This window comes from Lactobacillus gasseri ATCC 33323 = JCM 1131 (assembly GCF_000014425.1).
In the GTDB taxonomy this organism is placed as follows: Bacteria; Bacillota; Bacilli; order Lactobacillales; family Lactobacillaceae; genus Lactobacillus; species Lactobacillus gasseri.
Window position 1 is genome coordinate 1,434,696 of the sequence record NC_008530.1, and the last position, 57,671, is coordinate 1,492,366.

The 57,671-nt window shown below is 38.8% G+C and carries 52 protein-coding genes, 1 tRNA gene and 3 pseudogenes (2 of these 56 cut by a window edge); 34 read left to right on the forward strand and 22 right to left on the reverse strand.

The annotated features are described in order from the left end of the window. The 5 genes in view from LGAS_RS07100 to LGAS_RS07120 are tightly spaced (at most 25 nt apart) and all read right to left on the reverse strand, a layout consistent with a single transcriptional unit that may run on beyond the window. Positions 1 to 939, reverse strand: partial view of a 3'-5' exoribonuclease YhaM family protein gene (locus LGAS_RS07100; RefSeq protein WP_003646883.1) — the 5' portion only. The gene continues 39 nt to the left of window position 1, outside the view; only the first 939 of its 978 coding nucleotides appear in the window; its start codon is at positions 937 to 939; the stop codon falls past the left edge of the window. Between the two features lie 2 nt (positions 940 to 941). Beyond that, positions 942 to 3,377 (reverse strand): AAA family ATPase, encoded by a 2,436-nt coding sequence (locus LGAS_RS07105; protein WP_003646882.1) that lies wholly within the window; start codon positions 3,375 to 3,377, stop codon positions 942 to 944. Further along, positions 3,358 to 4,581, reverse strand: coding sequence for a metallophosphoesterase family protein (locus LGAS_RS07110; protein WP_003646881.1), 1,224 nt, complete (start codon positions 4,579 to 4,581; stop codon positions 3,358 to 3,360). Before LGAS_RS07110 ends, LGAS_RS07105 begins: the two co-directional genes overlap by 20 nt. Positions 4,582 to 4,586: 5 nt before the next feature. Further along, the gene (locus LGAS_RS07115) at positions 4,587 to 4,940 is read right to left on the reverse strand and encodes a YlbF family regulator (RefSeq protein WP_003646880.1); all 354 of its coding nucleotides are present in this window, start codon (positions 4,938 to 4,940) and stop codon (positions 4,587 to 4,589) included. Positions 4,941 to 4,965: 25 nt separating this feature from the next. Then, positions 4,966 to 7,023, reverse strand: coding sequence for a PBP1A family penicillin-binding protein (locus tag LGAS_RS07120; protein WP_003646879.1), 2,058 nt, complete (start codon positions 7,021 to 7,023; stop codon positions 4,966 to 4,968). Positions 7,024 to 7,129: 106 nt separating this feature from the next. Between LGAS_RS07120 and LGAS_RS07125 the strand changes: the two genes are divergently transcribed. Next, positions 7,130 to 7,978, forward strand: coding sequence for an RluA family pseudouridine synthase (locus LGAS_RS07125; protein ID WP_003646878.1), 849 nt, complete (start codon positions 7,130 to 7,132; stop codon positions 7,976 to 7,978). A 36-nt stretch (positions 7,979 to 8,014) separates the two neighbouring features. Here LGAS_RS07125 and LGAS_RS07130 read toward each other — a convergent pair. Beyond that, positions 8,015 to 8,098 (reverse strand) — tRNA-Leu (locus LGAS_RS07130). A gap of 145 nt (positions 8,099 to 8,243) precedes the next feature. On the opposite strand from LGAS_RS07130, the gene LGAS_RS07135 reads away from it, so the two are divergent. Next, positions 8,244 to 9,563: a Y-family DNA polymerase gene (locus tag LGAS_RS07135; RefSeq protein ID WP_003646877.1), complete on the forward strand. Its 1,320-nt coding sequence runs from the start codon at positions 8,244 to 8,246 to the stop codon at positions 9,561 to 9,563. Continuing rightward, positions 9,556 to 9,939: a hypothetical protein gene (locus LGAS_RS07140; protein WP_003652733.1), complete on the forward strand. Its 384-nt coding sequence runs from the start codon at positions 9,556 to 9,558 to the stop codon at positions 9,937 to 9,939. Before LGAS_RS07135 ends, LGAS_RS07140 begins: the two co-directional genes overlap by 8 nt. Before the next feature lie 25 nt (positions 9,940 to 9,964). Here LGAS_RS07140 and LGAS_RS07145 read toward each other — a convergent pair whose 3' ends face one another. From LGAS_RS07145 to LGAS_RS07200, 12 genes and pseudogenes are all read right to left on the reverse strand, one after another. Beyond that, positions 9,965 to 10,489, reverse strand: a complete 525-nt coding sequence (locus tag LGAS_RS07145) for an NUDIX domain-containing protein (RefSeq protein ID WP_003646875.1) — start codon at positions 10,487 to 10,489, stop codon at positions 9,965 to 9,967. 198 nt (positions 10,490 to 10,687) lie between these two features. After that, positions 10,688 to 11,473: an aminoglycoside 3'-phosphotransferase gene (locus tag LGAS_RS07150; RefSeq protein ID WP_003646874.1), complete on the reverse strand. Its 786-nt coding sequence runs from the start codon at positions 11,471 to 11,473 to the stop codon at positions 10,688 to 10,690. Continuing rightward, positions 11,473 to 12,510 carry a serine hydrolase domain-containing protein gene (locus LGAS_RS07155; RefSeq protein WP_003646873.1) on the reverse strand — a complete coding sequence of 346 codons (1,038 nt, stop codon included), beginning with the start codon at positions 12,508 to 12,510 and terminating at the stop codon, positions 11,473 to 11,475. Before LGAS_RS07155 ends, LGAS_RS07150 begins: the two co-directional genes overlap by 1 nt. Positions 12,511 to 12,904: 394 nt before the next feature. Then, entirely contained in the window at positions 12,905 to 13,276 is a 372-nt protein-coding gene (locus tag LGAS_RS07160; protein ID WP_003652736.1) for a hypothetical protein, read from the reverse strand. After that, positions 13,276 to 15,168 (reverse strand): SNF2-related protein, encoded by a 1,893-nt coding sequence (locus LGAS_RS07165; protein WP_003652738.1) that lies wholly within the window; start codon positions 15,166 to 15,168, stop codon positions 13,276 to 13,278. The genes LGAS_RS07160 and LGAS_RS07165 overlap by 1 nt, the downstream gene beginning before the upstream one ends. After that, entirely contained in the window at positions 15,149 to 16,441 is a 1,293-nt protein-coding gene (locus LGAS_RS07170) for a ParB N-terminal domain-containing protein (protein WP_003652740.1), read from the reverse strand. Before LGAS_RS07170 ends, LGAS_RS07165 begins: the two co-directional genes overlap by 20 nt. Position 16,442: 1 nt before the next feature. Further along, on the reverse strand, positions 16,443 to 19,418 hold the full coding sequence (locus LGAS_RS07175; protein WP_003652741.1) for a type III restriction-modification system endonuclease: 2,976 nt from the start codon (positions 19,416 to 19,418) through the stop codon (positions 16,443 to 16,445). A 4-nt stretch (positions 19,419 to 19,422) separates the two neighbouring features. Beyond that, positions 19,423 to 21,334 (reverse strand): annotated as a pseudogene (locus LGAS_RS07180) (DNA methyltransferase). A gap of 3 nt (positions 21,335 to 21,337) precedes the next feature. Next, entirely contained in the window at positions 21,338 to 21,586 is a 249-nt protein-coding gene (locus tag LGAS_RS07185; RefSeq protein ID WP_011678941.1) for a helix-turn-helix domain-containing protein, read from the reverse strand. Continuing rightward, positions 21,567 to 23,222: a DUF2326 domain-containing protein gene (locus LGAS_RS07190; protein ID WP_011678942.1), complete on the reverse strand. Its 1,656-nt coding sequence runs from the start codon at positions 23,220 to 23,222 to the stop codon at positions 21,567 to 21,569. Before LGAS_RS07190 ends, LGAS_RS07185 begins: the two co-directional genes overlap by 20 nt. Next, the gene (locus LGAS_RS07195; protein WP_003652749.1) at positions 23,206 to 23,433 is read right to left on the reverse strand and encodes an ABC-three component system middle component 7; all 228 of its coding nucleotides are present in this window, start codon (positions 23,431 to 23,433) and stop codon (positions 23,206 to 23,208) included. The genes LGAS_RS07190 and LGAS_RS07195 overlap by 17 nt, the downstream gene beginning before the upstream one ends. Further along, a complete protein-coding gene (locus tag LGAS_RS07200; protein ID WP_041807422.1) occupies positions 23,423 to 24,643 on the reverse strand; it encodes an ABC-three component system protein in 1,221 nt (406 codons plus the stop codon). Before LGAS_RS07200 ends, LGAS_RS07195 begins: the two co-directional genes overlap by 11 nt. A gap of 373 nt (positions 24,644 to 25,016) precedes the next feature. On the opposite strand from LGAS_RS07200, the gene LGAS_RS07205 reads away from it, so the two are divergent. The 27 genes and pseudogenes from LGAS_RS07205 (at position 25,017) to LGAS_RS09510 (ending at position 48,863) form a co-directional block, all read left to right on the forward strand. After that, positions 25,017 to 25,535: a sigma-70 RNA polymerase sigma factor region 4 domain-containing protein gene (locus LGAS_RS07205; RefSeq protein ID WP_021314871.1), complete on the forward strand. Its 519-nt coding sequence runs from the start codon at positions 25,017 to 25,019 to the stop codon at positions 25,533 to 25,535. A 97-nt stretch (positions 25,536 to 25,632) separates the two neighbouring features. After that, positions 25,633 to 25,833, forward strand: coding sequence for a hypothetical protein (locus tag LGAS_RS07210; protein ID WP_021314872.1), 201 nt, complete (start codon positions 25,633 to 25,635; stop codon positions 25,831 to 25,833). Then, on the forward strand, positions 25,817 to 26,134 hold the full coding sequence (locus LGAS_RS07215; RefSeq protein WP_003652756.1) for a hypothetical protein: 318 nt from the start codon (positions 25,817 to 25,819) through the stop codon (positions 26,132 to 26,134). The genes LGAS_RS07210 and LGAS_RS07215 overlap by 17 nt, the downstream gene beginning before the upstream one ends. Continuing rightward, entirely contained in the window at positions 26,131 to 27,270 is a 1,140-nt protein-coding gene (locus LGAS_RS07220; RefSeq protein WP_003652759.1) for a DUF2800 domain-containing protein, read from the forward strand. Before LGAS_RS07215 ends, LGAS_RS07220 begins: the two co-directional genes overlap by 4 nt. 1 nt (position 27,271) lies before the next feature. Then, complete coding sequence (locus tag LGAS_RS07225; protein WP_003652761.1) at positions 27,272 to 27,823, forward strand: DUF2815 family protein; 552 nt, start codon at positions 27,272 to 27,274, stop codon at positions 27,821 to 27,823. Positions 27,824 to 27,877: 54 nt separating this feature from the next. Then, positions 27,878 to 29,812 carry a DNA polymerase gene (locus LGAS_RS07230; RefSeq protein ID WP_003652763.1) on the forward strand — a complete coding sequence of 645 codons (1,935 nt, stop codon included), beginning with the start codon at positions 27,878 to 27,880 and terminating at the stop codon, positions 29,810 to 29,812. A gap of 84 nt (positions 29,813 to 29,896) precedes the next feature. Continuing rightward, positions 29,897 to 30,283 carry a DUF7768 domain-containing protein gene (locus LGAS_RS07235; RefSeq protein WP_011678947.1) on the forward strand — a complete coding sequence of 129 codons (387 nt, stop codon included), beginning with the start codon at positions 29,897 to 29,899 and terminating at the stop codon, positions 30,281 to 30,283. A 1-nt stretch (position 30,284) separates the two neighbouring features. Further along, positions 30,285 to 32,534 (forward strand): phage/plasmid primase, P4 family, encoded by a 2,250-nt coding sequence (locus tag LGAS_RS07240; RefSeq protein ID WP_025012221.1) that lies wholly within the window; start codon positions 30,285 to 30,287, stop codon positions 32,532 to 32,534. A gap of 201 nt (positions 32,535 to 32,735) precedes the next feature. Continuing rightward, complete coding sequence (locus LGAS_RS07245; protein WP_003652766.1) at positions 32,736 to 33,017, forward strand: VRR-NUC domain-containing protein; 282 nt, start codon at positions 32,736 to 32,738, stop codon at positions 33,015 to 33,017. Next, positions 32,998 to 34,350 carry a DEAD/DEAH box helicase gene (locus tag LGAS_RS07250; protein WP_011678950.1) on the forward strand — a complete coding sequence of 451 codons (1,353 nt, stop codon included), beginning with the start codon at positions 32,998 to 33,000 and terminating at the stop codon, positions 34,348 to 34,350. Before LGAS_RS07245 ends, LGAS_RS07250 begins: the two co-directional genes overlap by 20 nt. Further along, complete coding sequence (locus LGAS_RS07255; RefSeq protein WP_003652769.1) at positions 34,347 to 34,814, forward strand: hypothetical protein; 468 nt, start codon at positions 34,347 to 34,349, stop codon at positions 34,812 to 34,814. The genes LGAS_RS07250 and LGAS_RS07255 overlap by 4 nt, the downstream gene beginning before the upstream one ends. 344 nt (positions 34,815 to 35,158) lie before the next feature. Further along, positions 35,159 to 35,338 (forward strand): HNH endonuclease, encoded by a 180-nt coding sequence (locus tag LGAS_RS09835; RefSeq protein WP_252181791.1) that lies wholly within the window; start codon positions 35,159 to 35,161, stop codon positions 35,336 to 35,338. Between the two features lie 118 nt (positions 35,339 to 35,456). Then, the gene (locus tag LGAS_RS07265) at positions 35,457 to 35,999 is read left to right on the forward strand and encodes a P27 family phage terminase small subunit (RefSeq protein ID WP_011678951.1); all 543 of its coding nucleotides are present in this window, start codon (positions 35,457 to 35,459) and stop codon (positions 35,997 to 35,999) included. Next, positions 35,999 to 37,225 carry a site-specific DNA-methyltransferase gene (locus LGAS_RS07270; protein WP_003652775.1) on the forward strand — a complete coding sequence of 409 codons (1,227 nt, stop codon included), beginning with the start codon at positions 35,999 to 36,001 and terminating at the stop codon, positions 37,223 to 37,225. The genes LGAS_RS07265 and LGAS_RS07270 overlap by 1 nt, the downstream gene beginning before the upstream one ends. 72 nt (positions 37,226 to 37,297) lie before the next feature. Continuing rightward, entirely contained in the window at positions 37,298 to 37,918 is a 621-nt protein-coding gene (locus LGAS_RS07275) for a hypothetical protein (protein ID WP_003652777.1), read from the forward strand. Between the two features lie 2 nt (positions 37,919 to 37,920). After that, a complete protein-coding gene (locus LGAS_RS07280) occupies positions 37,921 to 38,127 on the forward strand; it encodes a DUF5049 domain-containing protein (protein ID WP_003652780.1) in 207 nt (68 codons plus the stop codon). A gap of 42 nt (positions 38,128 to 38,169) precedes the next feature. Continuing rightward, a pseudogene (locus LGAS_RS07285) lies at positions 38,170 to 39,789 on the forward strand (terminase large subunit). Positions 39,790 to 39,817: 28 nt separating this feature from the next. Next, the gene (locus LGAS_RS07290) at positions 39,818 to 41,083 is read left to right on the forward strand and encodes a phage portal protein (protein ID WP_003652786.1); all 1,266 of its coding nucleotides are present in this window, start codon (positions 39,818 to 39,820) and stop codon (positions 41,081 to 41,083) included. Beyond that, a complete protein-coding gene (locus LGAS_RS07295) occupies positions 41,080 to 41,751 on the forward strand; it encodes a head maturation protease, ClpP-related (RefSeq protein WP_003652788.1) in 672 nt (223 codons plus the stop codon). The genes LGAS_RS07290 and LGAS_RS07295 overlap by 4 nt, the downstream gene beginning before the upstream one ends. A gap of 19 nt (positions 41,752 to 41,770) precedes the next feature. After that, the gene (locus LGAS_RS07300) at positions 41,771 to 42,949 is read left to right on the forward strand and encodes a phage major capsid protein (protein WP_003652790.1); all 1,179 of its coding nucleotides are present in this window, start codon (positions 41,771 to 41,773) and stop codon (positions 42,947 to 42,949) included. A gap of 16 nt (positions 42,950 to 42,965) precedes the next feature. Beyond that, the gene (locus LGAS_RS07305) at positions 42,966 to 43,244 is read left to right on the forward strand and encodes a head-tail connector protein (protein ID WP_003671991.1); all 279 of its coding nucleotides are present in this window, start codon (positions 42,966 to 42,968) and stop codon (positions 43,242 to 43,244) included. Beyond that, positions 43,244 to 43,627: a phage head closure protein gene (locus LGAS_RS07310; RefSeq protein ID WP_003652792.1), complete on the forward strand. Its 384-nt coding sequence runs from the start codon at positions 43,244 to 43,246 to the stop codon at positions 43,625 to 43,627. Before LGAS_RS07305 ends, LGAS_RS07310 begins: the two co-directional genes overlap by 1 nt. Then, positions 43,614 to 44,024: a phage holin family protein gene (locus LGAS_RS07315; RefSeq protein ID WP_003652795.1), complete on the forward strand. Its 411-nt coding sequence runs from the start codon at positions 43,614 to 43,616 to the stop codon at positions 44,022 to 44,024. The genes LGAS_RS07310 and LGAS_RS07315 overlap by 14 nt, the downstream gene beginning before the upstream one ends. Continuing rightward, positions 44,024 to 44,902, forward strand: coding sequence for a GH25 family lysozyme (locus LGAS_RS07320; protein ID WP_003652797.1), 879 nt, complete (start codon positions 44,024 to 44,026; stop codon positions 44,900 to 44,902). The genes LGAS_RS07315 and LGAS_RS07320 overlap by 1 nt, the downstream gene beginning before the upstream one ends. Positions 44,903 to 45,373: 471 nt before the next feature. After that, positions 45,374 to 45,613, forward strand: a complete 240-nt coding sequence (locus LGAS_RS07325) for an SHOCT domain-containing protein (protein WP_011678953.1) — start codon at positions 45,374 to 45,376, stop codon at positions 45,611 to 45,613. Positions 45,614 to 45,642: 29 nt separating this feature from the next. After that, positions 45,643 to 47,304: a recombinase family protein gene (locus LGAS_RS07330; RefSeq protein ID WP_011678954.1), complete on the forward strand. Its 1,662-nt coding sequence runs from the start codon at positions 45,643 to 45,645 to the stop codon at positions 47,302 to 47,304. Next, positions 47,297 to 48,863, forward strand: a pseudogene (locus LGAS_RS09510) (recombinase family protein). The gene LGAS_RS07330 and the pseudogene LGAS_RS09510 overlap by 8 nt, the downstream one beginning before the upstream one ends. Positions 48,864 to 48,914: 51 nt before the next feature. Here LGAS_RS09510 and LGAS_RS07340 read toward each other — a convergent pair. The 4 genes from LGAS_RS07340 to LGAS_RS07355 all read right to left on the reverse strand — a co-directional run bounded on the left by LGAS_RS07340 (position 48,915) and on the right by LGAS_RS07355 (position 53,295). Then, positions 48,915 to 50,129: a HEPN domain-containing protein gene (locus tag LGAS_RS07340; RefSeq protein WP_003652804.1), complete on the reverse strand. Its 1,215-nt coding sequence runs from the start codon at positions 50,127 to 50,129 to the stop codon at positions 48,915 to 48,917. A gap of 387 nt (positions 50,130 to 50,516) precedes the next feature. Beyond that, on the reverse strand, positions 50,517 to 51,869 hold the full coding sequence (gene rlmD / locus LGAS_RS07345; RefSeq protein WP_011678956.1) for a 23S rRNA (uracil(1939)-C(5))-methyltransferase RlmD: 1,353 nt from the start codon (positions 51,867 to 51,869) through the stop codon (positions 50,517 to 50,519). A 45-nt stretch (positions 51,870 to 51,914) separates the two neighbouring features. After that, positions 51,915 to 52,598, reverse strand: coding sequence for a lantibiotic immunity ABC transporter MutE/EpiE family permease subunit (locus LGAS_RS07350; RefSeq protein WP_003646871.1), 684 nt, complete (start codon positions 52,596 to 52,598; stop codon positions 51,915 to 51,917). Next, positions 52,591 to 53,295 (reverse strand): ABC transporter ATP-binding protein, encoded by a 705-nt coding sequence (locus LGAS_RS07355; protein ID WP_003646870.1) that lies wholly within the window; start codon positions 53,293 to 53,295, stop codon positions 52,591 to 52,593. Before LGAS_RS07355 ends, LGAS_RS07350 begins: the two co-directional genes overlap by 8 nt. Before the next feature lie 364 nt (positions 53,296 to 53,659). Here LGAS_RS07355 and nhaC point away from each other — a divergent pair, with 364 nt between their 5' ends. The 4 genes from nhaC to LGAS_RS07375 all read left to right on the forward strand — a co-directional run. Beyond that, complete coding sequence (nhaC, locus tag LGAS_RS07360) at positions 53,660 to 55,036, forward strand: Na+/H+ antiporter NhaC (protein WP_003646869.1); 1,377 nt, start codon at positions 53,660 to 53,662, stop codon at positions 55,034 to 55,036. A gap of 125 nt (positions 55,037 to 55,161) precedes the next feature. Then, positions 55,162 to 56,007, forward strand: a complete 846-nt coding sequence (locus LGAS_RS07365; RefSeq protein WP_003652812.1) for an SAM hydrolase/SAM-dependent halogenase family protein — start codon at positions 55,162 to 55,164, stop codon at positions 56,005 to 56,007. A 21-nt stretch (positions 56,008 to 56,028) separates the two neighbouring features. Beyond that, on the forward strand, positions 56,029 to 56,586 hold the full coding sequence (locus LGAS_RS07370; protein ID WP_003646866.1) for an ECF-type riboflavin transporter substrate-binding protein: 558 nt from the start codon (positions 56,029 to 56,031) through the stop codon (positions 56,584 to 56,586). Between the two features lie 21 nt (positions 56,587 to 56,607). Then, on the forward strand, positions 56,608 to 57,671 hold the 5' portion of the coding sequence (locus LGAS_RS07375; protein WP_003656808.1) for an ABC transporter ATP-binding protein. 658 nt of this gene lie beyond the right edge of the window; 1,064 of the gene's 1,722 nt are visible here — the first part of the coding sequence; its start codon is at positions 56,608 to 56,610; its stop codon lies off the right edge, out of view.

A 57,671-nucleotide genomic window follows, 5' to 3' on the forward strand; every position in this document is an offset into this window, starting at 1 on the left:
TTTAGGACGATAAAATCTGCGATTATCTTGCGACTTAATTGTTTCAGTAAATTCACCTGGCTTAGTTTGCTGCAGAGCATTAGTAATTGCATAAACTGTTGCATCCAAATCATCGATCTTATGCAAAACTTCAGCTTCTAAAACTACTGGTCTATGAGCTGCTCCGTATTCCGGCAATCCATGATGAGATAAAACTAAATGTCTCAAAAGCATTAAGTCTTCACTATGTTCATCAATCTTTAGTTCATGTGCTGCTAACATAATTTGTTCATCAATTAAAACTAAGTGACCAATTAGATTTCCTTCAGTAGTATATTTAGTAGCAACAGGACCAGATAATTCAATTACCTTTCCCATATCATGCAAAATACATCCAGCATAAAGGAGCGAGCGATTAATCTGTGGATAAGTATTAGCAATCCCTTCAGCATCCCTTAACATGGAAACAGTATGAAATGCTAAACCATTTCTGACAGCATGATGGTTAGACTTACCGGCTGGATATGAAAAGAACTGCTTATTCCACTTTTTAAGCAAATACCGTACAATTCGATTCCAAGTTGGATTCAAAATTTCAAAAACACGTTTATTAATTTCTTCTTCGAGATCTTTTTGCTTAATTGGAGCAGAGTGAACAAATTGGTTTAAGTCATAACCTTCATTTGGTCCTACTACTCTTAAGTCATAAATCCTTATCTGTGGTCGATCTTGATACTCTTCTCGTTTTCCGCTTAATTCAACAATAGTGCCTGGACTGAAGGTATCAGCATCTTGCTGACTAGCATTCCAAAGATTTCCCCTAATTGTGCCACTTGAATCGCTAAATTGTAAAACTAAGTATTGTTTACCATTTTTACTGGTGCGAAGACTTGAATCTTTTAACAGTAAAACCAAATCCATATCTTCGCCATCATTATAATCAAGCAACCTTTTTATCATGATTATTCCTTTTCTATCCTTATTGGCTTCATCGCAAGATTAGTTACTAAATCTTGACGTGCCGTAAAAATTAAAACTTGCGTCTTCTTAGCCAATTCTTTTAATAATTCAACAATATAATTCGTTCTTTGCGCATCAAAGTTTACAAAGGCATCATCAATTAAAATTGGCAACGCGATCTTATCAGCAACTTGTTCAACGAAGGCTAATTTCAAAGCAAAGTATAATTGCTCACTAGTTCCGCGAGACAGATATTCAACTTCAAATTTTTTACCATCTGCGCGCTTAACTTTAAGTTTTTTATCTAATTCAATATCCACATATCTGCCACCAGTTAATAACTTAAAGTACTTTTTAGCATCTTCAAGCATCTTAGGAAAACGCTCATTTGAAGCTAAATCTAACCCCCGTGCAATCCAGTTGCTAGTCAATAGATTTGCCAGATACTCTTTAACATTTTCATTTAATGATGATTCAAGATCAGCTAACTTTTGCTTTTCTGCAAAATACTTATCTGAATTTGCTAAAACATTCATCTGATTTTCAAGTTTAGCATTTTCTGCATGTAAATTATTAATTTGATCTTGCTTATAAGCAATTTGCTCTTCTAATTGAGCTTTATTTTCTTTCAATGCTGCTGGGTCTTGAGCAATCTTTTCTAATTGAGCTAGATCAGCTTGTAGGTCATTTTTCAATGCTTCAATTTTCATCTTCAACTGTTCTTGCTCTTCTGCTTCTTTCTTCAAATCTGTGAATTCGGCAAAGTTAGCAACCTTATTCGCTGCAAACAGCTTAGAAAGTTCAATCTTGTTTTTAGCCAGTTGATTCTTTTTATCTTGTACTTGAATTATTAAATCATTTAAGTGCTGCTTAGCCAAATTACTTTGATCAAGTAATTTTTGCAGTGAATTTAATTGACTCACAATATCAGAAAAAGTCTGAATTTTTTTCTGAGTAAGCGGAGATAAATTCTGAACAAAAGCTTGAACCTTTTCATTCAAAGACTTTTGTTCTTGATCTAATTGAATCAGTAATTGCTTCTTAGACTCAATTTGAACTACTTCATTCCATAAGCTATTTAAATCAACTGTATTTGGATCAAGGCCATACTTTTCAATAAATTCTTGCTCTTGCTGACCATCTTTGGCATTCTTTTGTCTTGTCCAAACAAATAAACCCAGGCCACCCAAAGCAATCATTACTCCTAGAAAGCGAACAAATAAGTTACTGATTGCAACTGCGCTAAAAATTCCCGCAACTAACAAGATTAATGAAACAATTCCTGGTAAATTATTAGCTTCCTGTTTTTGACCTCTTAAAGCTTGATAATCAGACTTTATTTGCCCTCTTGCTTCACTAGACAACTTACTTAATTTAACAGCTTCTGGTTGAAATTGATCATAAGACTGTAGATCCTTCTTAGTCGTTTCAATTTGCCTTTGCAAATCTTTACTTTCGCTCTCCCAATGAAGGACTTCAGCCTTATGATCAACCAAAGCTTGAATCTTATCCTTATCGGCTAGTTCGCTACTTGCTTCAATTTCTTGGAGTTGTATATTCAAATTATCAACATCATTAGTTAAGTCCGCAAGTTTACTCCGAATAGCCTGAGCTCTTTCGTAATTTTCTTTAGAAAAAGAGAGAGGTTTTAATTTGCGTTTTAGTTCTTGATACTGTTTAAAATTAGTTAATTTTTGCATCAAAAGACTAATTTTTTGCTCTTGCTCATTTAGCTTAACTAACTCAGTCTGAACCTGTTTCAAATTTTCTTTTTCTGCAGTTAATTTTTCTTCAAATTCACGATAATCCTTAAATTCACTATCTGTTTGAGCCAAAACTTCCTTTTGCTCTTGAATTTGATTGATTAACTGGTTAATTACAGGTTTACGGCCACTCTTTTTAAAGAGCTTCTGTGCATTATTTGAAAATTCATCCCTTAAATCAAGCAACTTATGACTTTGCGAAGCTCCTAAAAAATAAATCTGTTCCATCAACTCTGCTTGAGATAGACCAGTTACCTCACGCATCATATCTTGATTGAAAATAAAACTATCGGTGTAGAAACTGCCGTCAATGTTTTGAATTCGATCAAAAAATACACTTTCTGGTACTACTTCATCATTTAAGCTGACAGTCAAGACGCCCTTTTTAGGATCTCCTTTAGCATATAGGCGACTTAAAACAAAAACATCATTTTTATCTTCAAAGGTCAAACTACCGCCCATCGGACTCACATGATCTAGAGGTTGATAATTCTCAAAGAAAGGTGATTTATTAGTTCTCAAGTGAAAGCCAAATAAAACCTGCTTAACAAAAGCAACTGTTGTACTTTTTCCTGCTTCATTTGCACCTAAAAAGATTGTTAAATCTTTGTTCAAATTAAAAGTTACATCATTTAATTTTCCAAAGTGAATAATTTTAATTTGGGTTAGTTTCATCATCCATATCCTTTAACTTTTGTCCCAATTTAACTTGTGCTAATTCTTTTACTTCTTCAATAAATTCTGGCTGTTTCAAAAGATCAGCAACATAATCGCTCTTTTTGCTTAAATCATTAGCTAAAGAATAAATCTTATCTAGTTCAAACGTTTCATTCTCCGCTTGATCAAAAGCTTCTTTATCAGCTGTCTTAAGTTGAAGTTTTTCATTATTGGTCAAATAAACTTTCACAGGTCGCGAATCAAACCTTAAAGAATTAGCAAGCTGAAGCCAATAATCACTATCATTAACCAATTCTAGCTCTTGTTCACTTAAGTATTGGGCACCTTGAATTGTTAAACCAAATAAAGTCTGGTGCTTATTCTTTTTAGTTAAAACTTCAACTATTTGTTTTGTTAAAACTGTTTGAGAAATTACTTGATCTAAATTCAAAGTCGCCATTTGCCAGATAATTGGAGCTGTTTCAACAAAATTAAGGCTTATTTCTTTGGTTGATTCATCTACTGTACCGACATAAACGCCCTTTGCTCCCTGCTCATTAATGTGTCTGCCTTGTAAATTACCACTATAAACAATTGGTGGCTTATCACTCAAAGTTTGGCGCAAATGAATATGCCCCAAGGCAAAGTAATTATAATTTAGGTCTTTAATTTCTGCTGTGGTAAATGGAGCGTAGACATTTTGATAAGCTGCAGTAGTCTTAGCTCCAGCGTGCATTAAACCAAAAGTGAAATTATCCCCTTTGTTGGGAAACTCACTAATCTTATCAACTTCAATATGATTATGTTGATAAGAAAAGCCGGCGACTGTATAAGGAAAGTCAGACTTAGTCTTAAACTCTACAGTTTCTACCTGTTCATCAGGACCTAAAAGTTTAAAATATGGCGTTTGCGGTAAAATCATTTCATCTGGATTTAAATAATCGTGATTTCCTAAAATCATCACAACTTGTATTTCTTGATCAGTAAGTCTTTTAACCTCACGACTAAAGAACAGCTGACTTTGTGGACTCGGATGAACCGAATCAAAAGTATCACCTGCAATTAAAACTAAATCTACCTTTTGATCTAGTGCGGTATCTATCGCTTTAATAAACGACTTTTGGGTTGACTGTTTAATATTATTAAACTCATTAGATGGCAAAAAAGATAGTCCTTGAAAAGGACTATCTAAATGCGCATCGGCCAAATGCATAAATTTCATATTAATTATTTTGCCTTTAAATCATCATATAAATCGCCAATCGGCTTAGTCATAGCTTGTTGAACATCATTAATCATTTGGAAGAGAGCTTGTTCCTTAGTGATCATGTCCTTTAATTCGTCGTTATTACGAACTTCTTCGTTAATCTTTTGGTATTCTTTCTTAACATCGTCAGAAAGTGGTTGACCTGAATTTTGAGCAGCCAAGATTTGTTGTTGAAGCTTATCCATTCTTTGGTACAAGTCTAAACTTTCTGGCTTGTTCTTTAAGTTTTCAAGAGATTTCTTTAAATCCTTAAATTGTTCAGTTTCTTGTAAGTCCTTTGCCATTTGGTTGGCATTATCATAAATATTAACCATTTTTATAATTAAATCTCCTTTATTTTTACTGACCTAAAAGTCCTTTAAGGTTATTATACCATTCGTTAAACTTAGACCCAGTATCATTGATTCCTTTTTGTACTTGTTTTCCAATATTACCGAGCCAGTCTGAATTTGCACCTGTATCTTGAGAAATTTGCTGAGCGCTCTTTTCCTTAAATTGCGTTTGCGAAGTATATGGCAGCAAGCGTTCTAACTCAGACTTATAAAGGTGCGTAATTCCTGTTTCAGAAATTCCTTCCATGTAGTGATTTTGATCCGTCTTATCAAAACCAACCCAAGTTGACAAAACAACATCTGGAGTATAACCAACAATCCATTGATCTTTCGTACCAAAGCCATAACTATCTGGCACCTCTGTTGATCCAGTTTTACCAGCTACTCTAAAGTTTGCCGGCTGAGCTGATCTACCAGTACCAGAAGTGAAAACGCCTAAAAGCATAGAGGTCATTTCTTTTGCAGTATTAGTAGAAATTATTCGGTGACTGCCAGGATTCTTGTTTTGAGCAATTACATTCCCGCTAGCATCAGTAATTTTAGTAATACAGTAAGACTGATTTGGCAAGTTTCCTTCATTAGCAAAAGCGCTGTAAGCTCTCGCCATCTGCATTGGAGAAACACCAGTCGACAAACCACCTAAAGCTAAAGCCAAGTTTTGGTCACTCTTATTAACATGAATGCCGAAGTTTTCAACAGATTGAACACCCTTGCTGACACCAATTTTGTCTAATAACCAAACAGCTGGAACATTTTTACTTTGTGCTAGAGCCTCATACATTGGAATCTTATTTGAGTATTGATTATCAACATTTTTTGGTTCATAACCATTTTTGCCAAATTTTTGTAATTTATTAGAAAGTTCAGAATCGTAGTGATAGCCACTTTGCAGAGCTGGCGAATAAACAGCCAGTGGCTTCATCGTTGAACCAGGCTGACGCTTCATCTGCGTGGCACGATTATAGCCTCGAAAGACATGTTGCCCTCTTCCGCCAACTATTGCTCGAACAGCTCCCGTCTTAGGATCCATTGCGACGCTTGCACCTTGAACTTTGGTTCCATCACTAGCATTTGACGGGAAATTCCAGCTTTCTTCAAAACTGTCTTGCAAGGCACTTTGATAGCCAGTATCAAGAGTAGTGTAAATCTTTAAGCCCTTGTTCATTACATCTTCTTCTTTTAAGCCATAACGATCAATTGCTTCATCCACAACTGCGTCAAAGAAGTAAGGATAGCGATAACCATCTTCTTGAGAAAATGTATCTTCTAAAGTTAATGTCGTCTTTTTAGCATTATCAGCCTGAGTCTCAGAGATCTTCCCTGTATCAGCCATCAAGCCTAGCACAACATTACGCCGTGAAATTGCATTATCCATATGGTCAATAGGATTATAATAACTGGGACTTCTCAGCATCCCGGTAATAGTAGCTGCTTCACCTACTGTTACATCGCTCGCATTTTTACCAAAATAACGCCTTGCAGCATCTTGAACTCCCCAAACACCATTACCAAAGTAAGCGTTGTTCAAGTACATGGTTAGAATATCTTTTTTAGAGTAGACACGATTAATCTCGATTGCAAAAAAGAGCTCTTCTAATTTTCTAGAAAAAGTCTGCTTTTGCGTTAGTAAGGCATTCTTTGCTAGCTGCTGCGTTAGCGTTGAACCACCACCGACAATACCGTGGTGAATTACACTACTTATGGCAGCTCTAGCCATTCCCTTAACACTAAAACCAGGATTTTTATAAAAAGTTCGGTCTTCTGTCGCAATCACAGCATCTTGAATATAAGGCGAAATCTGACTTAATTCTACAAAAGAACCTTTTTGCGAATAAAGCGAACCCGCCTTTTGATTTTTATTATCATAAATAGTAGTTGTAGTAGAAAGAGCTGCCTTCATGTTAGAGATGTTTGAAGTTTTTACCTTAACGGTATAATAAGTACAAACGAACAAACAACACGACAGCAATATTAAAATTAACCAACGCCAAATTTGAAAACGGTGGTTGAAGTTTTTAATCGCTAAATGAACGCGATGCCAAAACTCGTGATTTTGGGAATGCATAAAATTAAAACTCCCTTTTCGTCAATAAACCTAATATGACGATTTTAGCATATCTTTATTTGAAAACTAGTATTTTAAAAGTTAAAAATTAGATAAGGTGGAAAAGATGACCACATACCATTATTTTCTTACATATCCTGCAAATTTAGGACCAATAAGTGTTAACGAATTAATGCGCAAATTATTAATTCCAAGAAAATGGCGTCATTTTTTGCGTACTGAAAAACAGATTTTAATTAATGATCATTACTTACCACTTAATTTTTTAGTAAAAGCTGGTGACAAGATTGATATTTATCTAGATCATGTCGAAAGTGACCAACAAACTTATCCTGCTAGTGGAAAATTACCTAAAGTCGTATATGAAGATTCAGATATTCTAGTAATTGATAAACCTACTGGGCAAAAAACGCACCCAAATTTAGATGAAAAAGATACTGCGTTAAATGATTGTGCTACTTACCTAGGCTACAGTCCCTTTATTGTTCACCGCCTTGATATGCTTACAAATGGTTTATTATTAGTGGCTAAAAATCCGGCTGTTGTTCCAATCTTAAATCGGCAATTAACTAATAAAACCTTGCACCGCGAATACTTAGCATGGGTTTCTAAATCAAACCAGTTAAAGCAAAGCGGAACAATTTCTTTATCCATTGGGCACGATCCTGACGATCAAAGAAAAAGAATGGTACGCCTCGATGGTCAAAAGGCGATTACTCATTATGAAGTAATTAAAGAATGTGAAAATAAGGAACTGGTAAAACTTACTCTAGAAACTGGGCGCACACATCAGATTAGAGTTCACTTAGCAGCGCTCGGTGCTCCAATTATTGGGGATCCACTATATAATCCAAATTATCAAAATGGGGAAAAATTACAGCTAACTGCTTATCAACTCACATTTATGGGGCCTTTTAAGTTCGAAAGTAAGACTGTTAAATTGATAGAAAAATAAAAGAGATACGCAAAAATGCATATCTCTTTTTTCATATGCCTCAAACAGGAGTCGAACCTGCACTCACTTGCGTGAACAGCGACCTGAACGCTGCGCGTCTGCCAATTCCGCCATTGAGGCAACTTGTAGAACATATCTATCATACCAAAAAGTTGGCAAAATTGAAAAGTCAAATAATTTAAAAATAATCCAAGTTGCATTTGCGAACTATTGTTCGTATAATATCAATTAATAAGAACAAACGTTCAGCTGAAAGGTAATTATTATGTATGACTATCGCTACGAACCGCATCGCTTAATTTTTATGATTGATAATAAGAGTTTTTTTGCCTCCTGTGAGGCGCTTCGTTTAGGTCTTAATCCGATGGAAACCTGTTTAGCCGTTGTGTCTAGACAACCTGACAGTTGCTGGGGATCCGGCTTAATTATGGCAGCCTCTCCTTTAGCTAAGAAAAAATATGGCTTGCATAATGTTATGCGCGTCCGCCAATTACCGCCTAAATGGAAAGCCCCTGATTTAAAGCTAGTTGAACCCCACATGAATCTTTATATTAAGCGCAGCGTTCAAGTCTTAGATATTTTCAGAAAATATGCGGCTAACGAAGATATTCACATGTATTCCATCGATGAAGGAATGATCGACATGACTGATTCTTGGAAACTCTTTGGCAATGGTCCCTATTATGTTGCACGCAAAATTCAAAAAGATATTCATGATGCTTTGGGACTTTATACTACTTGCGGAATCGGTGAAAATCCTCTTTTGGCTAAACTAGCAATGGATAATTCTGCTAAACACAAAAAATCGATGCTTGCTTTTTGGCATTATCTTGACGTCCCCGATACTATTTGGAAAATAGAAAAATTAGAAGATGTTTGGGGAATAAATACTCGCACTGCTAATCGGTTAAGAAAAATCGGAATTAACAATATGTATGACTTAGCTCACTCTAGTCCTTATCTTCTAAAAAAAGAATTTGGAATTATTGGTGAACAATTATTGGCAGAAAGTTGGGGCGTCGACCGTAGTATCATCAGACAAAAATATCATCCCAAAAGTAAAAGCTATGGTAACTCTCAAGTTTTAACGCGGGATTATTTCAATCAACGTGAAATAGAACTGGTCATTAGAGAAATTGGTGAGCAAGTCGCGGCCCGTATTCGCGCCCATAATTTACGAGCGGGCAAAGTTAGTCTGTATATTGGCTTTTCCCTTTTTCAATTGACGGAAACTACTAAACGCGGTGGTTTTGGCGTTCAACGTAAAATTACTCCAACTAATGTAAACCATGACTTAGTAAAAGAACTGATTGCTTTATTTCGCGAAAACTGGCATAGAGAAAGCGTTCGTACGATTAGTGTCAGCTACACCGACTTATCACCTGATGGTACACAACAATTAAATATGCTTGAAGACTTTGATCTGCAAATTAAAAGATATAAATTAGACCACATTGTTGACAAAATACGAAAAGAGCATGGTTTCACTTCGCTAGTCAAAGCTTCTAGCCTACTCAAAGGTGCGACTGCTATTGAACGCAGTAATTTAGTTGGTGGACATAACGGAGGTAACGCTTATGAATAATGCGAATTTTGATAAAGAGATCCAAAATTTTTTCAAAAATTATCACGACCGTGGAATGCAGAAATGGGGTGGCTTTTTCTTAAGTGATCATACTGTTCAAATAAATAAAGATAATCAGAAAGCTAATACTACTTATAAAAAAGAGACAGAAATGGACCTAGAAGAAATAAGTAAGATTTTATTTAAAGCTTTTAGCAACCATTATCAAATTCGATTGCAACTTAAAAATCGTAACTATAATAATGAATTTAGAAAAGATATTACTGGTTTTGTTGATGGTTATCATAATAGTCAGATAATTATTTCAGGGTACGCAGTTGAAATTGAAGATATTAATCATGTGGAAATATTAAGAATAAACAAAAATGAGATATGAACTTGAATCGTCCATATCTCACTTTTTACATATAATTGCTTATTAGTTCTTCTGCTTGTTTGAGAATCGGTAATTCTCGGTTGGTAATCAGCTGTCCCAACTTAGTACTAGTTTGTTTTTTATACGCATCAACCGCTTCTTCATAAGTTAACTTTAACGTTGATAAATGAAAATCTTCAATTTCTGCTTGCGTTAGATGTTTTTCACCAAAAGAAACTATTTTACATAAAAAGTAATTATTAATGTTGTGCCGATGAATTAAGCTATAATAGTCGCTTACTGTGCCAATCTTACAAAGAATATCGACATTTACGCCCAATTCTTCTTTTAGCTCTCTTTTAAGTGCTGTAGTTAGGTCTTCGCCTGCTTCAACTCCGCCACCAGATGTTTCAATGAAGATACCCTTACCGAAATCATCATCTCTCTGTACTCTTACAAAGTAATACTTTTGTTGATCGTCAACTACAATCGCACGAACAATTTGTCGATCATGATCGATATAGGTTTTCGGCCATTGTGTGTCTTGTAATTCGAGGTTTAGTTCTGGCATTTTTTCTCCATATCAACTTACTTTTCGATTTTAATCTTAATTGGCCAAGATAGCTTAAAGTTCTTTATCTTATTTTTCAAAATTTCTTTTGACTCTTAAAAATTATAAAACGTTACAGAAGTTTTAAAACTTTTATTTTTATTTTGATATTCAAACTTTTTCATACTTTCTCCTTACTAGTACCTATTTTTTAATACTTTATCCAAAAACTTCGGCAGCAGCAACAACTTTGATCAATTCTTCATCTACCTTATCTCTACCATAAGCGTCTAAAAAACGATCGCGATATTGATTAGTCTTCAAATTAAACCATAGTGTCCAAACTCCCCAAAACAGATCAATATGGCGATCGCCAACACCTGCGCAATCAAGATCAATAAATCCTGAAAATTTCCAGTTATCCAAAATAATATTTGGTAAACAGTAATCTCCATGCAGTAAAACTTTGCTTTGCAAGGCATCTTTACCTGCTGATAAAACTTCATGAGCTTGTTCAGCTGACCGATAGCCAAAACTGTCTGGAAAACTCGATTTATCATAATTTCCTGTCCGATAATTATTTTCAGCTTTTGCCAAATATTCGGTCGTTCGATTCATCACTGGGCAGTCACTATAGTCTATTTCATGCAATTTTCTTAATTCGGTAGCAATTGTATCGTATAAACGTTTCGGATTAGCTAAATATTCGTTATCGACACAATCTTTACCTACAACCGCTTTTGTTAACAGCCAATCATGATCGTTTGAACTATAATTCAACACTTCAGCGCCTAAATTTTTGGAATGAAAGTATTGCGTCATTTTAGCTTCTTTTTCAAGTGTACCAGTTTTGGCGCATTTTAAATAATAACCGCCATCCCTATCAATAAAATATACACGAGCCTCAGGAGATGACGAACTGTCATAAATATCTGCACCAGCAATCAAATGCTTCAATTCTTGCGGTACTTTATTTGGAATTTTATCAATCAGCGTCTTTTTCATTAAAATAGTCCCGTCCCCATATAATGACGAAGCAAATAATCAGATGCTTTCTTTAATGTTAAGTAATTAATATTATTAGAAAACAGCATAATCATTTCTTTCGTTCTATAGTTTGCGACAAAACAAGAATTATATCCTGGAATACTTCCTTCTGCTCGGATAACATCCCCCTTGAAGTAGACCCCGCCATAGTAAGCGACTGCCTGACGTCTAGCTTGCTGAGCATATTCATTAATCATCTTAGGATCTTTTAACACTTTGTTATACACAAACTTCCAATAATCATTAGGTGATATAAATAAGTTTCCTGCTCCAAAATCAGATGATGTCGTAACAACTACCTTATGCCAGTCAACATTGCTACTCATTGGTTGAGAAACTTCATTTTGCTTAACTTCAGAATAATCCTTAATTTGGTGCAATTTTAATGGCTTAGCAAAATTTTTTTGAATATAGTCGTTATAGCTCAAATGACTTTCCTTACTGATAATTGCTGCTAATAACTCGTAGTCTACATCTTGATAGTCCCACGTATGAAGGTGATCGTTTTGCATATATTTAAGCATATAAGCAATTTGTTCTTCTTGATTTTTAAGCGGTTCAGATGGACGAGCATTATTAATCAATCCACTTGTATGATTCATCAATTCACGAATCGTTATATCGCTGCTGCCTGAAACTTGTGGATAATATTTAGATAAAGTCGTATTCCAACCAAGCTCCTTTTTTTGCTGCAAATTATAAATTGCAGTTCCTGTCATAATCTTTTGCAAGGAAGCAGTTGGAAATAGTTGATCCACATTTACTATGTCATTTTTGTTAGACGTTTCATTATTCTTAATGACAACAGGTTTTCCGTCTTTTCCGCTAACGAGCATCACACCATTGATATGATTCGATTTCATGTAATTTTTAAGCTGTCTTTGTGAGTTTTTAAGTCCAGGATCTATCCTGCTTCCTGAAGGTACAATAAATAAAAACACTGAAAACATACAGAGCGCCAAAAAGATATAGAAGATAATTTTTTTATGATGCATAACTATTCCTTTCATTTACCGCGCAAAGTACAAGATGATATTTTTTGCAGAATTTCCTTAATTACTTTTCTTTAATTGTATGCCTAATCTATCAGTCCTCTCAAGCAACCAGCATAAATAAAAAGTGTACTAATTCCACTTATTTATGGAAAAGTACACCTACTATTAATAAAATTTATTATTATTTCTTCTCAAGCACCGTCACTGCTTCAACATGCCACGAGCTATTATGGTTAATTACACATTCTGGATAAACCGCCACACTAACTAATTTGCTTTGCCTAATAAAAAGCATTGAGTTTGTTAACTCGCTTGCATAACGTCCAATATTGCCTTGATTTTGAGATGAACAGCAAGTTCCAAATTGCTACTGGTTTGCGGGAAAATATGGGACCTAAAAAGGTATCTGATCGTTTGTGGGAAATAAAACATGCATTTCAACAGAACTATGAGCCGAGGTGATTTCAAAAATAAAGCTATGCAAATTCTCCGGAGTAATGTTTCCATCAAACTGTCTAAATTCCCGGATAAAGCCCCTATAATTTGATAAATATTTATCTCTATTTATTAAGCTATCATACTTTGCTTTAGTCAATTCTTTATCCTCGGCACTAATAAATTGCCGTAAGATTCTTGCCATCTCTACTCCCTGCACTATATCGGTATTCATTAATTTCTCTAAACGAGGCTTAAACGACAAGATATATTTAACTCTTTCTTGAAGTTCTTCTAAGGTAATATTTTCATTTGGTTGAATAGTTTTCATTATTTATACCTCCCCATGACAATATCCTTAACTTCTTGCAGATAATCATCGGTATATTCCGGAACAAGCAATTGACCATCAATGGCATCGAGCATGACCTTTTCTTTATCCTTCAGCTTCTTATACACTGTACTGTCAATAAAGCCAGTGTGGGCAACATCACCTTTGGTCATCAAATAATAGTAACGAGTGTATTGATCAGCTGATAGTCCCAATCGATTGATCCGATCCCGCGACTGCAACATAAATGTCAGGTTGAAGTTATATTCAAAGTAGACAGCATCGTGCACAGTTTGATGCAAAGAAATAGATTCACCTAACGTATTAGGATTCGATACCAGTACTTGCGCATCACCAGTACGGAAATTATTAATCATTCCTTCACGATCTTGTTTTGGAGTAGCACCATAAACCAATGTAGTCTTGATTCCCATACCGTTGAGAGTATCGGTAATCTTTTGCATGGTACCGACAAACATCCCCCAAACAAGAACTTTTTTACCCTGGCTAACTAGTTTGTCGATCAGATCAATGCCCAGTTCAAACTTGGGTGACTCAATTTTGGCCAGATTATATTTCTTATAAGCATCCCCACTGCTGGCATTTTCTTTTTCCACAGTTGAGGCTTGCTTATCCCAAACACCAGAATCCGCATCTACAAGACCTAACTCTTTATAGTTAATGTTGGTTGCTAGTAATTCTGGATTAGTTGAAGCTTGCAGCAATCTAATAAAAGTAGCCAAAGTACCATTTTCAGTTTCATAAATAGCCTGTGACAACATCTGCTGATTCTTTGATGGTTCAACTTCTTTAATAATGTCGGGGTCGGGTTTTGGTACATGTAAATCTTCTTTATTGGTCCGCCAGAAAAATGATGACAGTTTTTTGTTCACATCTTCTGAATCAATATTGTTTAAGGTTGTTAGGTCCCAAGCAAAGAAGGATGAGTATTCATCAGGGTACATCAAATGCAAAAAGTTGTAGATGTCTCTAAAGCCATTTGGAATTGGTGTTCCAGTTAAAACGTACCGATAATGCGGTGCCTGACTAAGACTTAGAGCAGCCTTAGCACGCTGACCACCGACACCTTTTACTCGGTGAACTTCGTCAAAAACTAACATAGTTTTAGAATCCAGTAAGTCATTGATGATGTTCAGCTTACTTTGTAAAGATTCATAGTTAATCGTAATCACATCTGCTTGAACCCAATCATGCTTAACTACTCCAGGATTATTATTGTACTTCTTATCCCGCATATTAAGATAATGAAGCTGCCGTTTTGGTCCAAACACAGCTTCAAATTCTGTCCGCCAGGCAGCGAATGCATTTAATGGTGACACTACAAGGAGCTTATCAACTTCATTCACTCTAGGACTAGACAAGTAGGCAAAAGTTCCATACATCATGGCAGTCTTCCCAGCACCAGGAACTGAAAAGTTAGCGGCTCGTTTCATGATAGTCATAAAGAAACTAGCTTTTTCTTGCTCTGGCTTTAATGGCCGCGTAATCTCTTGACTAACAATCGTTTTGAAATTATCAAATTCTTGCTGCCAACGAGGATCACCATCTTTGATAGTTAACCCAGCCTGACTTTGTTCTTTAATGTAATACTGTCGTTGCTGTACAAACTGATCAAACTTATTACTCGTTTGGACTTCGGGTAATCCCTTACGCTTCAGACGACGATTAAGCTTCTTGACTAATTCAAGTAACTGAACATAAGTCAAATCTTGTTTAAATGTTCGTTGTTTAGCATCTTCGAAGTAAGGAGCAAAAATTGCTAAGCCGCGCTGAGCAGTCTTAGTTTTCAGAGTATGGTGATCGTCATCTAATAATTGAAACAGGCCCGCATCATTTTTAATGATAATTGGACTATCTGATTTCGTCTCCATACTTGCTGAACAACTCCTTACTTAATTGATTTAAATCCCGCATATATTTTTGGAGTTCCTTTAACTGATCCTCACTAACCTCGTTATAACGTAAACTTCCAATTAATCCGCCATCTTCATTCAGATCATGGTAGTATTTAACATTCTGCTTGATATTGCGAATGAACTTATCTACAGACTCACTGTTGCGGGCATTTCGCATGTAGGTATCAAATGTATCCCCTAGCGATTCAACCGTTTCATTTTCATCAGTCAAACTCTGCATTAAATCAGAGGTATTCTTAATTTCATCATCCTGGAGAGAGTCGGATAAATCGTCCACCATGTCCGCAACATCATCGTTAAAGTCTTCGTTATCCACACTGTTAACGATATTTTTACTATATTCACGTATATGAGTTCTGGCAGTATTCCCACTAACGCCCACGTGAATTTGATAAAGGATCACGCCAAAGTAAGAATTCATGGTTTCATTTTTACGAACTTGTGACTCTGGATCATCACCAAAATTTTTGGACAGTGACTTACCCATTTCATAGAACAGCGACCAAACTTTGCTTTCTTTGATAATATTAAAGTTATTTTCTGGAGCCCCAATAAACTCTAGAAACTTTTTCATGTAGACCGCACCATCATAATATTTCTTAACTTCTGTCGGACGCATATGTGAGTCAGCTGCATAATCCGCTTGGGTCATAATTGGGTTATCACCACTGGTAGTCTGGTAAATGTCAACTGCCAAATCAACCGGGTCATAATTTTGCCTCTCTTCAACACCCATCTGAATGGCCAATTCCAATTTCTTGATTTTAGCTCGTTCAGTAGTGTTGTCATATGAGAATGGTAAAACAACGGCCTCAAAATAAACCGTTCGTCCAGACGTTTGGTGAATATCACGTAAGGCAGTATAACGACGATTACCATCAACGATCCGACCATCATCAAGAACATAACCATAAACCTGTTGACCAGATTCTTTGATCGATTTCTCAGTCCGCTTTAATGCTGATGAATTATCCTGTTCAATCAACTTAGCAACAAAATTGTTATATTGCGGATCTTCTTGATCATTTGCTGGGTGTAATTCATCGCGATACTGAGAGATTCCGGTCGCAATTCGTCCATTCTTATCGTTGTAATAGACATATTCTAGTGGAATCTTGTAAACATCCAACGTTTCAGAGCTAACCCCATCAACCTTAATCGGTAACTTGGGCTTGGCACCGGTTTTCTCTAACTTTCCCTCTTTAGCTAATTCGATTAGCGACAACATTTCAGTTCAACTCCCCATTTTCCAATTTATTGATCAAATCATGTACTTCCTGCTCGCTAGTAGCCATCTGATAGTAAACTCCAGATTCCTTTAAATGATCGAAGTACTTTTGTTGAATAATCCTTATTTCTTCATCACCTAAACGCATGTTTTCAGCTTTGGCTTCGATCACCAAATAGATTGGCTTACTACCATGTTCAATCTTAAAAATAAAGTCAGGTGTAGTAGTACCGTTATCGAAGCGAGGTATCTTAATTGCCTTCTTTGGTAACTTACCAAAGACACTAATCTTAGGTCCATATGAGCGCTGTAAAATCTTTAATTCTGGATCAGCACTGTCATAACGTAGTGGTGGCCGATCATACAAGTACTTTTCATCAGAAGTTGAATTTGACTGATATACACCCAGGACACTAGCAGGTACTGAATCTACAAATTCATGTTTCTTGGCATTATAAATCGAAGTAGAAGCTGAAAATTTCAAGGGTTCATAACTATAAGAAGTTTTGATTCGTTCGTTAAATTGATTATTAAAAGTTCGAATTAAGTTCCCCAGTGTCTTTTCATTGATGTAGTTAGTATTATTCCTTAACCTCTTAATGGCCTTAATCATTAAGTTGTTCAATAAGTTTACAGATAGATCTGTTTGCTGAGCCAGGATTTTAAGGAACTTACCATATTTCATGGTCAAATATTCAGTATTATAGTCGGCCTGCGTTTCTCGAACAGATGCCGAACTATTATCAGTAACCACTTCTTGGTGGACCATTTGTGGCCGCTGCAGAACGAAAATCTTATTATCGCTATCATTGAAGACATTACGAGCCACAGTTTCAGCATCCTGATTAACCGACGGATCAAACTTTATCATCTGTCGCTTGGCCAACTGCAGCCACAAATTCTTTAGTTGCTGCCAGTTTTGTTTTCGCAGCTTAACCACTGTGTTATCCTTAGAATTCTTATCCCGAACTCTCCCCTTAGCAACTTTAGTCTGCTGTTCAAGTTCTGGATAAAGTTGGCATAACGCATCATAGCCGGACATCGTTTGACCATCAAGTTCAACATTTGCTTTGAACTTGTTAGAACGGGTAATTACATTGTGATCATCCAGGTCATCAAGCAGCTGATCTTCATTGAATTGTGGATCAGCTTTTTGTTTGGCCTGGACAATTAGCTCAATCATATCGTCAGTAAGTTCTTCTTGGTTCAACTTAATTGGTGAATCATCATTGATTTCGCCAACCAGTTTCTGGGCAAAATCACGCTCATCATAACCAATCAAGAATGATAAACGACTTTGCCATTCATCTTGGTTAAGGCGGTGTCCAGTTTCATCAACTGGCAAACGTAAGCCACGACCAACTTCCTGAATCTTACTAATCTCTGAACCGGAAGTTCGTAACTTAGCAATCGTAAAGACATTTGGATTATCCCAACCTTCACGTAACGTCCACTTAGAGAATAGAAAACGGCGCGTCAGCCAGTTGCCATCTTTATCTTTGAAGCTAAGCAACTTTTCCTTATTGCTTAAAATATCTTCAACTTCTGCTTGGATATCAGCATCGGAGCTTCCACGATCTTCGCTGAAATAACCAGCATAGACGTCCTGATGTTCAGACTGTAAGCTCTTTAATGTTGCTTGTAAAAAGGAGTGATATTCCTTTTCTCGGTCATCGATAGCTAATTCATAACGTTCAATTAGTTTCTTCAGCTTCTTGGTTAAAATCTTTTCAAAGTGTTGGGCCAACCATCCTTTACCATTATTTTCCCCACGAAAACTGGAAATACTGTCGATAAAGAATAATGATAGAGTCTTGATTTTAGGAGCATTATCACCCGAATTTAGGCGCAGAAAGTTCTCTTCTTCTGCTTTAAAATGACAATCTAAGGCTTGAGAGATAATTTCATCCTGATAATTCTGAGCAAAGGTACCAGGAATAAGTTTCATATCTTTAGATAAAGCCAACCCATTAGATAATTCACGGTCTGTCCCTCCAGCGTAAGTAATGTTTCCTTCAAAACCTGGATCAACATCTGCTAAGTTTTCGCCCACGCTAAGTTGGTATTCTTTCTTCCCCTTTGTAAGAATAAGTCCTTTAGCTTTAACCTGTTTAACCTTATATAGATTATTAGCTTGCTCCTCAGTCATGTCAGGATAATCAATATCAATTCCCTTAACCAAGCCTTGGTTAAAACTATCAACAGCATCTAAGTTAAATTGAGGTTCACCACGATAATAATCAATCTTAGTGATCTTATTTTTACCCCGTCCACTAGTCGTTTCTGGAAATGTAGCCCCAAACCGAACAATCAACTGAGGCTTCATTTCTTCGATGTCCTCGTAAAATTTCTTACCACGAGGGAAACGTTGTGGTTCATCAATAATCACTACGGGCCGAGTAGCTGCAATAGCTTTAATTGGAGATGTTTCGCCACCTAATAAAGTTTGATCATAGTCATCACGGTGCATGGACTTTGAATGCAGCATCCCCTGGTTAACCAGCAATACTTCAATTTGATTAGCGTTCTGTCGAGTAGCTTCCACAAATTCAGAAAGTTGAGCGGGAAAGTTCCGGCGCCCTGAGCGCGCACTAAAATCACCTGCGTTAATGACGTTTAATTGTACACGGGTATTTTCATAAAATTCGCTAAAATGCTGTTTAGCATAATCGCTAGTAATAAAGCTGCGAGTACCTTCCTTAATACTTGGACTGGGTACGGCAATGACGAATTTGAAGAGACCATATTTTTGATGAAGGTCGTACATCATCCGGGTGTAGACATAGGTCTTCCCGGTACCAGTTTCCATTTTGATATCGATATTTGCTTTATCGTTATAACGGTACCTAATTAAAGGATTAGCGTAAATGTAATTGGCATTTGGATCATTAGTCGTGGTATCAATTCCGGGAAAAGCCTTATCGATCGCAGTTAGTGCATCAGTTTGGTGTTGTAAAGTTTCAAGTTTAATCTTCATGACACTAGTACCTCTTGATTAACGTAACTTTACTGTCTAACTGCTTAAGACCATTTTCCAGTTCACGTAATTCAGCAACGTTAAATGAATAGCCAAAAAGAACTACGGATTGAACTTCTAATTGGTGTGTGCCAAGCTGGTTCAGCAACTCTTTAGTCTGGTCGGCACCCCATCCCTCATTGATTAAGTAAAGTCTGTTATCTTCAACTTTATGTGCAGTGTAGTTGCCAAATTTTACATCCTGCACATCAGCATCAAATGCATAACCATCTTTAGCTAACCAAGTAGTTAAAATTGTTTCTTCACCGCTAGCATCCCCATCAATGTTCAATGCTTGGCTAGAAAACCCATCAACCATATTGGTAAATAAATTAGTGTTATTTGGATCGAAGTCATCAATGTCTTCGAGAGTTTGCTTAACAGGTTTCACTACCCGGTAGTGCTTAAAACTACCATCAAAGTCTTCTGGCAAAGTTAATTCATTATCTTCACGAATCTTTTTGGCAGCACGACGAATACGCTCACGTGAAATCTGATCAATGGATCTGAAGCCAGCGTCATATGCAGTTTTACCACCCTTAGTTGGTACTTCTTTGCCATCTTTGTTAGTATGGTAAGTTTGTTCAGGAAGCTGCACCATAATGAATCTACGATGGCCGTCATCTTCGGCATTGAGTTGCATAACTGCATCAGCGGTTGTGGAGGAGCCAGCGAAAAAGTCCATTACAGTTGCATATTTGTTGCCTCCAATTCTAACTAACATTTTTATTAATGATGTTGGTTTTGGAAAATTAAAATATCTTTTACCAAAAAGCTCTTGTACCTCATTACTTCCTCTTTGATTAGTTCCATATTCTATCCCCCCAAAAATCATTAGGAATCTGCCCCTTATTAAGCATATCTTTTAGATAAATCTTTCGTCGAGGCGAACCACCATTCTTTTCGGGCCAGTGAATGAGGTCTTTCTTTTTTAATTCTATAAACTCATTTTCAGGTATTAGCCATGGACCCTTAGCTATATCTCCACTTGGTGTTCTTACATCATAATTAAAACGACCCCGAACAGGTTCTCTTAGACGTCCCCTACCGTAATATCCACGTTTGTCATGATATTTATAATCTTTCTTTGCTTTTTCAGATAAGGGCAAATGTCCAATTTTAAAGGTATCTGACTTAGAGTAAACAAGTATATACTCTTTTACTTTAGCTAAAGAGCCAATATTTGATTGACCATCCTGACGTCTCCACGCAATATTCGCAACAAAATTATTTTCGCCAAAAATTTCATCACAAATTTCTTTCAAATTCGTGCTTTCATTATCGTCAATGGAAATAAATATTACACCTGAATTAGCTAAAAATCTCTTAGCTAGTATCAATCTTGGGTACATAAATGTAAGCCAAGCGGAATGACTAGATTTCCCTTGGATGCTTTTAAGACGCTCAACTTGGTCATCGTCTAAGCCAAACATATCTTTCAATTTCTCATCACTATATTCAAAAGAATCGGGATAAACAAAGCCATCGCTACCAGTGTTATACGGTGGATCAATGTAAATAACATCAATCTTGTTTTGATAATTGTTCTGCAAATGACGCAGCACTTCTAAGTTATCGCCGGTGAAAAAGAGATTCTTACTATCTTTTCCTTCACCTTGATTTTGCTTTTCATCGGGTACAATTACAGTACTCGGCATTTCACCTGCCTGGCGACGTGCATAGTCTTTACCGATAAAGTCTAATTGATATCCTTCGCTCAGCTCATTCACATTTTTGTCTTTCAATTGGTCCTTGAACTTATCAAGATCAAAAGATCCTTCTTTGGTAAAAAATTCGGGCAACTTTTCTTTCAGTTCATTTAAGAAAGCTGTGTTTGGCTGTACAGTTTCATTGTATTTTTCATTATCTGTTTGCATTAATTATTCTCCTGTGTTGATGCGTTCTGTTTCACAAATATCGGCAAGGTTACAATTTAACCCTGAGCATATCTTCATTAAAAGATCTGTAGTAACGTTGGCATTTTTTCCTAGCTTAGCAATAGATGCTGCACTAATATCACATTGTTTTTGCAAATCCTTTTTTTGCATGCCTCTGTCAATTAGTAACTTCCATAATTTTTTGTAGCTCATCTTATAGTTGATTTTTAACTTAGTTTGATTGTTGTTCATTCCAAGATCTCCCAAATAACTCTTTACCACCACGCTCTAATGTAAGAACAGTGTGCTTTTTTATAATTTGTTGTGCCTTGTCTGAAAGAAGATCAATAGTATCAATAGAAATGAAAACCTGTTTATTTTCCTTTCCATACATTTCAATGATCTTATCCTTGCGATCTATTTCAATGTTAGAGAACATCAAAGAATCATGAATAAAGAACGGTAATCTGGTTAACTCTAAGCATGCCTGATCAAAAAGAATTAGACCTTTAAATGAGGTACCTGTTCCTTGATCATTAATAGTTTCAAAGGAATAATTGTTAGCTTTCAATTCAATATGGGGCGGCTGAAAAGAGGATGAACCACATATCTCTTCATTTAGCTTGGCCATTTTTTCATTTAGTAAGTGCTGAACTTCCGCAAGCTGAGTATTCACAGTTGTTTTTAAAGCTTCATTTTGATCTTTTTGCGCTTCTTTAAGTTCTTTTTTCTTCTCATAATTTTTATTTTCGTCTTCCAACCTTTTAAGTTCAGCTTTTTTATCAGCATAGTCATTAAGAATAGCCGTTTGAACGTTAGGAGCTTGTTGATTTTTGATTTTTCTAGCTTCAGTTACTAGCTCGTTAATATGATGATCAATTTCACTAATGTTTGTCTCTAGAGAATTCTTCTCTTTTTCAAATTCCTCTTTCAAAAACTTGGTAACTTGATGATGAAACTTGTCGATTTCTTCTATCCTGTTTAAATCAATGTCCGGGAAGAATTGTTGTAATTCTCGATAATTGCTTCTAAATTTACCAGGCCCAGCTTGCTCATTAGCCTTAACAACATTAAGTCTACTAATATATGTATTCTTGCAGTCTCTCAGTTTTGATAAATTTTCTCTAATATTTCTAAGATGTTCGGCCTGTATTTCATCTAGATTCAATGTTCCTTCATTATTCTTTGATTCTAGATCAGATAGCTCATCTTTAAGTTCAGAAATTTTATCAACGTTTTCTTTGAACTGTTTTTTAGTATCTACTATTGGCACATACTTAAACGCACCTGCATTTTTAAATACTTTATAGGCTTTATCAGCGTCACTTGCAGCTTTTTCCCTCGCCTCTATCGGAGAATATCTATCAAATAGCTTCAACAAACTATAAACCTGTTGCTTGCCCTGTTCCTGATTAACAGCTTGCAACGGTCTTCTTTCATTCACTGTTTGACGGTTATAAACCCGAATAAATCTGCTAACAGCGTTTCTAAAAGATAATCCAGGCAGGTCCAAATTATATTTTTTAGATAAGAACTTTAAATATTCATCCCTTGTCATCCTTTTATCCGCTAAAGGCTTAAAATTTTCATCGCAGACATTGATGTTTTGAAAATCCTCAGTGGATCTTGAAAAATAGTAGTCTTTACCATTAAATTCAAAAATAAATTTGATAGTATGCTGTCCAACATTCTTTTGAACGTCGCTATCCTTCTTTACGTAATCATTCCCTCCAAACACGAAATCTAAGATCATTAAAAAGGTAGATTTCCCTATTGAATTAGTTCCACCCTTTCCACCTAGTACAACATTTAGCCCTTTACCAAAATTTATTGGTCCTCGAACCTTTCCATCAATAATAAATTGATCACAACTAATTTGCTTTAACACTGTGTATCACACCTGTCTCTTTATCAATGCGAATTTTACCCAAAGTAAATAAACAATCTAAGGACTCAACAAATTCGCCAACATCATCAAAATATCTTTTTGTGGCTGCAAAAAGTTGTTGTGGATTCATAGCATCCTTATCTAAGGCTTTTAAAATTTTAGGTAGATTGGCTAGTGTACTCTCTTTATAATCAGTAACTTTACTGGGCATTTTCAACTTCAAACACCTCACAATTTTGTACAAAGAAAGCAACTAAAATTCTCGCCGCTTCTATAAAATCATTTTCCAAATGTTCTTTGTCAAGAATCCAATGAGCCAGATGATTAAACACTTCACTCTGACTTAATCCTTCTCGTTTAAATTTGATATATGCCAATTTAATTGTTGTGGCCAGGTCATCAAAACTGAACGAGTTACCCTCCATACTTGAGAATTGATCTCTTATTTTGTTGTAGTAACCCATAACATAAAATTGAACAGCACCTTGCAAAGGGTAGTCATTGTTAATCTTTTCTTCTATCTTATGCGCATCATAAGAAATGGAATTAGTAATCTTATCGGGCTTTATCTCTTTTAAGCCCTTTATAGCTTTGATTAAATTATCTTCTAAGGTTAACTGATTAAGTCCTTTGGCGAGTTTGTGTTCAATATCAATACGTCTTTTTTCATTAACTAAGGTTTGATAATTCTTTAATGTTGGATTCTCGAGATAAAGATTTGCACAATTTAAGCACAAGGGAATTTTATTTTCCAAAGCATCTGAATTTTCAGGTGCTTTTTTTATTTTGGAAAATTCTGCTTTACCTTCCATTGATAGATTGGCTGGAAAAATATGGACCACATCATATCCTGCAATTGCTTCAGTATCTCCATCAGTAATCAATTCTCGTCCACATAGCGGACATTTAAATTGAACATCGTGAACTAACTTTAAGTAGGTAACATTCTTTTTATCATCTGCAATATCGGATTCAGTCACAGAACTTTTTCCTTCCTTAAATTTTTCTAGGAAGGCTTTCATTATGTCAAAACATACTTTACCTAATGAAGCAGAAGTAACATTAAAACTTCTTTTTCTAAGTTCATCTCTAATACCTTTTTTTGCCCCAGGAGCTGCAAAAACAATTCTTTCAAAAAATCGATTTCCATCACTGATTCTTTTCAAGATATCTTTTGCATCTTTTTTTGGAATTTTTCTGGATCCAGAACAGTACTTGTTAATCGTGTCTGCTTCCTTATTATTTAACGGATTTAAATCTCCGTTTTCCGCTTTTTGGTCTTCCTCTTCTGTTTGCGGTTCACGGATCAACATATCAATTAAATTTTTAAGGAACTCTGGTCGGCCTTCTTTGTTGCTTTCTTTAGATTCTGGGTCAGCCAGGTAAGTCCACATTATGTCAAAGAAATCAGAAAATTCCATATTAATCACACTCTACTTTCGGACAAAAAATGCCCGATTTTGTCTCAAACTGTCCGGGGTCAAATTCTTGTTTCCAATATACTAATTGTGAATTAAAGATAATGATTCAATTCACTATTTAAGTATACCGTTTACATATGCGTTTCTCAATATTATTTAGGCGATCGTGAATTTTATCTATTTAATTCAGCATGCATCGTCAAGCTAACGATGTTCCAGCATGCTTACCAAATTGAATACTTTAACTGCAACCAGCCACTGGAAGGTTTGCTGCAGTCCCGAAACGAATAAGTTTCGGACTGTTTTGCACACTACCAGTGGCTCTTTTTGTCCTTTGCCTTCGTTTCGGGAGACCGGAATGGAGGTTTTATTAATGAAAACAGATAACAGTGAGTATGAATTAATCGGTGAAAAGGACGGCAAGTTAATCGTTAGGGTAAAGCACATGGGAAATCAGGTAACTACAATTACCAAAGCGCAGGGAAATATTGTATTTGACTTTAATCATGATCAATACAATTCAGATCATCGAAATGAAAGGCATCAAGATAAGTTCTTTGCTACCTCATTAGAAGATCCCGACATTAATGCAATCGATACGTTAGCGGATAGGTATTCTATGGAAATCACGTCTGTTTACGGGAAAGATCATTTGTTAGATATGTTAATTAAAAATGAAGATAATCAACTCCGCCAACAATTAGCTAATCAATTACCAGATGCTTTAAAGACTTTAACTATCAAACAGCGGTATGCTGTCCTGAGCTACTACTGTCTGAAACTCAGAAAAAGGCAAATCGCCAACAATATGGGTATCAGTAATGTCATGGCTGGTAGACATGTTAAAGCTGGCTTAGCAAAGCTGCGCCAATTCTACGGGATCAAAAAGTAATTAAGAAAAAGTGAGCCAGAGATGGTTCACTTTTTTTCTTCTCCTGGCAAATAGATGTGAGGAATGACCCACACAGTGATTTGAAAGGAGATAAAAGATGACGAATAAAGTGTCAATTAAGCTTACCAACCATCCTCAAGATGGCATTGTCAGCATGCGCAACGTCACGATCCGTGAACGATTGCTCCGTTTACTACTCGGTAAACCACATCACTTGATGGTGATCACACCTGGCAAGGATGTTCAACAGTTACAGATTAACGAAGTAAAGGAGGATTCCTATGAGCGCAATGAATGATCTTGATTTAAAACTCAAGGAAGCTGAGAACCTGATCGATCAAACCAAAGAAGCTATTCTATCCCTTCATGAATTGCTATCAAGCAATCAAAATGGAGAGCAATGTAATGATGAGCAGCCAAAGCGCGATCCAATAAAAGATAAAGTAACTGTCCGCAAGATGCTAGCAAAGAAGAGTGCCGAAGGCTACACCACCCAAGTGAAAGCCTTGCTGCATAAGTTTGGTGCCGAAAAGCTCTCTGACGTGGACCCCAAGGATTACGAGAACCTCTACTATAGTGCGGAGGGGTTAGGACAATGAGTTCACCAAAACATCACGCTTTGCTATCAGCTTCTAGTGCCAACCGTTGGTTAAGTGCTCCGCCACTCCCACGATTGGAACAATATTTTCCGCACTCCACTTCCAATGCTGCCGCCGAAGGAACGGCTGCTCATGCTTTGGGAGAGTATAAGATTCATCGACTGCTTGGTGATAAGTTCAAACGCCCATCTTCTGACTACCAATCTGATGAGATGGAGAGTCTGACTGACGATTATGCCAGCTACGTCATGGAACAATACGAACAAGCAAAAGAATACGCACCTGACGCCACCATCCGCGTAGAACAGAAACTGGACTTCTCTCAATATGTTCCTGAAGGCTTCGGCACTGGCGACTGTGTGATTGCTTCTGACCACCTACTTCATATTATCGACTTCAAATATGGGAAAGGTGTCCGAGTGGAAGCCAAGAATAATCCACAGATGAAGCTCTACGCCATTGGTGCCCTAGAAATGTTCGGTAACTTGTACAACGTTGACGAAATCAAAATTATAATTTTTCAACCTCGCATGGCCAATATTAGTACTTGGAGGATTGATGCCAAGCAGCTCATGCACTGGGCTAACACCGAACTCAAGCAAAAGGCCGAATTAGCTTTTGCTGGCAAAGGTACTATTCGTTATGGTCCCTGGTGTCAATTCTCTGCTTGCAACGCAGTGCTACGTGCCCGATATGACTACCACCATAAACTTACTCGTTTTCAGCTTTGCTCTCCCAATCTGTTAACGGACAAAGAAGTTACTGAGGTTCTGGAACATATCGATGACTTAAACCGCTGGGCTCACGAAGTTAAAGATTACGCTGCTGATTTAGCCATCAACCATGGCAAGCAGTGGCCAGGTTACAAAATCGTCGAAGGTCGATCCGTCCGACACTATAAGAATGAAGCAGCTGTAGCAAAAATTGCTGAAGCTAATGGCTATCACAATATTTACCAAAAGAAGCTACTGCCAATTACAAAGTTAGAAAAACAGCTCGGCAAGAAGAAATTTACCGAACTGTTCAGTCAGGAAATTGTTAAGCCCGCGGGTAAACCAACCCTAGTACCAAATTCTGATCGGCGCCAGGGTATTGGTAAATCAAACCCCAAGGATGAATTTAAGGAGGAAAAATAATATGTCACAACAAACTAAGATCGTTACTGGTATTAACACTCGTCTTTCTTACGCCAACATCTGGGAACCAAAGTCCATTAATGGCGGTAAAGAAAAATACTCAGTCAGTCTGATCATCCCTAAGTCAGATCAGAAAACAATTACTGCCATTGAGAAAGCCATCGATGCTGCCATCCAAGAAGGCATTGGAAAGTTTGGTGGCAAGAAACCTAACAAAGCTACTCTGAAGCTTCCACTTCGCGACGGTGACGTTGAACGCGATGATGCTGCCTACCAAGATAGTTACTTTATCAACGCTAATTCAATTACGGCTCCCCAAATTGTAGACAAGCATGTCCAACCAATTCTTGATCGCAACGAAGTTTACAGTGGCTGCTACGCTCGCGTTTCCATTAACTTCTATGCTTTTAACACCAACGGTAATCGAGGCATCGCCTGTGGTCTTGGTAACATTCAAAAGATTCGCGATGGTGAACCACTAGGTGGACATGCTAGTGCTAGCAATGACTTCACTGCCATTGATGATAGTAGCGACGATGATTTCTTAGCTTAAATCAGAAAACGGGTAGTCACTTTGGCTACCCATTTTTTGTAGAAAGGATTCCTAATGAAGCAAATCTCGATTGATATCGAAACTTATTCTAGTACCAACCTGAATCAAACTGGTGTTTATCGCTATGCTGATAGCGACGATTTTGAACTTTTGCTCTTTGGTTATGCCACTGACTTGGGACCAGTCAAGGTGGTGGACTTAACTCAAGGTGAAAAAATTCCACAACCAATCGTTAAAGCCCTAGATGATCCCACCATTATCAAAAGTGCATTTAATGCTCAATTTGAACGAGTTTGCCTATCACGTTTCGTTGGGCATCGCTTAAAGCCAGCCGGTTGGCACTGTTCGCGAGTTTGGTCGGCTACCCTTGGTCTACCCTTATCGTTAAGCGACGTGGGTACTGTTTTAGGGCTTCCTCGTCAGAAAATTACGGCTGGGAAAGAACTCGTGCGCTACTTTTGTACTCCCTGCAAGCCAACCAAATCTAATCAAAATCGTACACGTAATTTTCCTTATCATGCACCTGACAAATGGCAGCAATTCAAGCAGTACAACCAACGTGACGTTGAAGTTGAAATGGAAATCACCCAGAAGCTCGAACGCTTCCCAGTCTCCCAAAATGAATGGGAAAACTACTGGATGGATCAGGATATTAATGATCGTGGTATTCGGATTGATCAACAACTGGTCAACAACGCCATTAAATGTCAGGAAAATTTTCACGATCAATACTTGCAAGTTTCGCAGAAACTAACTGGCCTGGCCAATCCCAACTCACCACTGCAGTTAAAAGATTGGCTCAACCAGCGGGGAATGAATATCGACTCTCTATCCAAAGCCTCAGTAGCTCAGCTTTTGCAAACTACCACCGGTAAGGTTCATCAAGTTCTAAGCCTGCGTCAACTGTTATCAAAATCTAGTGTAAAGAAGTATCAGGCAATGCAAAAAGCAATGTGCCGAGATGGCCGCGTTCATGGACTCTTACAATTTTATGGGGCCAATCGGACTGGTCGGTGGGCTGGGCGCTTAGTACAAGTACAAAACCTTCCTCGAAATTCAATGCCTGACCTAGAAGAAGCTCGTGAACTAGTTAAACAAGGCAACACTACTGCTCTTTCGATGCTTTACGACTCAGTACCAGACGTCCTATCACAATTAATTAGGACCGCCTTCATCCCCAGCCAAGGGCACCATTTCTATGTGGCTGACTTTTCGGCCGTTGAAGCGCGGGTGATTGCCTGGCTGTCGGGTGAAGAATGGCGACAAAAAGCTTTCGCTAATAATGAGGACATCTACTGTGCATCCGCTAGTCAGATGTTTGGCGTTCCCGTTGTTAAACACGGAGTTAATGGCGAACTCCGGCAAAAAGGCAAGATTGCTGAACTTGCATTAGGGTATGGTGGCTCCATCGGAGCACTCAAAGCTATGGGTGCGACTAATTTAGGTCTAACCGAGGAAGAATTACATTCATTGGTACAAATGTGGCGTAATGCCAGCCCCCACATCGTACAGTTTTGGTGGGATATCGACAAAGCAGCAAAAGAATGCATTAAATCACATCTACCGCAAGCCACCCACGGAATAAAGTTTATTTATCGTAGTGGCTGCATGTTCTTACGATTACGCTCTGGACGCAAGCTTTGTTACTCCAAGCCCAAAATTGGTATTAACCGTTTTGGCAGCGAATCAATTACCTTTATGGGTATCAATGCAGTGAAAAAGTGGGATCGTATTGAAACATATGGCGCAAAACTTGTTGAAAACATTGTTCAAGCAACCAGCCGTGACCTCTTAGCTGAAGCAATGCGACGTTTAGAGGATGCAGGTAATCCTGTTGTTATGCACATACATGATGAGGCCGTAATCGATGCTCCAGCCAACTATTCATTAGAAAAGATGGTCAAGATAATGACCGAAGTACCACGCTGGGCTGATGGCTTGATTCTCAACGCGGCCGGTTTTGTCAGTGATTTTTACAAAAAAGATTAATCATAATGGTTTACTTTCTGCCCTCATCTGGCTTATCAGTGAGGGCTTTTTGAGTTCTCAAAATATTAGAAAGGATCTGAATTTATGTCAGAAGCAACCACGGCAATTGCCAAGCTGCGTAATAACAAACCGAATCCCAACTATCGTCCGATGATCTTTGTGATCGCACCCTTTACCGAAGTAATAAAAGGTAATTCAGCGGACATTATGGCAGTTCGCTTTTACTGCCGCTTTGTCTACCAAAAAGGCGGCATTCCGGTTTGTCCACAGCTTTACTTACCACAATTTATTAACCTGCATAACTCGAAAGAATTTCAAATAGCAGCCTTTATCAATATCGTGCTGCTAACCAAGTGTGCGGAGGCTTGGTCGTTTGGCAGCCCAACTCACGATACACGCTACTTCATCCGCCTTGCCAAACGGAAGAATAAAGAAGTTCGATACTTTAATACAAGAATGGAGGATTGCTAAGATGCACTTTACTTTATCAACAGCAGCCAATTCCGGTCAGGCCAGTAACACTATTTACCCTAACCAGCTAATTATCACTAACTCCCAAGAATTACAGCAGGCCGTACAGTATGACCATGTTTGTGGGCGGTTCAAGAATAACCAACGTAACATTGCAAACTTCATCAAAGCTGACTGCTTAGTCATGGATTGTGACAATGACCACTCTGATGATTCTGCCGCTTGGATTAATCCTACCAGCATTGCGAATTACTTTGATGGCGTTTCTTATGCCATTACATTATCGCGCAACAACATGAAAGCTAAGAACAATAAAGCCCCGCGCCCAAAGTTCCACATCTACTTTCCAATTAGCGAGATCAATAATGCTAAAACCTACGCTGAATTAAAACATGAAATTCAAGAATATTTCCCCTATTTTGATAACAATGCTCTCGATGCTGCCCGCTTCGTATTTGGTGTTCCCAGTACACAAGTTAGTTGGCACGAAGGATCCCAAACCATCGACCAATTTATGATGGCGCAACGTTACTTTGCCAAGCAAAAGGTCGGATCGATTCGCCAAGGCAAACGCAATGCAACTCTCTCCCACTTTGCTGGTCGAATCATTATGCGATTGGGCAATACTCCCGAAGCACGTCAGGCCTTTCAAGACGAGGCAGCGAAGTGTGAACCGCCACTGGGAGAACAAGAACTAAGAACCATCTGGCATAGTGCTATCAAATTCGGCCACCGAATGGCCAGTAAAAAAGGTTATATTCCACCTGAAGAATATAATCAACCCAATGATGATCTGCATCCCTACGATTATTCGGATACTGGCGAGTCCTATGTTTTTGTTAACAACTGTAAGGACCGCGTCTGCTACACCAACCAGTCAGGTTTTATGTGGTTTGACGGTAAAATTTGGCAAGAATCGGAGCCCCTCGCTCTCGGCGAGGTTCAACGCTTTACTGACAAACAACTTGCGGATGCTCAACTACGAGTCACTAAGGCTTACCAAGTGATCCAACAAAATGGCGTAACTAGCGCGCTTCAAACGATGGGCAAAACGAAGGCTAGTCGCACTTTTAATGATGATCAGCAAGCTACGTTCAAAGAATATCAAAACGCCAAGGCTTATGAAGCTTTTATTCTCAAGGAACGGAGCACCCGTGGCATCAATGGAATCTTGACTAACGCCCGGCCAAAGTTAGTAAAAGAAATCAATGAATTCGATGCTAATCCCTTTTTATTAAACACTCCTGATGGCCCTTACAACCTTAAACAGGGCATTCATGGGCAACAAGAAATTCAAGCCAGCGATTTGATTACTAAGTCCACGTCTTGTGTGCCTGGCAGTCAAGGAAATTCAATCTGGCAAGAAGCCCTAAATACATTCTTTTGTAACGACCTAGCACTAATAAATTACGTTCAAGAAATTGTGGGACTCGTTGCCATTGGTCAGGTTTACTTGGAAGCGTTGATTATTGCATATGGCAGTGGACGAAATGGTAAATCCACTTTCTGGAACACAATTGCCAATGTACTCGGTTCTTATACTGGTCACCTCTCAGCTGATGCCTTAACAACAGGTGTTCGACGGAATGTCAAACCAGAAATGGCTGAAGTCAAAGGTAAACGCTTAATCATCTCTGCTGAGCTGGAAGAAGGCAAACGACTAAACACTTCGATTGTCAAACAACTCTGTTCAACTGATGAAATCTACGCTGAGAAAAAATACATGAAGCCCTTCTCTTTTACACCTAGTCATACCATCGTTCTCTATACCAACTACCTGCCTCACGTGGGCGGTAACGATGAAGGAATCTGGCGGCGATTGATCGTAATACCGTTTAAAGCCACGATTGCCAAACACAATGATATTAAAAATTATGCCCAGTACCTAACCGAACAAGCCGGTCCGGCAGTGTTGCAATGGATCATTGAGGGCGCGCAACGAATCATTCAACAAAATTACCAGCTAACTACTCCGGCAGCAGTTACTAAAGCAGTCAAGGACTACCACGCCGATAATGACTGGTTAGGTCATTTTCTCAATGAAAATTGCGAACTTGATTCTAGTTATCAGCAAAAATCGGGTGACCTCTATCAAAAGTACCGAGAATACTGCCAAGGTATCGGCGAATACACCCGAAGTACCACTGACTTTTACACGGCCCTTAAGAATGCGGGCTTTCAACGTCAACGTAAGAATACTGGATCCTATGTTCGCGGACTGCGCTTAAAGGCATCAGAATTTCTCGACTAGCACCTAACTTACACGAATGATTCATCAGATTCACTGTCACAGTAAGCTTTTCGGCTAATTTGTGTTGGTCATGATGGTCATTTACCTTACTTGTATATAGAAATAAAAAATTTAAAAAAAGAGATATGGAAAAGAGTAGTAAATCGCCTAACACCACTTACACAAAGCTTGATGGCTAGGCGATTAGGAAGGATTTTCAAAATGTTAGAAAAACGAATTGAATCAGCTTTTGTAAAAGCTACCCAGCAACGTGGTGGACTTTGCCTAAAATTCACCTCCCCATCAATGACAGGAGTTCCGGATCGACTGGTTCTACTGCCTGAAGGTCACATGGGGTTTGTAGAAATGAAGTCTCCAGGTAAACACCCTCGCCCACTACAAATACAAAGACTTAGCCAACTAAAGCAGCTTGGCTACCAAGTATTTGTTTGTGATCAATTTGAACAGATCGGAGGAATGCTAGATGCAATACAAGCCGCATGAATACCAACAATACGCGACCAAGTTCATTCTGGAACATCCGGTAGCTGCAATCTTACTTGACATGGGTTTAGGTAAGAGTGTCATTACTCTGACGGCCATCAAGCAACTCATCCATCAAGATAAAGTTCACCGGGTACTAGTTGTTGCTCCTCTGCGTGTTGCCAAGCAAACCTGGCCGGAAGAAATCAATAAGTGGGATCACTTAAAAGATTTAACTTACTCAGTAATCACTGGCAACAAAAGCCAACGGGTCAAGGCTGCCCAAAAAGAAGTCGATATCTACATCATTAACCGAGAAAACTTAAAATGGCTCATCGAATCATCCATTCCATTTGATTACGACATGCTCGTCATTGATGAACTGTCTAGCTTCAAGTCTTATCGCTCCCAACGCTTCAAAGCCTTAAAACGAGTTCGACCGTTGATTAAACGCATTGTGGGATTGACTGGTACTCCATCGTCCAACGGTTTGATGGATTTGTGGGCGGAGTTCCGGGTGCTGGATATGGGTAAACGTCTTGGTCGCTTCATCTCATATTACAGAGCAAACTATTTTGACCCCGACAAGCGCAACATGTATCAGGTGTTTACTTACAAGCCAAAGCCAGGTGCAGAACAAAGTATTTACCGTGCTATTGATGACATTACCATTTCCATGAAGTCCAAGGACTACTTGCAACTACCACCCTTAACAATGAACACCGTGCCAGTAAAGATGAGTCCCAGCGAGCAGACCATTTATGATGAATTAAATGCGCAGTTAGTGGTTTCCACCCAAGGTAAACAAATCGATGCCCTTAACGCTGCTAGTCTTTCTAATAAGCTTTGCCAGATGGCCAACGGTTGTGTCTATGATGATCAGCAACAAGTGGTGCAAATCCATCAACGCAAACTAGACGCTCTAGAAGATTTAGTTGAAGCCGCCAATGGCAAGCCGGTACTCATTGCTTACTGGTTCAAACATGACCTAGCACAAATTAAACAACGCTTCCAGGTACGTGAGATTAAAACCACTCAGGACATTAACGACTGGAACGCTGGTAAAATTCCACTGGCTTTAATTCACCCCGCTTCAGCCGGTCATGGTTTAAACTTGCAGGCTGGTGGCTCTACCTTAATCTGGTATGGTCTGACCTGGAGTCTGGAGCTTTACCAGCAAACTAATGCCAGACTATGGCGGCAAGGTCAGCAACAGCCTGTAGTAATCTACCATCTCATTACTGAAGGCACTATCGATGAAAACATTATGACAGCCTTAAAGCAAAAGGATAAAACTCAGTTGGCTTTGATTAATGCGGTGAAGGCTAACTTGAAAGGAAGTGTTGTAGCATGAGTATTATGTGGAATTACTTAGACAAACGGCGAGCAACCGTTGCAGCATTGAAAGACTACGATGGCATGAAGTTTATCATTGATTCTTACCACGACGATCTCAAAATAACCAAGGAGCAGATGATTGGTGTAAGTTCACCTCAATATGGTCTTGTCCCTGGCAACCATAACAAGGACAACCCCACCGAGCCTCGTTTAATCCACGGTATCGATCAAACCGCTAAACTGAATGAACGTTACCAGCAAGCGCGTCTTTACTTCAAGTGGTTCGAGCCATCCTGGAAAAAGCTGTCTGAGAACGAGCGCTTCGTACTGGACGCCTGCTACCGAACACCAAACCAATCGATGAATGAAGGACTGACCCTGTTGATGGACAAGTTCTTTATTGCTAAGACCACTGCTTACAATAGGAAAAACAAGGCAATCGACCATCTCACTCTCCTGCTCTATGGAGCACATCACTAGAAAGGTAAAACGGAGAATAAACAAGAAGCTTATCCATGTTACGATGATAGTGTAGAAAATTAGGACAAGGCATTTGCTTTATAACATCACAGCCTGGCAGGTTAACCTGCTGGGCTTTTCTTATGCCTACAAGAAGGAGGAGTTCCATGCCTTACTCACCCAAGAAGCCATGTCGTTATCCTGGCTGCCCGCGGCTCACCCACAACACTTATTGTGATGTCCATGCCAAACAAGTCAGCTCTCATTACAATTGTTACCAACGTCCCAAGCGTAGTCGTCCACGTTATCATCGTGGCTGGCCTAGGATCAGACAAAGATACTTACTCCACCATCCCTTTTGTGAAATGTGCTTGAGTCAAGGAAGATATACCAAGGCTACCGAAGTTCACCACGTACTACCGCTAGAACATGGCGGCAACAACGACTCCAAGAATCTAATGGCATTATGCAAGCCATGCCATTCCCGCATTACTGCGCAAATGGATGATCGTTGGCACAAAACACCACATCGATATCATTATTAGACCACGGAGGGGGCCATCGAATCGTTAAAAAATTTTGCGCGGGAGCGGGCCTGGGCCTTCGTGTGTAAAAAATCGAAATCAAAGGGGGTATTAACCCCTGCCGGAAGGAGGGAGAGATTTGGCTAAAGATGGTACGAATCGTGGTGGATCCCGAATCGGTGCTGGACGTAAACCTAAATCACTTCACGACAAAATTCAAGCCGGTCAAGATGCTCAGGTGATTGACCTACCAACACCAACCAATTTGGAAGGCCATGTGATGCCGCCAGTCAAGAAGTACCTCAAGGCCAAACAGAAGAATGGTTTAGAATTCGACGCCGCTGATATTTTCAAAGAAACCTGGGAATGGCTGGTCGAGCGTGGTTGTGAAAAGCTAGTTAATACTCAGCTGATTGAACAATATGCGGTAAGTGTAAGCCGTTGGATTCAGTGTGAAGAATGTATCTCAAAATTTGGTTTTCTTGCCCGCCACCCAACAACTGGGAACGCAATTGCTTCCCCTTACGTATCAATGAGCCGCGACTACATGAAACAATCCAGCCAATTATGGTTTCAAATTTTTCAGGTTGTTAAAGAAAACAACGCTACAACTTACCAAGGATCTACACCACAGGACGATGTGATGGAACGCTTGCTCCGTTCACGGAAAGGAATGAACTAATGAAATTTGTTAAGAAGAAAATAACGGACCTCATCCCCGCGGATTACAATCCACGAAAAGACTTAAAGCCAGGTGATCCTGACTACGAAAAGCTAAAACACTCAATGAAAGAATTCGGCTACGTTGATCCAATCATCTGGAACCAACAAACTGGTCGCGTAGTCGGCGGACACCAGCGGTTAAAGATTCTCCAGAATGAAGGGATCAAAGAAGCCGAGTGTGTAGTTGTCAACTTAGACGAAGAAAAAGAAAAAGCGCTGAACATTGCTCTCAACAAGATCAGCGGTGATTGGGATAAGGACAAGTTAGCTTTGTTGATGACTGACTTACAAGCCAGTGACCTGGATATTTCATTAACTGGTTTTGATGAGGATGAAATATCTGACTTGCTTGCTACCGAAGGTGATACTCATGACGATAATTTCGATGTAGATAGCGAGTTGAATAAACCGACTTTTTCTAAAGCTGGCGACCTCTGGCATTTAGGACGGCACACCCTATTTTGTGGTGATGCTACAAAAGGTGAAGGTTACCAAAAGTTGCTTGGTGATCATAAAGTTAACCTTGTTCTTACCGATCCACCATACAATGTCGATTACCAAAGCAAAGCCGGCAAGATTAAGAACGACCATCAGGATGATGATAAGTTCTATCAATTTTTACTAGCCGCTTTCCAAAACATGAATAAGGTAATGGCCAATGATGCCAGTATCTATGTTTTCCATGCTGATACTGAAGGGTTAAACTTTCGGCGAGCATTTCGAGATGCTGATTTCTATTTATCCGGTTGCTGTATCTGGAAAAAACAATCCCTTGTCTTAGGACGTTCACCCTATCAATGGCAACACGAACCAGTTCTTTATGGTTGGAAACAAGATGGTAAGCACGAGTGGTATACCGGGCGCAAAGAATCAACCATCTGGGAATTTGACCGTCCGAAGCAAAGTAAGGAACACCCAACAATGAAGCCTGTTCCATTGCTTGCCTATCCAATCATGAATTCGACAATGTCTAACTGTACAGTTCTGGATCCCTTTGGTGGTTCTGGATCTACCCTCATTGCCTGTGAACAGACTAACCGAATTTGTTACATGATGGAACTCGATCCTAAGTACTGCGATGTCATCGTTAATCGCTATATCGAACAAGTGGGTTCAGATCAAGAAGTCAGTGTGGAAAGAGTTGGTCACATAATTCCGTACAATAAGCTAAAAAAACCGGCCTAATTCCTCGAAAGTCCTTGCTATCTGTATCTTCTAGAGTGATGTATACAGTAATCAAACAAGGAGGTACATACTATGGAAATTAATTTTAATGTTCATGGTAAACAGCGCAAAAAGCTAGTCGAACAGATTGCTGAATACACTCAGCAAAGGGCAGAGTATCAGTACACACCAACTTATGCATACCAGATTGGTAAATACACCGTCAGCAAGGATGGCAATCTTTTATCCCCAGATGAGATTCCTGCTGAATTAGTAACATATCTTAAGCAACAGGGATTCACATCCAGCGAGACGGTCAAGTTGAACATAACATATCGCCGCAATGAGCTTACTGACCAAGATCTAGATAACCTACGCCATTTAATCTGGGCAAAAGGACAATCAATCAAAGACGCTTGCCAACTGAATTCCTTGTCTCTCACAATTGATGACCAACGTGTATCCTTCGATTGGTTCACCGAAGTTAACACTGATGACGCTCCAGCTTATCAACAATTGATCGATAAATTAGTGCAATACGCAAAGAGTCATCAGCGAATTATGTCAACGCCACGTGATGAGAGTAATGAAAAATATGCTTTCCGCTGCTTTTTACTGCGTTTGGGTTTTATTGGTCCCCAATACAAGACCCAACGGAAAGTGCTACTCAAAAATTTAACCGGATCGGCTGCTTTTAAGAACCAGGAGGCTTAGTCATGAACAAAATCAAAGATGAATTAGCCAAACGTGATCGTATTCGCCAACAGGTATTACAAATTCGCAATACCGGTGAAGTAAATATGTTTGATGTTGAAAACGTAAAGCGGCTCGCTTATTACTATAATTGCCACGATCTGATCGACTATTTGACCACTGACCGCGCCGGATACATCAACCTGATCTTAACCGGTAAATTTAATTAGCTACCAAGCATTGAGTTCACTCTCAGTGCTTTTTTAGTATCAATGAAAGGATGTGATGCCCTCTTGCGAAAGCTAAAAGACTACACACCAACTAGGTTTATGGCTAAGGATTCTACCTACGATAAAGATGCTGCTGACTTTGCAGTGTCATTTATCGAATGCCTGTGCCACACAAAGGGAACCTGGGCAGGCAAGCCTTTCGACCTCATCGATTGGCAGGAAAAAATTATTCGAGATATTTTTGGCATCTTAAAGCCCGATGGCTACCGTCAATTTAATACTGCTTACGTAGAAATTCCAAAGAAACAAGGTAAATCAGAGCTGGCTGCCGCCATCGCCCTGTTACTCTGCTGTGCCGATGGTGAAGAACGTGCAGAGGTTTATGGCTGTGCAGCTGATCGGCAACAAGCTGCAATTGTTTTTGACGTTGCTGCTGATATGGTACGTATGAATCCTGCCCTGAAGAAACGTTGTAAAATTCTTGCTTCACAGAAGCGGTTGATCTACGAACCAACTAATAGCTTTTATCAAGTTCTATCTGCTGATGCTTATTCTAAACATGGTTTTAATGTGTCCGGAGTTATATTTGATGAACTGCATACTCAACCAAACCGGAAACTCTATGATGTTATGACGAAGGGATCGGGGGATGCCAGAACTCAGCCCCTCTACTTCTTAATCACAACCGCTGGCACTGATGAGCATTCTATTTGTTATCAAGTCCATCAAAAAGCAATTGATATCATGAAAGGTTGAAAGCATGACCCCCGCTTTTACCCAGTAATTTATGGTGCTGATCGGGATGAGGATTGGTCGAGCCCCGAAGTCTGGAAAAAAGCTAATCCTTCTTTAGGAATTACAGTCAAAATGGAGAAAGTCAAAGACGCCTACAACTCTGCCAAGGAAAATCCAGCAGAGGAAAATACCTTCCGACAGCTTCGTTTGAACCAATGGGTAAAACAGGACGTTCGTTGGATGCCCATGGATAAATGGGATGCTTGTGCTTTCCCAGTTGATCCTAATGAACTACGGGGACGAGATTGTTACGGCGGACTCGACCTGTCGTCGACTACCGATATCACTGCTTTTGTTCTAGTGTTTCCACCAAGGGATGATTCTGAAGGTTATACCCTTCTGCCCTATTTTTGGATCCCCGAAGATAATGTTGACTTACGAGTTCGGCGTGATCATGTTCCATATGATATTTGGAAACGACAGGGTTATCTGCAAACAACAGAAGGAAATGTAGTTCACTACGGTTTTATTGAACAATTTATTGATGATCTTGGTAAAAAATACCACATCAAAGAAATCGCCTTTGACCGATGGGGTGCGGTAGAAATGGTTCAAAATCTCGAAGGTATGGGATTCACTGTAGTTCCATTTGGTCAGGGATTTAAAGATATGACCCCACCAACTAAAGAACTAATGCGATTAACTCTGGAAAAGAAGATCGCTCATGGTGGTCACCCAGTATTACGCTGGATGATGGACAACATCTACATCCGCACTGACCCAGCCGGGAATATCAAACCTGATAAGGCTAAGTCAACCGAAAAAATTGATGGCGTAGTGGCCACCATTATGGGACTGGATCGTGCTATCCGAAATGAGGATAATGGTGATTCTGTTTATGATGGTCGAGGTTTATTGATGTTGTAATTGCGAAGAACTGAAAGGAGTTGATGCCATGAGTCTATTTAATAAATTGTTCCATACCAATAAAGCTTCACCCAAAAACACCCTATCCAGCACCATGTCATTTTTCTTCGGCAGTTCGATGGCTGGCCAAAATGTGACCGAACGCACCGCAATGCAGAATACTGCAGTTTATGCTTGTGTTCGAGTCTTGGCTGAAGGATTAGCTGAACTGCCACTCCATATTTATCAATATACCAGCGATGGTGGGAAAAGGCGGGCAATTAACCACCCGCTTTATTTTTTGCTTCATGATGCGCCAAATCCAGAAATGACCAGTTTTATCTTTCGCGAAACCATGATGAACCATTTATTACTGTGGGGTAATGCCTATGCACAAATCATTCGAAACGGTCAAGGCAAGATCACTGGGCTCTATCCTTTGATGCCAGATCGAATGGACGTTAACCGTGCTGCTAACGGTGAAATCTACTACACCTATACTCGCAACTATGATGATTACCAGGCAAAGAATAAATCGAAGCAAGTAATTCTCTTGTCCGATGAAGTCCTTCACATCGCAGGGTTAGGATTTGATGGTTTGATTGGTTACAGTCCTATTGCTATGGCTAAGAATGCTATTGGATTATCCATGGCTGCCGAACAATATGGGGCCACCTTTTTCAAAAATGATGCCACACCTGGTGGTGTTCTCGAGCATCCTAATGTAGTCAAAGATCCCGAACGGCTCCGGAAAAGTTGGCAATCACAATTTTCGGGATCTAATAATCACAGCATTGCTGTTTTGGAAGAAGGAATGACTTTTCATCAGCTTTCCATTCCACCCGACCAAGCGCAATTTCTTGATACTCGAAAATTCCAACTCGACGAAATCGCCAGAATTTTTCGTGTACCACCGCATATGGTTGGTGACCTAGATCGTTCGACATTCTCAAATATCGAGCAACAATCACTAGAATTTGTAAAGTACACCCTGAACCCTTGGTGCATTCGCTGGGAACAAGCTATGAATCAACAGCTTCTTTCCGCTGATGATCAACGAAAGTTTTTCGTCAAATTCAATGTTGATGGATTACTACGTGGCGATTACGAAAGCCGAATGAATGGCTATGCTATTGGGCGCCAAAATGGTTGGCTGTCTGCAAATGATATTCGAGAACTTGAAGATCTAAACCGCATCCCTACTAATGAAGGCAGTGACGAATACTTGGTAAATGGCAATATGCTGCCACTCAACCAAGCTGGTAACTTCTATAGTTCTCAACCATCTAAAGAAAGTGAGGAACCAAAAGAATGAAACGTTTCTGGAACTGGAGTGGCCCTCAGAATCAACGTGTATTAACTATTAACGGTACAATTGCTGAAGATAGCTGGGTTGATGATGAAGTCACTCCTCAAGTATTTCAAGATGAATTAAGTCAAGGGAAAGGGCCGATCGATCTCTGGTTAAATTCTCCCGGTGGTGACTGTGTCGCTGCCAGTCGCATTTACACGATGCTAATGAATTATCCCGATAACGTGAACGTCAAAATTGATGGTATTGCTGCTTCGGCAGCATCAGTCATCGCCATGGCAGGCACAAAAGTTTCCATGGTCCCAACCGCGATGATCATGATCCATAATCCATTAACCATTGTTGGTGGACAAAAAGAAGATCTTGATCAAGCTGCACAAATGTTAGCTGAAACCAAAGAATCAATTATCAATGCCTATGAACTTAAAACAAACCTTCCTCGAGAAAAAATTTCATCCATGATGGATGATGAAACCTGGATGAATGTCAATAAAGCGATTGAGTTGGGGTTCGCTGACGATATGCTAGGTCAAAACAAAGATGTCACGGATTGTTACTCATATTCAGATAAACAATCTGAATTGGTTCTATTGAACAAGCTAAAACCACAAGCAAAATCTAATATCTCTGTAAAGTCGCTGCAAAAGCGGCTTTCTTTGTTATCACACTAATTTTTAGGAGGACTTATCAATGAGTAAAATTACTGAATTACAAGAAAAGCGTGCCCGTATTTGGAAACAAGCAAAGGATTTCCTAAATGCTAAGCAAAAGGAATCAGATGTACTCTCAGCCGAAGACAATGCCCGTTATGAAAAGATGGAGCAAGAAGTTGTCGACTTAGGTAAGGAAATCAATCGACGGCACAAGCAGGCAGAAATTGAAGTGGCACTGAACCAACCTACCTGTAAGGCCCTTACTAATTCCCCAACTGCTGATCAGCTACCAAAGAGACAGGATGCTCATGCAAAAGATTTCTGGAAAATGATGCGTGGACATGCCGTCGTGGATGCTCTTAAGGAAGGTGCGGACCCCGATGGTGGTTTCTTAGTGCCCGACGAATTTGAAAACCAACTTATCCAAAAGTTGCAAGAAGCAAACGTGCTGCGAACGATCAGTCATGTCATCCAAACCAATAGCGGCGAACACAAAATTCCAGTGGTAGCCAGTGAAGGTACTGCAGCCTGGCTCGAAGAAGAAGCGGCCTACACAGAGTCCAACACTCAATTTAGTCAGGTGTCACTAGGCGCACATAAGTTGGGGACCCTGATCAAAGTATCAGAAGAATTACTAAACGATTCCGCATTTGATTTGATGTCTTATCTCTCCGATGAATTTGGACGCCGACTCGGTAATGCTGAAGAACAGGCCTTTTTAACCGGTACCGGTACTGGTCAACCTACTGGTATCCTAACCGACACTAATGGCGCTTCAGCCGGATCCACAGCTGCCAAGGCCGATGCGTTAACTTTTGATGATTTAATTGACCTTTTCTATTCCTTAAAGGCGCCATATCGTCAAAACGCTGTCTTTTTGATGAACGATGATACCGTGAAAGCCATCCGCAAAATGAAAGATAAGAACGACCAATACATTTGGCAACCTTCCGTTCAGGTAGGCCAACCAGACCGAATTCTTAACTGTCCGGTTTACACTAGTCCATTCATGCCGACATTGGCTGCTGCTAATAAGCCAGTTCTTTTCGGTGACTTTAACTACTACTGGATTGCAGATCGAGAAGGACGAACCTTCAAACGTCTGAATGAACTTTATGCCGTAACTGGTCAAGTTGGCTTCTTAGGCTCACAACGAGTTGACGGTAAAGTTATCCTACCAGAAGCAATTAAAACCTTGTCCATGGCTGCTAAATAGAAAGGATTGATGAAATGTGGCTGCTATTACTTTGGCCGAAGCAAAAGCCTACCTGAGGGTGGATAACACTGTTGAGGATGACCTAATTACGAAGTTAATTGGATCGGCAACAGCTACAGTCGAGAATGTACTTCGTCAACCACTATCCGCATTCGACCCCCTCCCCGATGATATTCATACCGCAATTCTTTATACCGTGGCTTACCTTTACGAATATCGGGAAACCGCCGATTTTGATGCCATGATCAAATTTCTCCGGGCCATCTTGTCTCCTTACCGGAAGGAGGAGTTTTAATGCAACAACAAAACAAACGTGTTAGTAAGATTGTTGATATTGGTGAATTAGACCGGCGCATAACGCTAATGAAGAAGAAATATGTCGGCGAAAATCCTAATACTGGAATGTCAATGTACAAGGATGTACGTCTGGGTGATGTGTGGGCAAAAGTTTCCGCCCTGCACGGACAAGAGTATTACACCGCTGTCACCGTAAAATTGGAAAAGCAATTATCATTCATCATTCGATATCGCGATGATATTGATGAAGAAACCAATATATGGTTTGAAGGACGTGGCTACAATATTGGCTTCATTGACGATGTTAAATACAACCACGAGTATATGGAGATCAAGGCCGAATATTCGAAAGGAGTTGATAATCCAAATGAAGACAACTAGTTTAACGGTAATCAATACGTGTTTCGGAGCTATTGGCGCTTTCCTTGGCTGGTTTTTAGGAGGACTCGATGGTTTCCTATATATTCTCCTGATTTTTATGGTCGTGGACTATATCACCGGAGTTCTTTGCGCCGTTAGTGAACATAAATTATCCAGTGAGATTGGATTTCGCGGGCTTACCCGCAAGGTTTTAATTCTATTATTGGTTGGCATTGCTCACTGTCTTGATGTGTATTTACTAAAAAATGGCTCCGCAATTCGCACAGCAACCATTTTCTTCTATATCTCTAACGAAGGTATTTCTCTATTAGAAAACACGAGTCGATTAGGATTACCTGTACCCGATAAATTAAAAAATGTTCTTCAACAACTTCATAATAAGGATGGTGACAAGTAATGATTCCAGGAATCGATATTTCTGAATGGCAAGGTCACGTTGATTTTAATGCAGTCAAAGCAAGCGGCGTAAAATTCGTCCTAATTAGAGCTGGCTACGGTCGTTCTGCTAGCCAAGTAGATCATTATTTTGCGGAACACTATGCACAAGCCAAAGCGGCAGGTTTGCAAGTTGGGGCCTACTGGTACTCCTATGCAGTTTCACCTGCTGATGCAGCCAACGAAGCTCGGGCTTGCTTAACCGTCCTTGGTAATCGGCACTTTGATTATCCAATCTACTTTGATTTGGAAGAAAAGTGGCAATTTGCTAACGGACGCAACTTTTGTGATAGCTTAGTAAAAAGCTTCTGTAGCGTTTTGGAACAGAATGGTTGCTATGCGGGTTTATATATTTCTCGTTCACCACTGCAAAATTACATCTCTCCCACTGTTGCTCAGCGTTATGCAATCTGGATAGCCGAATATGGTCCACGTTGTAACTATGGTGGCAACTATGGAATTTGGCAGCATTATTCAACTGGTTCTGTTCCAGGTGTCAGTGGTAACTGCGACCTAGATTATGCCTACATTGACTATGCAGCAGTAATTGACAAAAAACAGCCAGTCACCAGAAAAAATCCTGATCAGCTGGCTGCAGAAGTATTGAATGGGCAATGGGGTAATGGTGTCGATCGTCAAAAACGTTTAACTGCTGCGGGTTACGACTACTCAGTCGTGCAAGAAAAAGTTAATAAATTATTGAATCGTAAGTCAGTCGACCAAATTGCCCGTGAAGTTATCCGTGGTTCCTGGGGAAATGGTAATGAGCGAATTACCCGTTTGAAACAAGCTGGTTATGATCCAATTCAAATTCAAAAACGTGTCAATCAATTACTCTGATTTATGCCTGTGGACTCCGGTCTGCAGGCTTTTTGTTGTTTCTATGATAAAATGCTATTAGGTCGGACTTGATGGGTCGCTCCCATCATGAAAGACTTAGCAGTTAACGTGGCTACACACCCCTCAAATAATCTGAACTGTGGAGGTGAGAGTCATGTTATTTAGGAAAGGACTGGAGGAGCAGCAATTAATGCCGCCTTAGTTATCGTGGCAATCGGCCAGCTAGTCATTGACTGTGCTAAAGCCTACGCGATAATAAAAAAAGCTAACCATAACGGTTAGCTATCCTTCAGTCACCTGAACTGCGTTTGAGGGTAACGAGATGCCGCTCGTTGCTCTCTTTTCATTTACTAATGATATCTGATATATTTTGATTTTTCAACTTTTAGCTGGCAGTTTTCTGTCAGCTTTTTTCTTTTACCATGGTTTACTTTTCCGCTTGTTCTGGCTTATCAGTGGAGGTAATTAAACATGGTAAAAAAAGTACAACCAGTGACTCATCAACCACTAATAGCAACAAGTACGAATATTAGTTCAGAGCAATTATTGAACGATTTGCATTACCAACAAGCAAAACAGATCATCCAGACTCTACTTAATAAAGGCCTTATTTCGCCCACCGAATTTAAAGACATTGATTCCTTAAATAAACAATCATTTCCACCATTATTAGGGCCCGGAAACGTTGATACATCAAGCCTTCAGAGCTAACATACCACACTGACGAAAGGAGGGTTGTCATGTCAACCATTACTAAAATCCAAAGCTACCACCGTAATGTCAAGCAACTCCGTGTAGCAGCTTATTGTCGAGTTTCGACGGACAATATTGAACAGCTGGAGAGTCTTGAAAATCAGCGTGAACATTATCAAAAATACATTAGCAATCATCCTAACTGGCAATTAGCTAAGATATATTACGATGAAGGAATCTCAGGTACCAAATTGACGAAGCGTGATGCCTTAAAAGAATTACTAGCCGACTGTCATAATCACCTAATCGACCTCGTAGTTACCAAGTCGATCAGCCGCTTATCACGAAACACAACCGACTGTTTACGAATCGTTAGAGAGTTACAACAGCTGAACATCCCAATTATATTTGAAAAGGAACATATCAACACTGGAGCAATGGCCAGCGAATTATTTCTATCAATTCTCAGCAGCATTGCTCAGGATGAATCTCATTCAACCGCAGGAAATTTGCGCTGGGCGATTAGACAGCGTTTCGCTAGCGGCGAGTTTCGAGTATCTTCGGCTCCCTACGGATATTCAATTGAAGATGGCAACTTAGTTATTAATCAGGCTGAAGCCAGGATTGTGCGAGAAATCTTTCAACAATTCTCAAAAGGGATGTCAGCTAGTCGGATTGCTAAAGGATTGAACCATAAACACGTAGCAACAAAGCATGGTGGACAATGGCGAAGCAACACCGTGATTAACATTTTACGAAACAGTAATTACACCGGTGATATGCTCTGCCAGAAGACTTATAGTGATGATCAATATCACCGTCATTTTAACCAAGGTGAACTCACCCAATACTTAATTGAGGATCATCACCCTAGTTTAGTTAACCACGAAACTTTTAACAGAGTTCAAGTTCTGCTTAAAGAAGCGGTCCAAAAGTGCCATATTGAAACTGGCAGCCATAAGTACCAACACCACTACTTATTTTCTGGGAAAATCACTTGTGGCAATTGTGGCACTATTTTTAAGCGGCAAACACGTCCCAATAAAATTTGCTGGGCTTGTCAAAGACATCTAAGTTCCGCTAAGCAATGTACTGTTAAAGCAGTAACTGAAGTAAGCCTAGAAGCAGCTTTCTGCAACATGATGAATAAACTCATTTACAGTAGGAAATTCTTATTACAGCCATTGTTAGCAAATTTACAAGTTCAAGCTAACAGTGATACCAACGGTCAGCTAAGTTCATTGGTCAATCAGGTTAAGGCAAATGACCGCAAAGCAGAAACGCTAACCGAATTGATGCAATCAGGATTGCTGGATAAAGCCATCTATGTAAATCAAACGGCTCAGCTCGAACAGGATACCTACCAATGCCGCGAAAAGATTAAACAGTTTAATAGCAACAATACTGATTCGGCAAATAATTTTGAAAACGTGCGAACCCTGCTTCATTGGTGTCAACAAGGTCAAAAACTGTCAGGCTTTAATAAAGCCCCATTTCAGGACTTCGTTCAACAAATTGTAGTGAACAGTCCAAAAGAGGCGGTTTTCAAACTGAAATGCGGGTTGAGATTAACTGAGAAGTTAACCAAAGCAGCTTGCCTTGATGAACACTTTTACCGTGGGGTAATCCGCCAACGTTTCAGCGAACCAATTCGGCAAGCAGAATACTTGTACAGCATTATCGAAAGTGAAGGTGATTTAATTGGGTAAAGTACGCATTATTCCCGCCCATCAGCAAAAAGGAAACAGTGTCCATCATCCACGTAGTCCACAATCTTTTGGAAAGCTTCGAGTGGCTGCATACTGCCGGGTTTCGACCGATTACGATGAGCAGGCCAGTTCAAGTAGATCATTACAAAGAACTAATTCAAAAGGAGCCACCCTGGGAATTTGCAGGTATTTATGCCGATGATGGGATCTCCGGAACCAATACCAAAAAACGGGAACAATTCAATAAAATGATTGCAGCCTGTAAAGTCGGTAAGATTGACCTGATCGTTACCAAATCAATTAGCCGATTTGCCCGGAATACCATCGACTGTTTGAAATATATCCGTGACTTAAAAGCTATCAATGTTGCAATCTTCTTTGAAAAAGAAAATATCAACACCATGGATGCCAAAGGTGAAGTTTTGATTACCATCATGGCTTCCCTTGCTCAACAAGAAAGTGAGTCCTTATCGCAAAACGTCAAGATGGGGATTCAATATCGTTACCAACAAGGGAAAGTTTTCGTGAACCATAATCACTTTCTGGGTTATACCAAGGATGCTCAAGGTAACTTGGTGATTGAACCAGAAGAAGCAAAGGTCATTAAGCGCATCTTCTATAGCTACCTAAACGGAATGACGATGAAGCAAATAGCTGATTCTCTTAAAGCAGATGGTATTTTAACTGGTGGCAAAACAAAGAATTGGCGTTCTAGCAGCGTGGCCAAAATCCTGAAGAATGAAAAATATATGGGTGATGCTCTATTACAAAAGACTTACACTGTGGACTTTCTGAACAAAAAGCGCGTAAAGAACGAAGGAATCATGCCACAGTACTATGTGGAGAACGACCACCCAGCGATTATTCCTAAATCAGTGTTCATGCAAGTCCAGCAAATTATCAAACAGCGACGTAACGGAATCACGACTAAGAACGGCAAGCACCGGCGAATTAACGGAAAATACTGCTTTTCTCAAAAAGTATTCTGCGGTAAATGCGGTGATATCTTGCAACGGAACATGTGGTATCGACCGGAAAAAGTGGCAGTCTGGCGATGTGCAAGCCGCGTAAGACGCAATAAGACTGGCCGGCGATGCATGATTCGAAACGTCAAAGAACCATTGCTGAAGGAAGCCACCGTTGAAGCATTCAATCAGCTCATTGAAGGGCATGAGTTGGCCAGTAAACAAATTAAAGCTAACATCATGAAGGTCATTAAGAACTCTAAAGGCCCAACACTTGATCAAATCGACCAACAGTTGGAAGAGGTGCAGATGAAATTGATTCAAGCTGCTAATCAGCACCAGGACTGTGATGCCCTCACACAACAAATCATGGACCTACGGAGGCAAAAAGAAAAAGTACAGAGTCGTGAAACTGATCAACAAGCCAAACTGCATAGTATTGATGAAATCAATGAATTGGTTAATCTGCACAAATATGGCTTAGTAGATTTTGATGAACAACTAGTCCGTCGTTTGGTAGAAAAAATCACCATCTTCCAACGTTACATGGAGTTCACGTTCAAAGATGGTGAAGTTATAAGAGTCAATATGTAAAAAATTGAGATATTTGGCACTCAGCTATTTTGGTTGGGTGCTATTTTTTTGTTACTGCATTAGCTGTAACTCCACATACTTCCAAAGATCTTCTGTATCTTTTAGCTTCGTTAATTCATTGTCTACTCCTATTTTATATATAAGTTGGAATATAATCTTGCATAGTTCAAAGTACATGTCCTCAGCAACTTCCGCCCGTCCATTATGAACAATATTAGACCTTACATCATAACTTTGCTTCATAAAGGCATTTAATTTTTTCTTATCTTCTATATTTGTACCTAAAAGAGTATAGATAGACATACTTATCTGACTAACAATAGAAATACTGTTGCTCTTTATTTCAAGAATCGTTTCTAAAGCTATCATTGCCTGCAAAAAAGACATTGGTATATTACTTAAATCTGCTAAGCTCATCCAATCTATAGCTATACATATCTTTTCTTGCAATTTCGTCAATGTTTGTTCCTTTTGCACGTCTATTAAGAATTCAAAGTTGTGTACTGTACTTGATATGTCCTTTAGTCGAATTTCTGGTATAGGATCCTTTACTCTTGACCTACCAAATGTACCTTTACCATCCACAAATCCATAATATTTATCAATATCGTTATGAACTATCACTTCGTTAATAGGATATATCTTAATCTGAAACTTATTATCATACATTAAGTTTACGAGGCCTATTATTCGATTAGCTTTCTTTTTTGCTACTTCATAGGTTCTATCATTCTGTGCACCCTGAACAGTAACAATCAATACTGCATTATCTTTACTTAATATATTTTCTAAATCTGTACTATGACTTAAATTAAGCTTATTTTTGATATATTTCGTACTAGCAAAATAATCTCTAGAATCAATTTGAATTGGCTGTTGCGGGATTTGAATTCCAGACGTTAAAAAGATATACGACCTTTGTGTTTGCATTTCTTGTCGCCAAGATTTTAACTTATCTCGAAATGCTCTTTTGTCAATATTCAAATGGCCTTTAAACAGTAAATCGCTAAGCCAGTTACTTACCATCTTTTTCACATCTGCAATGCTATAACCAGGCAAATTACCTTCTTCTACTTTGCGTAAAATATCGTTGCATATATCATTGTACTGTTTCAAATTATTTTGGTTAAAATATAAGCTCTTTGAAGGACAAAATGGATTTTCCTCTATTCTGAAGTACATTACATTATTGCTTTGCTGATTTTGCTTCAATGCTCCAAGCAATTCATTAAAGTTTTCAAGAGTTTTATCTTTCTTTTTGCTCACTTAATACACCACTCTTCATATCATGTCAATAGAATTTTTGCCTTGTTATATTATACGTCGAGTACACAATTGTCCTGCAAATTTTCTATTTTTCGAGCAAAAAGGTCAAAATGCAATAGCATACTCGTCAACTCAACCCTCAGCACTAAATTGGCCGATTTTCGTACATGCCATAAATACTACTATATCAGGCTTGGGTCCACCTTTCACTACCCTAATCGACACGACCTGCCAAACTGGACATTCGCCTACTCGACTATCGAAATAGGACATAGAACACTCGACCCGCCAGCTTCAAATAGAAAAAGTGTACTAATTTCAATCGTCAAAACCATAATTAGTACACTTTCAATCATCCACAAATACCGTCACACCAGCGTTTATAGCCTATTTTCCTGTACGTTCAAGGACCGTAACAGACTCCACATGGGGAGTTTGAGGGAACATATCGACAGGATCAATCTCATTAAAGTCATAACCTTGCTCACGGAACAATTGCAGATCTCTAACCATTGTAGCTGGGTTACATGAAATATAAACAATCTTCTTAGGATGAGTTTCAACAGCCGCATCAATAAATTCTGGCGTTAATCCCTTTCTTGGTGGATCAACGAAGATAACATCAGTCTTAAGCCCCTCTTTAGCCCAACGCGGCATTACTTCTTCTGCTTTACCAACAACATATTCAGCGTTGTTAATACCATTTAATTTTGCATTTGCGTTAGCATCGTCAACAGCTGGCTTGATAACTTCCATCCCTCGCACTGCCTTCACATGCTTAGCAACTGACAAACCAATTGTTCCAATTCCAGAATAGGCATCAATTACAACGTCATCGGGTTTAAGATCAGCTTTTTGAATTGCCAAGTCATACAAGCGCGGGGTTTGCAGCGAATTAATTTGGAAGAAACTTTGTGGTGAAATCTTAAAACTAACATCCCCAATTTTATCGGTAATTTGAGGCTCTCCCCAAAGCAAATAATCTTTTTTACCCAAAATTACGTTAGTCTTTTTAGGATTATGGTTCAAAACGACGCTAGTGACACCTTTGATCTCACTAATTTCCTTAGTTACCTTCTTTAACTGTGGAAACTCCTTGTGCAAGCAGACCAAAATTACCATAATCTCGCCGCTTGCCTTTGAGCGACGTACATCAAGATAACGCACTTCACCCTTATTGTGAATCTCATCATAAGCTGGAACATGATTCTTTCTTAAAATATCACGAACTTTAATTAAAACTCGGTCAATCTCCGGATCAGTAGTAAAGAAATTAGTTAACGGCACTAAATCATGCGAATGCTTTCTAAAGAAACCTATATCAAGCTTGCCGTGAACCTCACGAACTGGCACTTGTGCCTTATTACGATAGCCGGTTTCTTCTGGACTAGGCAAAGTCTGACTAACTTTAATATTATCTAAATCGGCCTTGTGCAATAGGTTCACCACTTGATTGCGTTTAAACTCAAGTTGCTTATCATACTTAATATGAGCAAGCGAAGCTAAGCCTGTTTGAACCCATTGACGACGTTCAACGTTAATTCTATCTGGACTTTCCTTCTTAATTTTCTCAATTTTAGCGAAGGCAAAATTCTTCTTTACCTTTAAAATTTTAGCTGAAACAACCTCACCTGGAAGAGCATTGTTCACAAAGACAGTCATGCCGTCTAAGTGAGCAACTCCCATTGCTTCATAAGATAGGTCGGTAATTTCTAAATCGACAATTTGATTCTTTTGCATAATTTCAATCCTTTTTAGATACTTGTTACTATTTACTAAAAAATATTATTGCTTTTTAAAAGAATAGGCACTAAAGATACTTAAAATAAATCCTAAAATCAAGCTACAAATGATTAAGCTCCAAGATCCAAAAGCAAAATCACCCTTAAGCCACATATTATTTAAAAGCATCCCCCAGTCAAACGGCCACCACATACTAAAAGCTGTGCGACTTAAGAACATGGCTAGAATTGAACTTAAAAATCCAATCCCTAAGGCAAAATATAAGTTAGTAACTCGGCAAAGCCATGAATAAAATGGAACTAGCCAAACAGAAGTGAGCAAAATTCCAGCTATAGAACCAGCCATTAACCCGATTTCTTCACTACTTGAAAAAATGAATCGTACACAAATTACTAAAGCCAAGAAAATCACGCTCATTAAAGCCGCTTGTAAAATTCCATGAATAATGCGCCCAATTTCATAAGTGAAAAGATCTTGCGGTGAAGATAAAATTTCTTTGAATTTTGTAGCCTGTTTTTGATAATAAGTACTAATACCTATTACTAAGGCAATTGACATATTCAACCAAAAATAACTCCACTGTCCTATCATCAATTGCACTGAATATTGATTATCCCAAAAGACAGCAGTCATCATTAAAATAGCAATTAATGGCAAAAGCCAAACAAGCAAACGAATAATAGTATGCTTTGTTTTTAAAAATTCAACTTTTAAAATATTAGTCATGCTTTATGCCTGCCTTTTCTAGAGTTGAAATAAATAAATCTTCCAAATCTGTCTTTTGGTCATAATCTTCTTCCAGCAAAAGCTCACCATTACCTAAGATAGCAATACGATCAGCGACTTTTTGAATTTCAGAAAGCATGTGACTAGCAATAATAATTGTCTTTCCTTGCTTTTTCTCTAACATTAATAATTCACGCAATTCATGAATTCCAAATGTATCAAGGCCATTTGTTGGTTCATCTAAAACCACTAAGTCTGGGTTTCCCATAAAAGCGAGCGCAATTCCTAGACGTTGGCGCATCCCTGTTGAAAATCCTTTAACCTTTTCTTGATTATGATCGCCAAAACCTAACGTGTTCAAAATTTGTTCTTGATCCTTATTTTCAACATGATGAAGTTTTAATTTCAATTTGATATTATCTTCAACAGTTAAATTATCAAATAAGCCCGGCTCTTCGATTAATGAACCAATAGTTTTTAAATCTTCTCGCTTCCAGTTTTCACCCTTAAAATTAATGTCGCCTTCAGTTGGCTTCTCAATTCCACTAATCATTTTCAAAAGAGTTGACTTACCAGCCCCATTCGGTCCCATGATGCAGTAAATTTTCCCTTCAGGAACATGAATATTAATCTGGCTCAAAACATGTTTATTTTTGAAGTTTTTTCCTAATTCTTTGGTGGTTAAAATATCAGTCATCTTAATCCCTCAATTTAAATTTATACTTTTTTCTGTACCTATCTATTTTACCGCTCAGAGTGCATAATTCGAAATTCTAATCATTTTTATTAATAAATTCATTGACATCTTTTTTTAAGCTTGTTATCATAATTGCAACAATTATCGTCACAGTAGTGCTTATGTTAAGCGTCAGAGAGCTGGTGGTAAAGTGCGAACCAGTCAGGCATAAGTTACGAATTACAGCGATCAATCTTTTATTCGGCCACAATCAGTGCCGTTATCACCTGATGAGAGTGCTGCAAATATGCAGTAAATAGGTGGTACCACGGTAATGCGTCCTGTTGATTAATTTCAACAGGATTTTTTTTATGGAGGATTTTTTATGAAAAAGAAAGTATCTTTTTTAGAAGCAATTATTATTTTACTCTTGCTTTTAATTATTCTAGGTATTTCAGTAATTAAATTTGGTTTAATGCCAGAGGTTCCGGTTCTATTCACAGTCTGTTTATTAGTTTTCTGGCTTAGACTCCGGGGAAATGACTGGGCTTCTATTCAAGATGGAATTAAAGAAGGAATTGGCGTTGCCATTATTCCGATCTTTATTTTTATTCTAATTGGGGCCTTGATTGGCTTGTGGATCAAGGGCAGCATCATCCCTTCAATTATGGTCCTTGGTTTCCATTTAATTAGTGGACAATTCTTCGTCCCTTCTGTTTTTATCGTTTGCTCAATCGTAGGTCTAGCTATTGGGAGCGGCTTTACTACAATTTCAACGGTTGGAATTGCCCTTTTTGGAATTGGTGCCAGCATGAATGCTAATCCAGCTCTTGTTGCTGGAGCAATCATTTCTGGAGCAGTATTTGGCGATAAAATGTCTCCTTTATCTGATTCCACCAATCTTTCTTCCGCTGTGGCAGAAAGTGAACTATTTGCCCATATCAAAAATATGATGTGGTCAACAATTCCTGCTTTTATTGTTTCTTTAATTCTTTTTTGGATTCTAGGAAACAGCGGCTCAATTGATGCTTCAAAGATCAATCATACTGTCGCAGTTTTACAGCATAACTTTATCATTACTTGGTGGGCAATCATTCCAATTATCTTAATGTTAATTTGTGCCTGGAGAAAAATCCCTGCTATTCCTACCCTATTTTTGAATATTGCTGTCACTGTCATTATGATTTTTATTCAAAATCCTCATCAATCTCTTACCGACTTAACTAACCTTATTATGAAAGGTTTCGTTGCCAAAACTAGTGACTCATCAGTGAATGCTTTATTAACTCGTGGTGGTATTTCTAGCATGATGGATACGGTTGGCTTAATTATTGCTACCTTATCTCTTGGTGGGTTATTAATGAAATTTAACATTGTTCAAACCGCCATGGAACCTCTAGTTGAACACCTTAAAAAGCCTGGTCGGTTAGTAATTACTACTATTCTTTCAGGTATCTGCATTAATTTATTTGTCGGTGAACAATACCTCTCTGTCATCTTGCCAGGACGCGCCTTCAAGCAAGCATACGACAGAATTGGTCTGGCACCACTTGCCTTAAGTCGTGTTCTTGAAGATGGAGGTAGTGTAATTAACTACCTAATTCCTTGGGGAGTAGCTGGTTCTTTTGCAGCTTCTACTCTTGGAGTTCCGGTTTTAGCCTTTATTCCATTCACCTTCTTCAGCCTCCTTTCTCCTGTCTTTTCAATTCTTTCTGGGGTCAGCGGAATTGGCCTAAAGTGGCAAAATAAGGCAGAAAAATAATTTATCATCAATAAAATCCGTACTATATGCGCTTACATAGCAAAATAGTACGGATTTTTCATTGACGAAACTTTTAATACATTGTAAATTATTAGTAATTAAAAACATATTAAAGGGGGAATTTGATGGAAACAAATCATTTTCTAGTATTACAAACCGACTTCGGTTTAAAAGATGGTGCTGTTAGCGCCATGCACGGCGTAGCTCATTTGGTTGCTCCGCACGTTGCTGTTTCAGATTTAACTCATGAGATTCCGCCTTATGATATTTGGGCTGCATCTTACCGCCTCTACCAGACAATCAAATATTGGCCCAAAGGCACAACTTTTGTTTCAGTAGTTGACCCAGGTGTTGGCTCAGATCGAAAGAGTATCGCAGTTAAAACAAAAAGCGGACATTTTATTATTACACCTGATAACGGTTCATTAACACATGTTGCAACTTATATGGGACTTGAGGAAGTAAGAGAAATTGATGAACAAAAGAACCGTCTTCCTTATTCTTCAGAAAGTAATACTTTCCATGGCCGTGATATTTACGCTTATAACGGCGCCCTTTTAGCTGATGGCGAAAAATCATTTGAAGATCTAGGAGAGCCATTAGATCCAACTTCAGTTGTGAAATTGCCACTTACCGAAGCCAAATTAGAAAATGATCATCTAACGGGATCAATTGATGTATTAGATATTCGCTTTGGTTCTTTATGGACAAATATTCCTTATGACTTAGTTAAAAAAGCCGATATCAAACGCGGCGACAAACTTACTGTCACAATTACTTATCAAGGTCAAACCTATTATCATGATACAATACCTTTTGTTACATCCTTTGCCGATGTAGCAATCAAAGATCCATTGATGTATATCAATTCATTAGTCAATGTCGGTATTGCACTAAATCAAGCTTCATTTGCCGATACCTACAAAATTGGTACTGGAAATGATTGGAAAATTGATTTAACTAGAGAATAATTTATTTACGGGGGAAAAATTATGAACAAGCAAAAAGGTTTATCAGTAAAAAGCGTTGTTGCAATTGGTATTGGAGCAGCAATCTATGTTATTTTGGCACGTTTCACATCAATTCCAACTGGCATTCCAAACACTAATATTGAAATTGTCTACCCATTCTTAGCTTTACTTGCCACTATTTATGGTCCTGTTGTTGGATTTTCTGTTGGTTTCATCGGCCATGCACTAGGTGACTTCTTAATGTATGGTCAAACTTGGTGGAGCTGGGTTTTGGCTACAGCTGTTTTAGGTTTAATCATCGGTCTTTATGGTATGCGCCTTGACTTAGATAATGGCGTCTTCACTGTTAAACAAATGGTTGGCTTTAACGTTGTCCAAATCATTGCTAACGTTATTTCTTGGTTATTAATTGCACCAGTTGGCGATATCTTAATCTACAGCGAACCTCAAAACAAGGTCTTCTTACAAGGAGCTACTGCAACCATTACTAACTCACTTTCTATTCTTATTTTAGGAACCATCTTGCTTAAAGCTTATGCAGCAACTAAAGTTAAGAAAGGTAGTTTACGTAAAGACTAATTACGAAAGGTTACTCAATTAATGACAGAACCGATTATTGAATTTAAAGATTTTTCATTTAAATACAATAGCCAAGCAGAACCCACTCTTAAAAAGATTAATCTTAAAATTAATAAGGGTGAAAAAATTCTCTTGGCCGGACCTTCAGGCAGCGGCAAATCTACAATTGGTCGCTGCCTTAATGGTCTTATTCCAAATATTGATCAAGGCAACATCACGGGCGAATGCTTAGTAAATGGAAAAGATATTACTAAAACTAGTCTTTTTGACTTCTCATTTACTACTTCTACAATTTTACAAGATGCAGACAGTCAATTTATTGGTCTAACAGTTGGTGAAGATATTGCTTTTGCACTTGAAAATGATTGCCAGCCTAAGGACAAAATGCATCACACTGTAAATCAATGGGCAGAAGAACTTCAAATTAAAGAACTACTTAAACAGTCGCCGCAAAGTCTTTCTGGCGGACAGAAACAAATCGTTGCCCTAGCCGGCGTCTTAGTTGATGAATCACCAATTTTGCTTTTCGATGAACCACTCGCTAACCTTGATCCTGCTTCCGGGCTCAAGACAATGGCTATTATCGATAAAATCCAAAAGGAACTTAATGCCACAGTTATTATTATTGAGCACCGTGTCGAAGAAGTTTTGAGTCAACCAATCGATAGAATTGTTTTAGTTAATGATGGCCAAATTGTCGCAGATGAGCCTACTAATCAGCTTCTCCATGAGAATAGTTTAGAAAAAATTGGCGTTCGTCAACCACTTTACTTAAAGGCGATGACTGCTGCAAATATCGACTTAAGTTCAATTAAAAAGCTAGACAAAATCACAGACCTGCCTACTTCTGACTCAATCAGCAAGCAACTAGAAAATTGGGTTGATCAAGCTCCAGTTAAAGAAAACACAGCTACTCATCAACCTTTATTAACACTAGACCATGTCGGTCACCAATATAATAAGAATCAGCCTTATCCTTTAAAGGACGTTTCTGCTACTATCAATCAAGGTGATTTCATCTCAATTGTTGGTCAAAATGGTGCCGGTAAAACCACCTTATGTCGCATTATTTGTGGTTTTATTTC

Coding starts and splice junctions, on each gene's coding strand:
- LGAS_RS07105 (WP_003646882.1), bottom strand. CDS start 3,377: ATGAAACTAACCCAAATTAAAATTATTCACTTTGGAAAATTAAATGAT.
- LGAS_RS07110 (WP_003646881.1), bottom strand. CDS start 4,581: ATGAAATTTATGCATTTGGCCGATGCGCATTTAGATAGTCCTTTTCAA.
- LGAS_RS07115 (WP_003646880.1), bottom strand. CDS start 4,940: ATGGTTAATATTTATGATAATGCCAACCAAATGGCAAAGGACTTACAA.
- LGAS_RS07120 (WP_003646879.1), bottom strand. CDS start 7,023: ATGCATTCCCAAAATCACGAGTTTTGGCATCGCGTTCATTTAGCGATT.
- LGAS_RS07125 (WP_003646878.1), top strand. CDS start 7,130: ATGACCACATACCATTATTTTCTTACATATCCTGCAAATTTAGGACCA.
- LGAS_RS07135 (WP_003646877.1), top strand. CDS start 8,244: ATGTATGACTATCGCTACGAACCGCATCGCTTAATTTTTATGATTGAT.
- LGAS_RS07140 (WP_003652733.1), top strand. CDS start 9,556: ATGAATAATGCGAATTTTGATAAAGAGATCCAAAATTTTTTCAAAAAT.
- LGAS_RS07145 (WP_003646875.1), bottom strand. CDS start 10,489: ATGCCAGAACTAAACCTCGAATTACAAGACACACAATGGCCGAAAACC.
- LGAS_RS07150 (WP_003646874.1), bottom strand. CDS start 11,473: ATGAAAAAGACGCTGATTGATAAAATTCCAAATAAAGTACCGCAAGAA.
- LGAS_RS07155 (WP_003646873.1), bottom strand. CDS start 12,510: ATGCATCATAAAAAAATTATCTTCTATATCTTTTTGGCGCTCTGTATG.
- LGAS_RS07160 (WP_003652736.1), bottom strand. CDS start 13,276: ATGAAAACTATTCAACCAAATGAAAATATTACCTTAGAAGAACTTCAA.
- LGAS_RS07165 (WP_003652738.1), bottom strand. CDS start 15,168: ATGGAGACGAAATCAGATAGTCCAATTATCATTAAAAATGATGCGGGC.
- LGAS_RS07170 (WP_003652740.1), bottom strand. CDS start 16,441: ATGTTGTCGCTAATCGAATTAGCTAAAGAGGGAAAGTTAGAGAAAACC.
- LGAS_RS07175 (WP_003652741.1), bottom strand. CDS start 19,418: ATGAAGATTAAACTTGAAACTTTACAACACCAAACTGATGCACTAACT.
- LGAS_RS07185 (WP_011678941.1), bottom strand. CDS start 21,586: ATGAACAACAATCAAACTAAGTTAAAAATCAACTATAAGATGAGCTAC.
- LGAS_RS07195 (WP_003652749.1), bottom strand. CDS start 23,433: ATGCCCAGTAAAGTTACTGATTATAAAGAGAGTACACTAGCCAATCTA.
- LGAS_RS07200 (WP_041807422.1), bottom strand. CDS start 24,643: ATGGAATTTTCTGATTTCTTTGACATAATGTGGACTTACCTGGCTGAC.
- LGAS_RS07205 (WP_021314871.1), top strand. CDS start 25,017: ATGAAAACAGATAACAGTGAGTATGAATTAATCGGTGAAAAGGACGGC.
- LGAS_RS07210 (WP_021314872.1), top strand. CDS start 25,633: ATGACGAATAAAGTGTCAATTAAGCTTACCAACCATCCTCAAGATGGC.
- LGAS_RS07215 (WP_003652756.1), top strand. CDS start 25,817: ATGAGCGCAATGAATGATCTTGATTTAAAACTCAAGGAAGCTGAGAAC.
- LGAS_RS07220 (WP_003652759.1), top strand. CDS start 26,131: ATGAGTTCACCAAAACATCACGCTTTGCTATCAGCTTCTAGTGCCAAC.
- LGAS_RS07225 (WP_003652761.1), top strand. CDS start 27,272: ATGTCACAACAAACTAAGATCGTTACTGGTATTAACACTCGTCTTTCT.
- LGAS_RS07230 (WP_003652763.1), top strand. CDS start 27,878: ATGAAGCAAATCTCGATTGATATCGAAACTTATTCTAGTACCAACCTG.
- LGAS_RS07235 (WP_011678947.1), top strand. CDS start 29,897: ATGTCAGAAGCAACCACGGCAATTGCCAAGCTGCGTAATAACAAACCG.
- LGAS_RS07240 (WP_025012221.1), top strand. CDS start 30,285: ATGCACTTTACTTTATCAACAGCAGCCAATTCCGGTCAGGCCAGTAAC.
- LGAS_RS07245 (WP_003652766.1), top strand. CDS start 32,736: ATGTTAGAAAAACGAATTGAATCAGCTTTTGTAAAAGCTACCCAGCAA.
- LGAS_RS07250 (WP_011678950.1), top strand. CDS start 32,998: ATGCAATACAAGCCGCATGAATACCAACAATACGCGACCAAGTTCATT.
- LGAS_RS07255 (WP_003652769.1), top strand. CDS start 34,347: ATGAGTATTATGTGGAATTACTTAGACAAACGGCGAGCAACCGTTGCA.
- LGAS_RS09835 (WP_252181791.1), top strand. CDS start 35,159: ATGTGCTTGAGTCAAGGAAGATATACCAAGGCTACCGAAGTTCACCAC.
- LGAS_RS07270 (WP_003652775.1), top strand. CDS start 35,999: ATGAAATTTGTTAAGAAGAAAATAACGGACCTCATCCCCGCGGATTAC.
- LGAS_RS07275 (WP_003652777.1), top strand. CDS start 37,298: ATGGAAATTAATTTTAATGTTCATGGTAAACAGCGCAAAAAGCTAGTC.
- LGAS_RS07280 (WP_003652780.1), top strand. CDS start 37,921: ATGAACAAAATCAAAGATGAATTAGCCAAACGTGATCGTATTCGCCAA.
- LGAS_RS07290 (WP_003652786.1), top strand. CDS start 39,818: ATGAGTCTATTTAATAAATTGTTCCATACCAATAAAGCTTCACCCAAA.
- LGAS_RS07295 (WP_003652788.1), top strand. CDS start 41,080: ATGAAACGTTTCTGGAACTGGAGTGGCCCTCAGAATCAACGTGTATTA.
- LGAS_RS07300 (WP_003652790.1), top strand. CDS start 41,771: ATGAGTAAAATTACTGAATTACAAGAAAAGCGTGCCCGTATTTGGAAA.
- LGAS_RS07310 (WP_003652792.1), top strand. CDS start 43,244: ATGCAACAACAAAACAAACGTGTTAGTAAGATTGTTGATATTGGTGAA.
- LGAS_RS07315 (WP_003652795.1), top strand. CDS start 43,614: ATGAAGACAACTAGTTTAACGGTAATCAATACGTGTTTCGGAGCTATT.
- LGAS_RS07320 (WP_003652797.1), top strand. CDS start 44,024: ATGATTCCAGGAATCGATATTTCTGAATGGCAAGGTCACGTTGATTTT.
- LGAS_RS07325 (WP_011678953.1), top strand. CDS start 45,374: ATGGTAAAAAAAGTACAACCAGTGACTCATCAACCACTAATAGCAACA.
- LGAS_RS07330 (WP_011678954.1), top strand. CDS start 45,643: ATGTCAACCATTACTAAAATCCAAAGCTACCACCGTAATGTCAAGCAA.
- rlmD (WP_011678956.1), bottom strand. CDS start 51,869: ATGCAAAAGAATCAAATTGTCGATTTAGAAATTACCGACCTATCTTAT.
- LGAS_RS07350 (WP_003646871.1), bottom strand. CDS start 52,598: ATGACTAATATTTTAAAAGTTGAATTTTTAAAAACAAAGCATACTATT.
- LGAS_RS07355 (WP_003646870.1), bottom strand. CDS start 53,295: ATGACTGATATTTTAACCACCAAAGAATTAGGAAAAAACTTCAAAAAT.
- nhaC (WP_003646869.1), top strand. CDS start 53,660: ATGAAAAAGAAAGTATCTTTTTTAGAAGCAATTATTATTTTACTCTTG.
- LGAS_RS07365 (WP_003652812.1), top strand. CDS start 55,162: ATGGAAACAAATCATTTTCTAGTATTACAAACCGACTTCGGTTTAAAA.
- LGAS_RS07370 (WP_003646866.1), top strand. CDS start 56,029: ATGAACAAGCAAAAAGGTTTATCAGTAAAAAGCGTTGTTGCAATTGGT.